This is a genomic window from Runella zeae DSM 19591 (assembly GCF_000423565.1).
Taxonomy (GTDB): Bacteria; Bacteroidota; Bacteroidia; order Cytophagales; family Spirosomataceae; genus Runella; species Runella zeae.
Window position 1 is genome coordinate 461,372 of the sequence record NZ_KE384036.1, and the last position, 57,671, is coordinate 519,042.

At 42.1% G+C, this 57,671-nt stretch carries 51 protein-coding genes and 2 tRNA genes (2 of these 53 running past the window's edge); 30 read left to right on the forward strand and 23 right to left on the reverse strand.

Annotated elements, in window-relative coordinates; all coding sequences use genetic code 11:
• On the reverse strand, nucleotides 1-1,176 hold the 5' portion of the coding sequence (locus G563_RS0120475) for a GDSL-type esterase/lipase family protein (RefSeq protein ID WP_229598541.1). Its footprint begins 66 nt before the window's first position; only the first 1,176 of its 1,242 coding nucleotides appear in the window; its start codon is at nucleotides 1,174-1,176; its stop codon lies beyond the left edge, outside the window.
• 313 nt (nucleotides 1,177-1,489) lie between these two features.
• Between G563_RS0120475 and G563_RS0120485 the strand changes: the two genes are divergently transcribed.
• From G563_RS0120485 to G563_RS0120500, 4 genes are all read left to right on the forward strand, one after another.
• Nucleotides 1,490-4,984 carry a DUF4175 family protein gene (locus tag G563_RS0120485; RefSeq protein ID WP_028666952.1) on the forward strand — a complete coding sequence of 1,165 codons (3,495 nt, stop codon included), beginning with the start codon at nucleotides 1,490-1,492 and terminating at the stop codon, nucleotides 4,982-4,984.
• Between the two features lie 132 nt (nucleotides 4,985-5,116).
• Nucleotides 5,117-6,283 carry a class I SAM-dependent methyltransferase gene (locus G563_RS0120490; protein WP_028666953.1) on the forward strand — a complete coding sequence of 389 codons (1,167 nt, stop codon included), beginning with the start codon at nucleotides 5,117-5,119 and terminating at the stop codon, nucleotides 6,281-6,283.
• 62 nt (nucleotides 6,284-6,345) lie between these two features.
• On the forward strand, nucleotides 6,346-6,876 hold the full coding sequence (locus G563_RS0120495) for an acyl-CoA thioesterase (RefSeq protein WP_037327597.1): 531 nt from the start codon (nucleotides 6,346-6,348) through the stop codon (nucleotides 6,874-6,876).
• 61 nt (nucleotides 6,877-6,937) lie between these two features.
• Nucleotides 6,938-7,792 (forward strand): hypothetical protein, encoded by an 855-nt coding sequence (locus G563_RS0120500; RefSeq protein ID WP_028666955.1) that lies wholly within the window; start codon nucleotides 6,938-6,940, stop codon nucleotides 7,790-7,792.
• Nucleotides 7,793-7,818: 26 nt separating this feature from the next.
• On the opposite strand, the gene G563_RS35425 is transcribed toward G563_RS0120500, so the two are convergent.
• Entirely contained in the window at nucleotides 7,819-8,076 is a 258-nt protein-coding gene (locus tag G563_RS35425) for a hypothetical protein (RefSeq protein WP_037327600.1), read from the reverse strand.
• A 147-nt stretch (nucleotides 8,077-8,223) separates the two neighbouring features.
• Between G563_RS35425 and G563_RS0120515 the strand changes: the two genes are divergently transcribed.
• The 4 genes from G563_RS0120515 (at nucleotide 8,224) to G563_RS0120535 (ending at nucleotide 12,791) form a co-directional block, all read left to right on the forward strand.
• Nucleotides 8,224-9,033, forward strand: coding sequence for a glycogen/starch synthase (locus G563_RS0120515; protein ID WP_028666956.1), 810 nt, complete (start codon nucleotides 8,224-8,226; stop codon nucleotides 9,031-9,033).
• On the forward strand, nucleotides 9,017-10,354 hold the full coding sequence (locus tag G563_RS0120520; protein WP_028666957.1) for a DUF4270 family protein: 1,338 nt from the start codon (nucleotides 9,017-9,019) through the stop codon (nucleotides 10,352-10,354). The genes G563_RS0120515 and G563_RS0120520 overlap by 17 nt, the downstream gene beginning before the upstream one ends.
• A 301-nt stretch (nucleotides 10,355-10,655) precedes the next feature.
• A complete protein-coding gene (gene glmS / locus G563_RS0120530) occupies nucleotides 10,656-12,494 on the forward strand; it encodes a glutamine--fructose-6-phosphate transaminase (isomerizing) (RefSeq protein ID WP_028666958.1) in 1,839 nt (612 codons plus the stop codon).
• Between the two features lie 57 nt (nucleotides 12,495-12,551).
• Nucleotides 12,552-12,791 carry a 4a-hydroxytetrahydrobiopterin dehydratase gene (locus G563_RS0120535; RefSeq protein ID WP_028666959.1) on the forward strand — a complete coding sequence of 80 codons (240 nt, stop codon included), beginning with the start codon at nucleotides 12,552-12,554 and terminating at the stop codon, nucleotides 12,789-12,791.
• Between the two features lie 127 nt (nucleotides 12,792-12,918).
• Here the strand turns inward: G563_RS0120535 and atpH are convergent, their stop codons facing one another.
• The 6 genes from atpH to G563_RS0120565 form a co-directional block, all read right to left on the reverse strand.
• A complete protein-coding gene (atpH, locus tag G563_RS0120540; RefSeq protein WP_028666960.1) occupies nucleotides 12,919-13,455 on the reverse strand; it encodes an ATP synthase F1 subunit delta in 537 nt (178 codons plus the stop codon).
• A gap of 62 nt (nucleotides 13,456-13,517) precedes the next feature.
• On the reverse strand, nucleotides 13,518-14,012 hold the full coding sequence (gene atpF / locus G563_RS0120545) for a F0F1 ATP synthase subunit B (RefSeq protein ID WP_028666961.1): 495 nt from the start codon (nucleotides 14,010-14,012) through the stop codon (nucleotides 13,518-13,520).
• A 127-nt stretch (nucleotides 14,013-14,139) separates the two neighbouring features.
• A complete protein-coding gene (atpE, locus tag G563_RS0120550) occupies nucleotides 14,140-14,403 on the reverse strand; it encodes an ATP synthase F0 subunit C (protein WP_028666962.1) in 264 nt (87 codons plus the stop codon).
• Between the two features lie 56 nt (nucleotides 14,404-14,459).
• Nucleotides 14,460-15,557, reverse strand: a complete 1,098-nt coding sequence (atpB, locus tag G563_RS0120555; protein WP_028666963.1) for a F0F1 ATP synthase subunit A — start codon at nucleotides 15,555-15,557, stop codon at nucleotides 14,460-14,462.
• Nucleotides 15,558-15,592: 35 nt separating this feature from the next.
• Nucleotides 15,593-15,961, reverse strand: coding sequence for a hypothetical protein (locus G563_RS0120560; RefSeq protein WP_028666964.1), 369 nt, complete (start codon nucleotides 15,959-15,961; stop codon nucleotides 15,593-15,595).
• A 133-nt stretch (nucleotides 15,962-16,094) separates the two neighbouring features.
• Nucleotides 16,095-16,325: an AtpZ/AtpI family protein gene (locus G563_RS0120565; RefSeq protein ID WP_051211099.1), complete on the reverse strand. Its 231-nt coding sequence runs from the start codon at nucleotides 16,323-16,325 to the stop codon at nucleotides 16,095-16,097.
• 129 nt (nucleotides 16,326-16,454) lie between these two features.
• Here G563_RS0120565 and G563_RS35430 point away from each other — a divergent pair, with 129 nt between their 5' ends.
• The 5 genes from G563_RS35430 to G563_RS0120590 all read left to right on the forward strand — a co-directional run bounded on the left by G563_RS35430 (nucleotide 16,455) and on the right by G563_RS0120590 (nucleotide 20,187).
• A complete protein-coding gene (locus tag G563_RS35430) occupies nucleotides 16,455-17,438 on the forward strand; it encodes a glycosyltransferase (protein ID WP_169579795.1) in 984 nt (327 codons plus the stop codon).
• Between the two features lie 33 nt (nucleotides 17,439-17,471).
• A complete protein-coding gene (locus tag G563_RS0120575; RefSeq protein ID WP_028666966.1) occupies nucleotides 17,472-18,299 on the forward strand; it encodes a TatD family hydrolase in 828 nt (275 codons plus the stop codon).
• A 269-nt stretch (nucleotides 18,300-18,568) separates the two neighbouring features.
• Nucleotides 18,569-19,636 carry an asparaginase gene (locus G563_RS0120580; RefSeq protein WP_028666967.1) on the forward strand — a complete coding sequence of 356 codons (1,068 nt, stop codon included), beginning with the start codon at nucleotides 18,569-18,571 and terminating at the stop codon, nucleotides 19,634-19,636.
• A 102-nt stretch (nucleotides 19,637-19,738) separates the two neighbouring features.
• A tRNA-Ser gene (locus G563_RS0120585) sits at nucleotides 19,739-19,825 on the forward strand.
• A gap of 161 nt (nucleotides 19,826-19,986) precedes the next feature.
• Nucleotides 19,987-20,187 (forward strand): hypothetical protein, encoded by a 201-nt coding sequence (locus tag G563_RS0120590; RefSeq protein WP_028666968.1) that lies wholly within the window; start codon nucleotides 19,987-19,989, stop codon nucleotides 20,185-20,187.
• Between the two features lie 78 nt (nucleotides 20,188-20,265).
• Here G563_RS0120590 and G563_RS35435 read toward each other — a convergent pair whose 3' ends face one another.
• From G563_RS35435 to G563_RS0120605, 3 genes are all read right to left on the reverse strand, one after another.
• Complete coding sequence (locus tag G563_RS35435; RefSeq protein WP_037327606.1) at nucleotides 20,266-21,621, reverse strand: vanadium-dependent haloperoxidase; 1,356 nt, start codon at nucleotides 21,619-21,621, stop codon at nucleotides 20,266-20,268.
• 13 nt (nucleotides 21,622-21,634) lie between these two features.
• Nucleotides 21,635-22,522 carry a hypothetical protein gene (locus tag G563_RS0120600; RefSeq protein ID WP_028666969.1) on the reverse strand — a complete coding sequence of 296 codons (888 nt, stop codon included), beginning with the start codon at nucleotides 22,520-22,522 and terminating at the stop codon, nucleotides 21,635-21,637.
• Nucleotides 22,523-22,768: 246 nt separating this feature from the next.
• Nucleotides 22,769-23,335: a hypothetical protein gene (locus G563_RS0120605; RefSeq protein ID WP_028666970.1), complete on the reverse strand. Its 567-nt coding sequence runs from the start codon at nucleotides 23,333-23,335 to the stop codon at nucleotides 22,769-22,771.
• Nucleotides 23,336-23,551: 216 nt separating this feature from the next.
• Between G563_RS0120605 and G563_RS35440 the strand changes: the two genes are divergently transcribed.
• The gene (locus G563_RS35440; RefSeq protein ID WP_037327609.1) at nucleotides 23,552-24,760 is read left to right on the forward strand and encodes a voltage-gated chloride channel family protein; all 1,209 of its coding nucleotides are present in this window, start codon (nucleotides 23,552-23,554) and stop codon (nucleotides 24,758-24,760) included.
• Between the two features lie 53 nt (nucleotides 24,761-24,813).
• Here G563_RS35440 and G563_RS0120615 read toward each other — a convergent pair whose 3' ends face one another.
• The 4 genes from G563_RS0120615 to G563_RS35445 all read right to left on the reverse strand — a co-directional run bounded on the left by G563_RS0120615 (nucleotide 24,814) and on the right by G563_RS35445 (nucleotide 29,977).
• A complete protein-coding gene (locus G563_RS0120615; RefSeq protein WP_037327613.1) occupies nucleotides 24,814-25,677 on the reverse strand; it encodes a DUF4249 family protein in 864 nt (287 codons plus the stop codon).
• Nucleotides 25,678-25,707: 30 nt separating this feature from the next.
• On the reverse strand, nucleotides 25,708-28,470 hold the full coding sequence (locus G563_RS0120620) for a carboxypeptidase-like regulatory domain-containing protein (protein WP_028666972.1): 2,763 nt from the start codon (nucleotides 28,468-28,470) through the stop codon (nucleotides 25,708-25,710).
• Nucleotides 28,471-28,694: 224 nt separating this feature from the next.
• Nucleotides 28,695-29,177 carry a hypothetical protein gene (locus tag G563_RS0120625; RefSeq protein ID WP_157585507.1) on the reverse strand — a complete coding sequence of 161 codons (483 nt, stop codon included), beginning with the start codon at nucleotides 29,175-29,177 and terminating at the stop codon, nucleotides 28,695-28,697.
• A 176-nt stretch (nucleotides 29,178-29,353) separates the two neighbouring features.
• On the reverse strand, nucleotides 29,354-29,977 hold the full coding sequence (locus G563_RS35445) for a PepSY-like domain-containing protein (RefSeq protein ID WP_051211102.1): 624 nt from the start codon (nucleotides 29,975-29,977) through the stop codon (nucleotides 29,354-29,356).
• Between the two features lie 215 nt (nucleotides 29,978-30,192).
• On the opposite strand from G563_RS35445, the gene G563_RS0120635 reads away from it, so the two are divergent.
• From G563_RS0120635 to G563_RS0120645, 3 genes are all read left to right on the forward strand, one after another.
• Nucleotides 30,193-30,789, forward strand: coding sequence for an RNA polymerase sigma factor (locus tag G563_RS0120635; protein ID WP_028666974.1), 597 nt, complete (start codon nucleotides 30,193-30,195; stop codon nucleotides 30,787-30,789).
• Between the two features lie 82 nt (nucleotides 30,790-30,871).
• Nucleotides 30,872-32,404, forward strand: coding sequence for a hypothetical protein (locus G563_RS0120640; protein WP_157585509.1), 1,533 nt, complete (start codon nucleotides 30,872-30,874; stop codon nucleotides 32,402-32,404).
• Between the two features lie 96 nt (nucleotides 32,405-32,500).
• Nucleotides 32,501-33,289 carry a Rossmann-like and DUF2520 domain-containing protein gene (locus G563_RS0120645; protein ID WP_028666976.1) on the forward strand — a complete coding sequence of 263 codons (789 nt, stop codon included), beginning with the start codon at nucleotides 32,501-32,503 and terminating at the stop codon, nucleotides 33,287-33,289.
• 3 nt (nucleotides 33,290-33,292) lie between these two features.
• Here the strand turns inward: G563_RS0120645 and G563_RS0120650 are convergent, their stop codons facing one another.
• Entirely contained in the window at nucleotides 33,293-33,817 is a 525-nt protein-coding gene (locus tag G563_RS0120650) for a CvpA family protein (RefSeq protein ID WP_028666977.1), read from the reverse strand.
• A 72-nt stretch (nucleotides 33,818-33,889) separates the two neighbouring features.
• Nucleotides 33,890-34,339, reverse strand: a complete 450-nt coding sequence (locus G563_RS0120655) for a GatB/YqeY domain-containing protein (RefSeq protein WP_028666978.1) — start codon at nucleotides 34,337-34,339, stop codon at nucleotides 33,890-33,892.
• A 211-nt stretch (nucleotides 34,340-34,550) separates the two neighbouring features.
• Between G563_RS0120655 and G563_RS0120660 the strand changes: the two genes are divergently transcribed.
• From G563_RS0120660 to G563_RS0120670, 3 genes are all read left to right on the forward strand, one after another.
• Nucleotides 34,551-34,624: transfer RNA gene (locus G563_RS0120660), tRNA-His, on the forward strand.
• Between the two features lie 146 nt (nucleotides 34,625-34,770).
• The gene (locus G563_RS0120665; RefSeq protein WP_211235297.1) at nucleotides 34,771-35,463 is read left to right on the forward strand and encodes a carotenoid biosynthesis protein; all 693 of its coding nucleotides are present in this window, start codon (nucleotides 34,771-34,773) and stop codon (nucleotides 35,461-35,463) included.
• A gap of 410 nt (nucleotides 35,464-35,873) precedes the next feature.
• Nucleotides 35,874-36,749, forward strand: a complete 876-nt coding sequence (locus G563_RS0120670; protein WP_028666980.1) for a MerR family transcriptional regulator — start codon at nucleotides 35,874-35,876, stop codon at nucleotides 36,747-36,749.
• Nucleotides 36,750-36,842: 93 nt separating this feature from the next.
• On the opposite strand, the gene rfaD is transcribed toward G563_RS0120670, so the two are convergent.
• On the reverse strand, nucleotides 36,843-37,808 hold the full coding sequence (gene rfaD, locus G563_RS0120675) for an ADP-glyceromanno-heptose 6-epimerase (protein WP_028666981.1): 966 nt from the start codon (nucleotides 37,806-37,808) through the stop codon (nucleotides 36,843-36,845).
• Nucleotides 37,809-38,094: 286 nt separating this feature from the next.
• Here rfaD and G563_RS0120680 point away from each other — a divergent pair, with 286 nt between their 5' ends.
• From G563_RS0120680 to ctlX, 8 genes are all read left to right on the forward strand, one after another.
• Nucleotides 38,095-38,514, forward strand: coding sequence for a 6-pyruvoyl trahydropterin synthase family protein (locus G563_RS0120680; protein ID WP_028666982.1), 420 nt, complete (start codon nucleotides 38,095-38,097; stop codon nucleotides 38,512-38,514).
• Nucleotides 38,504-40,225 (forward strand): hypothetical protein, encoded by a 1,722-nt coding sequence (locus G563_RS0120685; protein ID WP_028666983.1) that lies wholly within the window; start codon nucleotides 38,504-38,506, stop codon nucleotides 40,223-40,225. Before G563_RS0120680 ends, G563_RS0120685 begins: the two co-directional genes overlap by 11 nt.
• 3 nt (nucleotides 40,226-40,228) lie before the next feature.
• Nucleotides 40,229-41,347: a lipid-A-disaccharide synthase gene (lpxB, locus tag G563_RS0120690; protein ID WP_028666984.1), complete on the forward strand. Its 1,119-nt coding sequence runs from the start codon at nucleotides 40,229-40,231 to the stop codon at nucleotides 41,345-41,347.
• Between the two features lie 95 nt (nucleotides 41,348-41,442).
• A complete protein-coding gene (gene bshA / locus G563_RS0120695; RefSeq protein ID WP_028666985.1) occupies nucleotides 41,443-42,603 on the forward strand; it encodes an N-acetyl-alpha-D-glucosaminyl L-malate synthase BshA in 1,161 nt (386 codons plus the stop codon).
• Between the two features lie 144 nt (nucleotides 42,604-42,747).
• The gene (locus G563_RS0120700; protein WP_028666986.1) at nucleotides 42,748-43,506 is read left to right on the forward strand and encodes a 5'-nucleotidase C-terminal domain-containing protein; all 759 of its coding nucleotides are present in this window, start codon (nucleotides 42,748-42,750) and stop codon (nucleotides 43,504-43,506) included.
• 22 nt (nucleotides 43,507-43,528) lie between these two features.
• The gene (locus tag G563_RS0120705; RefSeq protein WP_028666987.1) at nucleotides 43,529-44,449 is read left to right on the forward strand and encodes a bifunctional metallophosphatase/5'-nucleotidase; all 921 of its coding nucleotides are present in this window, start codon (nucleotides 43,529-43,531) and stop codon (nucleotides 44,447-44,449) included.
• A 202-nt stretch (nucleotides 44,450-44,651) separates the two neighbouring features.
• The gene (locus G563_RS0120710) at nucleotides 44,652-46,097 is read left to right on the forward strand and encodes an arginine deiminase family protein (RefSeq protein ID WP_028666988.1); all 1,446 of its coding nucleotides are present in this window, start codon (nucleotides 44,652-44,654) and stop codon (nucleotides 46,095-46,097) included.
• Nucleotides 46,098-46,312: 215 nt separating this feature from the next.
• Nucleotides 46,313-47,254 carry a citrulline utilization hydrolase CtlX gene (gene ctlX / locus G563_RS0120715; protein ID WP_084650929.1) on the forward strand — a complete coding sequence of 314 codons (942 nt, stop codon included), beginning with the start codon at nucleotides 46,313-46,315 and terminating at the stop codon, nucleotides 47,252-47,254.
• Between the two features lie 55 nt (nucleotides 47,255-47,309).
• Here ctlX and G563_RS0120720 read toward each other — a convergent pair whose 3' ends face one another.
• Complete coding sequence (locus G563_RS0120720) at nucleotides 47,310-48,977, reverse strand: D-alanine--D-alanine ligase family protein (RefSeq protein WP_028666990.1); 1,668 nt, start codon at nucleotides 48,975-48,977, stop codon at nucleotides 47,310-47,312.
• 99 nt (nucleotides 48,978-49,076) lie between these two features.
• Nucleotides 49,077-49,697, reverse strand: a complete 621-nt coding sequence (locus G563_RS0120725) for a DUF4230 domain-containing protein (RefSeq protein ID WP_028666991.1) — start codon at nucleotides 49,695-49,697, stop codon at nucleotides 49,077-49,079.
• A 218-nt stretch (nucleotides 49,698-49,915) separates the two neighbouring features.
• Here G563_RS0120725 and pyrG point away from each other — a divergent pair, with 218 nt between their 5' ends.
• Nucleotides 49,916-51,601: a CTP synthase gene (gene pyrG / locus G563_RS0120730; RefSeq protein WP_028666992.1), complete on the forward strand. Its 1,686-nt coding sequence runs from the start codon at nucleotides 49,916-49,918 to the stop codon at nucleotides 51,599-51,601.
• Nucleotides 51,602-51,775: 174 nt separating this feature from the next.
• A complete protein-coding gene (locus tag G563_RS0120735; protein ID WP_028666993.1) occupies nucleotides 51,776-52,765 on the forward strand; it encodes a ScyD/ScyE family protein in 990 nt (329 codons plus the stop codon).
• A gap of 179 nt (nucleotides 52,766-52,944) precedes the next feature.
• Here the strand turns inward: G563_RS0120735 and G563_RS0120745 are convergent, their stop codons facing one another.
• The 3 genes in view from G563_RS0120745 to G563_RS0120755 are tightly spaced (at most 55 nt apart) and all read right to left on the reverse strand, a layout consistent with a single transcriptional unit that may run on beyond the window.
• Nucleotides 52,945-54,237, reverse strand: coding sequence for a TolC family protein (locus tag G563_RS0120745; protein ID WP_028666994.1), 1,293 nt, complete (start codon nucleotides 54,235-54,237; stop codon nucleotides 52,945-52,947).
• 55 nt (nucleotides 54,238-54,292) lie between these two features.
• Entirely contained in the window at nucleotides 54,293-57,394 is a 3,102-nt protein-coding gene (locus G563_RS0120750; protein ID WP_028666995.1) for an efflux RND transporter permease subunit, read from the reverse strand.
• A protein-coding gene (locus tag G563_RS0120755) for an efflux RND transporter periplasmic adaptor subunit (RefSeq protein ID WP_229598542.1) crosses the window boundary here: on the reverse strand, nucleotides 57,391-57,671 show its 3' end. The gene runs 733 nt beyond the window's last position; the window shows 281 of its 1,014 coding nt (coding positions 734-1,014); the start codon falls outside the window, past its right edge; it ends in the stop codon at nucleotides 57,391-57,393. Before G563_RS0120755 ends, G563_RS0120750 begins: the two co-directional genes overlap by 4 nt.

The window sequence follows — 57,671 nt, forward strand, 5'->3', positions numbered from 1 at the left end:
TATCCATCTGATAATGTGGCTTAAATCTTCCAATCCTTGCACATGACGGCCTTGTTCGTATTTTCTAAATCCAATGATATAAGTACGATTCAAAGGGCGATATTGTTGGAAAAATAAACCGTTTTTTTGGACAATCAACTCTCGCAATTTCTGGGCTTGTTCTAGCGAAGGTGTATGCTTAATTACTATCCCCTTCTCCCATTCCTTGGCTGAGGCAGCCATCACCTGCACACTATCAATAGTCAACGCATAAATACCTTTTTTTAAACCAGTTATTTTTACGGTCAATGCTTTATCGTCTTTCTGAAAAGCAGGAAGAGGCAAAGGCAAAATAGGTTCTGCGACCCCAAAACTCAGGCTACCTTGTTTGGCATCCCAACTGCCTTTTTGCACAGGTACCTTAGTTTCAACTCCATTTTTAGTCAAATTGATTTCTAGCAAATGAGAACGTTCTGCATATCCAAGTCCTTTTTCGAGAGCTACCGCCAAATGATAATATCCTAGCTCGTTGAGATGCACGTTGTTGTCGGAAATGCGTTCTTTTTTACTGATTTCTTGAAGAGGTTTGAATACATCCACGTACTTAGCGTTGCGCTTGGCAGCAGTAGTAGCGATTGTAGAAGCATATAGTTCAAGATTCGTATTGCGTTGAGCTAGTTTTTCGGGAGAAGGCGCCCCAAACTGCGGAATTGGCGACAACAAAACTGCCTTAGCTCCCAATTCTTGGATTTTGTCTAACAATTTGTTTAAACCTTCCGTAAATCGTGGCAATCCAGCCTCCCCTTCTTGCGATTCAATCCCACCATAAGCCACTATCACTACAGTAGGGTTGGCCTTGGTGAGTTGTTCCATCAACAATTCATAGGGAGTGGGCGGATTGGTATAATAGCTGCGCGCATCCCCCCACACAGTATCGCCAATCCAACCGATATTTCGGAAAGTAATGTTTTTGGCAGGCCACCTGCTTGTAAGCGCGAATTCTAGATACCCAAAAGGCAAATCATTCTCAAAAAGTGAGTTTCCCACAAAAACCACTCGGTCGCCTTCCTGAAGCTCTAGTAGTTCAGTGGCACGATTTTGGGAAAATAATGAGACAGAGAAAAGGAGAAATAAGAGGCATGCAAAAGCAGCAAAAACTTTGTCGGTGCTTAAGGAGTTTTGTTTTGAAGTTATCACAATCTAATAATTATCAAAAATTTAAGAGATTAACAAATAAGCCGTTTGTAATACTTTCATGAAAAGACAACATACCATGAATTCTCACCATTTTCCTAAAGTATTGAGGTTGTTATCCCAACGATAGCATGATGCTAAAACAATCTTCTTTATTTCATGTTTTTTTACCAACTACGAAGTTTATCCCTCAATTTGCGTTATTATCAGAATCTTTTGGAGAGTTGCCTACTTTTTGCATCATTTTTGCGTTAACTTTATACGTAACTTTGGAAAAAGTGGGATTCCAATCTAACACCAGCCAAAACATTACTATATGAGAACCCAAACCCTTTCCGTACTGCTGGAGCGCATTGGTGAGTACAAACGGAAGTTTTATCTAAATCAACTCGTCAAAGGTGTCATTTTTGCCGTAGCTTTTGTGCTATCGGCTTATCTATTTGTCAATACACTAGAGTACTTTGGACGCTTTAGTTCTACGGTACGAGCCACGTTATTTTTCGGTTTTTTAGGCATTTTAGGTTATGCCGTTGTTCGGTGGGTAGTGATTCCCTTGATACATTTGTACGGATTACGCAAATCCATCACTGATGAAGAAGCAGCCACTCAGATTGGCAGTTTTTTTCCAGAGGTAGGTGATAAACTTATCAATACCCTTCAACTACGAAATTTATCGGGCACACAAACAGATCTCATTGAGGCCAGCATTCAGCAAAAATCAAGCCAATTGATGATTGTGCGGTTTTCGGATGCCATCAAAATCGACCAAAATCGCCGCTATCTCAAATACGCCGCTTATCCCTTAGCGGCGATTGCAATGGTGCTCTTGATCAATCCTCGCTTTTTTGCAAGCAGCTCAGACCGTATTATTCATTTTGAAAAAGAATATACCGATGCGCCATTTACATTCAAACTCGAAAATCCTAACCTGAAAGCCTTTCGCAATGAAGACTTCAAACTGGAGCTGTCGCTAGCAGGTGGAGCGCTTCCAGAAGCGGTGTATGTGGTGCACAACAAAGCCAAATTTAAACTCGACCCCGAAAGCGCCGATTCTTATTCGTATACATTCAAAAATGTTCAGCGCCCTATTGAGTTTTATTTTGAAGCTGCTGGCTATAAATCAAGCACGTACACACTTACTTTGGCCGAACGCCCCAGTCTCTTGTCTTTTGATGTAACCCTACGCTACCCAGCCTATTTGGGAAAACCTGCCGAACAGCTGAGTAATGTAGGAAATTTGACCGTACCCGAAGGGACTGTTATTAGTTGGGATTTTAATACCAATGCCACCAAAGAAATGGCACTCCTATTTGAAGGCGACAAAAATCTATATCCTGCCGAAAGTAAGCTTACAGGAGGTTATGAATTCCAAAAAAGTGCCAGACGCTCAGGAAACTACGAGATAAAACTCAAAAACGAAGAATCAGGAAATCGCGAAAAAATCAGCTATTTCCTCAATGTCATCAATGACAAATATCCAACCCTTACCCTCGAAAACTACCAAGACACCACCTTGTACAATTATTTTGTGTTAGGCGGAAATATTGCTGACGATTACGGCTTTTCAAATTTACGGGTGTTTTATAACCTCCGCCGAAAAGGAGATAAAACCGACGAGAAAAAAGTCGTTTATAAGGGCTTTGGTATTCCCTTCAACAAATCCACAACCAATCAGACTTTTTACTTCCAATGGTACGTGGATAGCCTTCGTCTTACTCCCGGCGACCGCATCGAATACTATGTACAAGTATGGGACAACGACGGCATCAATGGACCAAAATCAGCCAAATCACGCATGATAGATTTTGCGGTGCCGTCTAAAGAAGAAGTAAGGGCCGAAGCCGAAAAGTCTGCGGAGAAAACGGCATCTCAAATCAATAAAACCCTCCAAAAAGCCAAAACTTTGCAGAAAGAATTGGAAAAACTAGACCAACGTCTCAAAACCGACCGCGATTTAGATTTCCAAGACAAAAAACAAATAGAGGATTTGCTTAAAAAGCGGGATGAGCTCATGAACGACATGAAGAGTATGCAAGAGCAAGCTCAATCGGCCCAAGAAAAACAAGACCGTTTTGCGGAGCAAAGCCCCGAAATGAAACAAAAAATGGAGCAATTGCAGAAATTGATGAAGGAGTTGCTCGACCCCGAAACTCAAAAGCTATATGAGCAACTCGAAAAACTCCTCCAACAGCAACAGCAGGATGAGAAAATACAGGAGTTGATGAACAAACTCAAAAACAAAGAATTCAATGCCCAAAAAGAAATCGAAAAGGCATTGGAGATGTTTAAGCAACTTCAGCTTCAACAAAAAGCCGAGCAAATTCAGAAGGATTTGAAAGAAATGGCTGATAAAGAAGAAAAACTCGCCGAAAAAACCGAACAACTCGCCAAAGAGCAAGAAAAGGAACAGAAAGGTAAAGATTCTGAAAATAAAGACCAGAAAAACAACCAAGATAAAAAAGGCAAAGAGCAAGACAACAAAGACCAAAAAGACGGTAAAGACCAAGACAAAAAAGACCAAAAAGGAAACGAACAGCAAGACAAAAACGCTCAGCAAGAAGAACTCAAGAAAGAGCAAGAAGAGCTAAACAAAGAGTTTGAAGAAACAAAAAAAGACATTGAAGAACTCGAAAAACTCAATGAGCAGCTGGACAATAAGCAGGAAATGGACACCGGCAAAGAGCAACAGCAGGAGGTGGACAAGCAGCAAGAAAATAGCTCAAAACAACTAGAACAAAAGCAAAACAAAAACGCATCTCAATCGCAGAAAAAAGCAGCAAAGTCGATGCGCCAAATGGCTCAGCAAATGCAAGAGTCGATGGAAAGTGCCGAAATGGAAGAAATGAGCGAAAACATGGACGACCTGCGCGATATCCTCGAAAACCTGATTCATTTGTCGTTTGACCAAGAGCGCGTGATGAAGGACTTTAGAGGAGTTAATCTACAAGACCCGCGCTTTGTCAAACTTGCCCAAGAACAGCTCAAACTGCAAGATGATGCCAAGGTGATTGAAGATAGTCTGTATGCACTAGCGAAGCGTGTGATGCAAATTCAAACGTTTGTAACGAGAGAATTGAACGACATGAAGTTTCACATGAATGAAAGCACGCGCTATATCCGCGAGCGCCGCCTCAACATGGCCACTAGCAAACAGCAATTTGCGATGACTTCTATCAACAACCTATCGCTCATGCTAAGTCAAACCTTGGAACAAATGCAAGCTGCTATGATGGCAATGAGTAGCCCTGGACAAGGCAAGAAAAAGGGCGGTAAAAAGCAAGGTCAGAGTTTAGGAGAATTGCAGCAACAACTCAATAAACGTATCAACGAAATCCAGAAAGGACAGGGCCAAAAAGGAGGTATGGGTGGCCGACAAATGTCGGAACAACTTGCCCAAATGGCCGCTGAACAAGCCCGAATCAGACAGATGCTCAAAGAACTGATGGACTCTCAAAAAGGCACTGAAGGTGGCAAAAAAGTAGGCAATGAGGTCAAAGATTTGATAGAGAAAATGGACGAAACCGAAACCGATTTGGTCAACAAGCGCGTAGATCCCAATCTTCTCAAACGTCAACAAGACATCATCACGCGTTTGTTGGAATCCGAAAAAGCGTTGCGACAACAAGAAGAAGATACCCAACGCAAAGCCGAAACCGCCAAACCTCAACCACGCACACCACCTGCCGCTTTTGAGCAGTATGTCAAAGACAAGCAGCGACAAACGGAATTGTTGCGTACAGTTCCGCCTAGTTTTGCACCTTTTTATAAGCGCGAAGCGGACAGCTATTTCAAAAAATCAAGCGAAAAATAACCACTCAAGTTTTCTCAATCAGGTAGCCGACGAACCGTCAGCTACCTGATTTTGTTTTGGTACAATTAACAATCACCAAGTTCAAATACAAACCAATCACCCTGCTTTTGTTAGGCAGGATATAGAGACACAATGTTTTCAAAAGAAGAAATTGATTTTATACAACAGCACCTTCATACGGAGACCAGCCCACTCTTTCTAAAACACGGGAAAGACAAAGAAACCCTAATCAAACAGATTGAAGCCCGCCAAAAATCACGCACCAAATTGCCTGAATGGTATGCCAATCCTGACGTGATATTTCCTCCTGCGCTATCAGTTGAGCAAAGTTCTTCTGAGACTACCGCCCGCTACAAAGCATCTCTTATCTCAGACGGCACCCTCATCGACGCAACCGGTGGTATGGGGATTGATAGTTATTTTTTCAGTAAACAATGTGAAGCTGTCATTTATATTGAACAAAACGAAACTTTGGTAGCGCGTGCTCTCCATAATTTTGCCGTTTTGAAAGCCACAAATATTCGCTGCGTACATCAAAATTCTATTGATTTTTTGGAGAAATTTCCTCAAGAAGTAGACTGCATTTACCTCGACCCAGCGCGCCGTAGTGCCGACCAAAAGCGCGTCGTGAGCCTCCCCGATTGCGAACCCGACGTTACCAAGCATTTAGCATTGTTGTTAAAGAAAGCTCGACATATATTGCTCAAGGCATCGCCGCTACTTGATCTTAAGCAGACCATCCAGACGCTGCCTTTTATTCACACAGTACACGTAGTAGCCGTTGATAATGAGTGCAAAGAACTACTGTTTGAGATAAGCGATTGTGTTGTGTCACCAAACATAATTGTAAAAACTATCAATCTCAAATCAGATAACACCCATCAGTATTTTGAGTTTGATTGGGCACAGGAAGCCCACACTCCAGTATCATTGAGTCCTCCCCTTCGCTATATTTATGAACCCAACGCCGCCATTTTAAAAAGCGGTGCTTTTAAATCAATCGCTCATTCGCTCAATATTTCCAAAATCGCGCCTCATAGCCATATATACACTTCGCCAGAATTGGTTCTTGATTTTCCGGGACGTAGCTTTGCGCTTGAAACCATCTTAAAAGCTGATTTAAAGACACTTAGAGAACACTTACCTGATCTCAAAGCAAATCTTACCGTACGGAATTTTCCAGCTACTACCGACGAACTTCGCAAAAAACTAAAGTTAAAAGACGGGGGTGATGTATATTTGCTGGCCACAACCCTTCTCAACGGAGACAAAAGGCTTTTGAAATGCCGTAAAGTTTGAGAAGAGCCATGCTTTAGTTTGGTGCATGGCTTTTTATTCATCACAATTAATCCAAATCGATTATGTTTTTTGAACGTATTCCCGACAAAGAATATCCTAAAGAGCCTGAATCACGTGTCATTATCCGATTTCAGGACTGTGACCCACTTCAGCACCTCAACAACGCCAAATACTTTGATTATTATTTCAACGCCCGCGAAGATCAAGTAGCCAAATTGTACGAGTTTAATTTTGGAAGACTTTTCAGAGAGCTCGGTCAAAGCTGGGTCGTGTATCAGCATCAAATCGCCTACGTAAGGCCAGCGATGGTAAGCGAATGGGTCAGGATTACTTCACGTCTTATTTTTTTTAATGAAGATACCATCGTCACCGAATATTTCATGACCGATGATAGCCGAACTCAGTTGAAAAATGTGCTGTGGGTTACTTCCAAATACATCGATGTTCGCTCAGGGCAACGCGTAGTACACCCTCCTACGGTGATGGATTATTTGGCCGCCACTTGTTTATCTGACGTAGATTTTCATCACTGGAATTTCAATGAGCGTATCCGCGAAATCAAGCGAAGTCTTACTAGCCATAAAACTGAATAAGTTTATAATTTCCTATGGTTAGTGTATCATTAAGCAATATTTTGGTTCTCAACTCCTTCCCATGAAGTGGTTAAAAGATTTTTTCTTCATAATTGAATATTACCTTATCCGCATTCACTGGCTAAGCTTAGATGTAGTAGCTGGTGCCATGCTGACCCACGTAGTAGCCTCTCGCCTACCCGATGGTCAGGGAGAGGTCTCTTGGGCTTCCACGGTATTGGTAGGCATCAGTGTGTTTTTTATTTATGTAGCAGATCGTTTGATTGACAATCACAAAGGCACTACTCCTACCACAGCTCGGCACAAATTTCACGCCCAACACGAAGCCATCCTACTCAAAGTAATGATGGGACTAGGCGTGGTAGGATTGATTTGTTTGTTCTGGCTTCCTTTCAAAGTCATCATGCTTGGAATCGGCTTGATAGTAGTAGTAAGCGTTTATCTAAAAGTAATTCAGAAAATCTCTCCTACCGATACTTTTCAGTTGTTTAAAGAGCCGATGGTTGCTATAATATACACCATTGGAGTTTGGGGGTCGGCGATTTTGGGCCAAGAACACACCTCTTGGGAAGAGACTTCATTTATGGTTTTACTGGGGATTATAGCTTTCCAAAACCTACTTTTATTTTCATGGTTTGAGTCTTTTGACTTAGAGGAAGGCTATTCTTTGGCTATTGCATGGGGCACAGATACAGTGAGTCAAATCATCAACATCCTGACTATCTTAGTAGTAATTGGAGCTTTAGTAATCTTATTTCTAACCACTCACCGTTATAGTATCAGGACCTCGGTAGCAGTCATTTCGATGAGTCTCAGTTTGTACTTTTTAAAGAAACATCATTCTCAATTTTTAGGTCATGAGCGTTACCGTTGGGCAGGAGATGGCATCTTTTTTTATATGCTTTGGCTTCTTTAAAATTACTACAAAATTGACCTCTTCTGCTATTTTTGTTTCTTTTTTATCGAAGGTTTTATGGTTGTTTTAGGTTTGCTTTCTTTTTTTTCTGGCACATATTTAGAAAGCACGGGTTCGGCATTTCGCCGTTTACGAAGTAGCAGAAAGCCCAATAAACACGATAAACAAAACATCAGCAACCAATAACTCTCTTGAAACGATACACGTCGAAACTCCATGACCCAAAGGATAAAGAAGCCCAACGACGCCCAACCTGCCATACTTTCAACAATAGGAGTTTTCATATATTTGGTATGATTAAGGTATCAAAGGTACAAGGTTTATTAAATAAGAAATAATTCTCAAGCAATATGATTGAATATCGCCAAAAATTTGTATAATTTTGCAAAATTTTTCTTCAAAACCAATCCTATCAAGCTTCACCAAAGCCTATGAGTAAACTACGGATTTTGTATGTAGCCAGCGAGATAAATCCCTTTCTCCAAATCACAGAGGTAGCCGACTACGTAAGAAAACTTCCCCAAGCTATGCAAGAGCGGGGCATGGAAATCAGAATATTAGTACCTCGTTTTGGACTCATCAATGAGCGCAAAAATCGCCTCCACGAGGTTGTTCGTCTATCGGGCATTAATATTTCGGTCGGTGACGATGAAAAACCTCTGGTAATCAAGGTAGCTTCTATCCCAAGCGCCAAATTGCAAGTTTATTTTATTGACAACGAAGACTATTTTCATCGCAAGTCCGTTTTCTTAGATAAGGACAATAACTTTTTTGATGATAACGACGAACGCGCTATCTTTTTTTGCAAAGGTGTGCTCGAAACTGTCAAAAAATTAGGATGGGCTCCCGACATTGTACATTGTAATGATTGGATGACCGCCCTCATTCCTCTTTATTTGAAAACCACTTACAAAAATGATCCTATGTTTAAGGATACAAAGTGTGTTTTTACTGTCTATAACAACGCCTTCAACTTTAAGTTTGAAGAAGGGATTATGGACAAAGCCAAAGCCATGGACGTTAGTGATGAAGCTTTAGCTCATCTACGCTCGGCTGATTTTGAAGGATTTATCAAAATTGGTTGTGCCTACGCCGACGCCGTTGTAAAAGCTGATGATGATTTTAGTGAAAGTTTAAACAAAATTTTTGATGAATTGCCCGAACGCAAGTTGGAACTGGTCGAAGAAGACGCAAATTTTACAGAAGCTTATTACAACTTATACAATGAACTGGCAGGCTAAAGCTGCCCTCTTTCTGGTCACTGTTTTCACCATTTCTTTGACCGCCTGCGAAGCTCCTAAGGAAATCGGGCTTCCGCCCGAGGTAATTGCAGAAGTGCAATTTACGGATACGCTTACGGTCAAAACAAGCACTGTTTTGCTTGATTCGGTTCGTACCAATAGCGCAACGCAGTTGTTGTTGGGGAGTTATCGGGATCCTATCTTTGGCCGCGTCACAGCTCAGCCCTATTTCGAGCTCGGAAATAGAATTGATTTCAATGCCGATGGTAGTACGACGACGTATGTGTACGATTCGCTTACTTTAGATTTGGCCTACTTTTATTACTACGGTGATACTTTACAGCCATTTCAGATGAATCTTCACCGCCTTACCGATACGCTGATTACAGGCAAAACCTACTATAACAATAGTACCATGCCTTATGAAGCGACTCCTATTGCTACGCTAACCATAGACCCTAAGCCCGCCACTAATAATACTTTCAAATTTAAGTTACCTGATGCTTTGGGGAAACAGATTTTTGATTTAAGTGGCAAACCCGACGCAAGCTCGGCTTCTAAGTTTGTTCAAACTTTTAAAGGCTTTACGCTCGTTCCTTCCAACAATAGTAGCATGGTTATGGGCTTGCCATCATCTTCTGGTATTTCACTCAACTTGTATGTGCATATCACTGGAGATACGGTAGGTAAAGTACAAGCTATTCCACTCCTAAAAAGATTCAACCATGTACAGGCCAATCGCCAAGGAACGGAATTAGCAAAACTACAGCCTCTCAAACCTCTGAGTGCTGCCGAAACGGGAGGACTCAATTACGTACAAGATGCGTTGGGAATTGTGACGAAGGTAGAGTTTCCGTACTTGCCAAAATTATTTGCTGACGGGCGAGTAGCTATCAATAGGGCGGAGCTCAACATCGTACCTGAGCAGCCTCAAGGTAGGTTTTTCTTACCTACAGGTCTTACTATGGCCGAAACAGACCAAACAAATCGTTTACTACGGTCGGTAGGTGGCACAGAGCTACTGCTGCCTGTTGATGGAAGTACATTCCAATCTTATATTCTCCCTCAAGTATCTGTTTACAATGATAAGTTCCGAAATTATAATTTCGTTTTGACTACTTACTTGCAAGCGGTATCGATTGGATTTAAGAAAAGTACGGGACTTTTGTTGATGCCAGTTAGCTCTACCTCTTCTTTGGTATCCCTATCTCAGCCACTCTCAATTTATTATCCTTATCTCAACAATCGACTGGAGAGATTAACAATTAATCCCACTCGTGAAAACGTAAAACTTTATATATTTTATACCACTACTAAATAAGTATAATTTTCGTTTTTCAAATAAATAAAAAGCTCGTAAGGGATTCCTTACGAGCTTTTTATTTTTGTAATATTTCTGTATTTTTCGAAAAATAAAGGATTAATCGTTGTACAAAACCAAGTTTTTAAAAAAGTTTAATCTCCCCAAAGTGTTGATAATATTTTTTAAAAAATAGGTTTCTGTTTCAGAAAGCATTTAATAATAGACCCGATTATTCTACTAATTCTAAATAATAAAAAGGCTTTTCAAAAAATTACCCTATTTTTTTTCAACTATTTGACTCACCTTAAAATCTAAGAAAATGTGCGGAATTGTGGCATACGTAGGGCATCAAGAGGCGTGTCCAATCATCCTTAAAGGACTCAAAAGACTCGAATATCGCGGATATGATAGCGCCGGTATCGCATTGCTCAATCATGGCGACCTTTGTATCTATAAGAAAAAAGGAAAAGTAAAGGCACTTGAAGCTGAGCTTATCAGCAAAGACCTAACCGCAACTGTGGGTATGGGGCATACTCGCTGGGCTACCCACGGTGAGCCAAACGATGTCAATGCTCACCCCCATTATTCATTTCACAAAAAACTCGCCATCATTCACAACGGAATCATTGAGAATTATGCGGCACTCAAACAAAATCTCCTTAGAAAAGGCCACTACTTCAGCTCAGAAACTGACTCTGAGGTGTTGGTTCATTTCATTGAAGATATTCAGCAGGAGACCCAGTGTAGCCTCGAAGAAGCCGTACGATTGGCATTGCAAGAAATCGTGGGAGCGTACGCTATCGTAGTGATGTCAGAAGATGCTCCTACTCAGCTTATCGCTGCCCGTAAAAGTAGCCCTTTGGTGATTGGCGTAGGCGAGGGCGAGTTTTTTTGTGCCTCCGACGCTTCTCCTATCATCGAATATACCAAAGATGTTATTTATTTGGACGACAATCAGATTGCCCTCATCAGAAACGGAGAATTGAAGGTAGTAAATCTTGACAATGAGAGACAAGTACCTTATATCCAAAAATTAGAACTCGAACTTGAAGCTATCGAAAAGGGAGGGTATGAGCACTTTATGCTCAAAGAGATTTTTGAACAACCCCGTTCGATAGCCGATAGCATGAGAGGGCGACTCCACAGCGACGAAGGGCTTTTGCAGTTAGGAGGTTTACAGGGGTATATGGATAAGCTCGCCCAAGCCAAACGGATTGTAATCGTAGGCTGTGGGACTTCTTGGCATGCAGGACTTGTGGCTGAATATATTTTTGAAGAATTGGCGCGTATCCCTGTCGAGGTCGAATACGCTTCTGAGTTTCGATATAGAAATCCAATTATCCACTCAGATGACTTCGTAGTGGCTATTTCTCAATCAGGGGAGACGGCTGATACCTTGGCAGCAATTCAGCTCGCTAAAAGCAAAGGAGCTACTATTTTTGGGGTATGCAATGTAGTAGGGTCTTCCATTGCGCGAGAAACACACGCAGGGGCCTACACCCATGCGGGTCCCGAAATCGGTGTAGCAAGTACCAAGGCTTTTACCGCCCAAGTAACAGTTCTTACTTTGATGGCTATTGCAGTAGCTCATAGACGAGGAAGTATTTCTGATGAGCTTTATAGAGAGCTTCTGGTAGCGTTAGAAAGCATCCCAAGCAAAGTACAACAAGTACTGAAAGCTGCTGATAAGGTCAAGGAAATCGCGTACATCTTTACTTATGCGCGCAATTTTATTTATCTAGGTAGAGGGCTTAATTTTCCAGTGGCGTTGGAAGGAGCTCTCAAACTCAAAGAAATTTCGTACATCCACGCCGAGGGCTATCCTGCCGCCGAAATGAAACACGGCCCTATTGCCCTAATTGATGAAGACATGCCCGTGGTTTTTATCGCAACCAAAGACAGTTCTTATGAAAAAATCGTATCTAATATCCAAGAAGTAAAAGCGCGTAAAGGTCGGGTAATAGCCATTGTTACGGAAGGCGACACCTTGATTCCAAGCATGGTAGATTTTGTAATAGAAATCCCTCAAACCCACGAAATCTTAATGCCTTTACTGTCGTCGATACCGCTCCAATTATTATCATACTATATAGCTGTCATGCGAAGACGCAATGTAGACCAACCCCGTAATCTCGCAAAATCTGTAACGGTAGAATAAAATCATAGGCGCTATTTCGGAGGATTGTTCGTTATTAACAAAAAAACAAAATTATTTATGTGGATAGAGCAAAACAATAAACTCGTTAGAGAATATGAGTTTGAGGACTTCAAAGAGGCCTTTGTTTTTATGACAAAAGTGGCCGAAATCGCCGAGCAGATGAATCATCATCCGTGGTGGTCAAATGTATACAACAAAGTCACTTTTGAGCTTTCGACCCACGATGCGGGCAATACCGTCACCGAAAAAGATGAAGCATTGGCCGACGCCATCGAAGCAATCTACGATGAAATGTGAGGGGTGTATTGTAAAAGACCTGCTAAGTTTCAAAAACTTAGCAGGTCTTTGCTTTAGCTTAAAAATAAAAAGCCCTCACCGCAAAGCAGTGAGGGCTTCTGTCACTCTTAAGCAGATAAAAAATATCTTAGTTGAGCAACTGCAATTTCAAATCGTTTAGGCGTTTGCGAATCGAAACATCTACTTGGCGATCTCCTACTCGCAACACATATCCACCGATGAGTTTATCATCTACTTTTTCTTCCAATTCCACCGTCTTACCAGTAGCTTCTTCCACAATCGTCGTAAACTGCTTGCGCAGTTCGGGCGTTAATGGTGTAGACGAAGTGATAAAAGCTTTAACAATACCTTTTTGGATATCATACAACTTTACAAACTCCTCGGCAATGCTATACATGATAGCTTCGCGATTTTTCTTAGTAATGATTGAAAAAATGGTGTAAGACACCGGACTTACTTTTGACTTAAAAACGCCTTCCAGAATAGCCAATTTTTTATCATGGCGTACTACAGGGCTTTTAAGAGCAAGCATCAATCCACGGTTTTGTTCAGATACTTGCTTAAACAAAAGCATATCTTGGTACACAGTATCCACTACATTTTGTTCTAGCGCCAAATCAATGAGGGATTTGGCATATCTTATAGCTACGGTCGATTCTGACATTTGTTTAAAGTGTAAAGTTTAGAGAGAAAAACGTAAAGCAACTCAACGTCTTACAAGCTTTCTTAATTGAGTCTTGCTTCTTGAGCCAAATCTGCCACCAATTTCTCTTGGGTACTTTTGTCACTCAACTCTCTACGTAGTACTTTTTCTGCGATATCAAGCGAAACCGTAACGATTTCTTTTTTGATCTGGGCTAATAGAGCAGCACGCTCATTGTCGATTGCTTCGCGAGCATCTTCGATAATACGTTTTCCTTCAACAGTAGCTTTTTCTTTCGATTCAGCAATGATACGATCAGCTGCTTCTTTGGCGGATTTTAGAATGCTATCACGCTCAGCACGTGCTTCTGCCAACAATTTTTCGTTATCAGACTGCAACTTAGCCATGTCAGCGCGGGTTTTTTCGGCCAAATCCAAAGCACTCTGAATCTGATGTTCACGCTCTTTCAAGCCATTCATGATAGGTTTCCAAGCAGCAACGCGTAGAATAACCACCAAGATGACAAATACCACCAACATCCAAAAAAGCAAGCCGATTGCGGGGGTCAATAATTCCATTTTAATACAATTTACAGATGATTAAAAGTATAAATTTTATGATTCCTGTTGTTAAAAACTATATAACTTAAAAGGTGGGTTTCGTACTGACGCCTAATGCGAGCAGTACGAAACGCCATTGTTGCGATTAGAGCTTGAAAGAAATCAACAAGCAAATAACGGCAGCAAAAAGAGCAACGGCCTCGATCAAAGCCGCGATAATCAACATCGCAGTTTGGATACGACCAGCAGCTTCTGGCTGACGAGCAATACCTTCCATAGCACTACCACCGATACGGCCGATACCTAATCCTGCACCGATAGCAGCTAAACCTGCACCTAGTGCGGCACCGAATACTGCAAGACCTGCACCGCTTTCAGCAGCTGCTTGAAGTAAGATTTGAAGCAACATGATTGTAAAAAATTATATAGTGAAACAAAAGAATTCAGAAAAACTAAATAAAATGACTAGTGACCGTGATCAGCTTCGTGGTGCTCTTCAATGGCACTTCCGATATACATCGACGACAACAGCGTAAAGATAAAAGCCTGCAAAAAGGCAACCAACAACTCAATGAGGTTCATAAATAAAGTAAAAATCAACACCAATGGGCTAATAGACCAGCCAGTACCACCTCCACCTAGGTTTTTTGCGATAAAAATCAACCCTAACAAACTCAAAATAATGATGTGACCTGCGGTAATGTTAGCAAAAAGACGAACCATCAATGAGAAAGGCTTCATGAATACCCCCACAATCTCAACTGGTACCATGACAGGCAACAAAGCCAAAGGTACACCCGTAGGTTTGACAAGGTGGGCAAAATAATGTTTGTTGGCGTTGAAATGTACAATCAAGAAAGTAATCACCGCCAATACCAAAGTCACGGCAATATTACCAGTCAAGTTGGCACCTCCTGGAAGAAGTCCAAGTAGGTTGTTTATCCAAACAAAGAAAAATAAAGTCAACAAATAAGGAAGGTACTTTTCGTATTTAGGACCAATGGCAGGTTTCACAACGTCGTCGCGAATCATCAATATGACTGGCTCTAAAAACGACTGAATTCCTGAAGGCGCTTTGCCTTTGTTTTTATTATATCCTTTGGCTACAGCCGTAAAAATAAGGAACAAGAGAACAGCACTTAACAAAAGTGAGGCGACGTTTTTTGTAATAGAAAAATCCAAAACATGCGCTTCTTTATCTGCCTTACCGTCAACCCCTAAACGATACACATGCTCATGCTCCAATACATAGCCTAATTCTTTGTTTGGATAGATGTGCTTTTCGTGATCTTCGTGGGTAGCATCAGGGGAATGGTAGAACTTACTAGAAGAAAAAACCTTCAATCCATTGTCATAAATAATCACTGGTAAAGGGATAGCAAGACCATGTGCAAACTCCCACTCGTGAGCATCTGAGATGTGGTGCATAATCATCTCACCGATGTTAAATTTTTCTTCTTTGTGCTCATGATTATGAGCAGGTTCTTCGGCGTATGCGAAGGAAAAAGCAGACAATAAAGCGAGGGCTGCCGCAGCAAATTTATGACGTAATTGACGTAACATGTTGACCATTAACAAATAACGACTGACAAACATTATTATTCTTCTAAATCGCGGCGCAAGTTACGATACAATCCGTATATTTCAAAACAAGTATAAAATAAATAAAATGCAAAAAAGGTAAGAACGAAGCCATTGGGGTCTTCCACTTTCAAATATAAAAATACTCCAACGAAGATTAAACACATCACAAAACGGGCAGTAAGCGAGGAAAGGTAAAATTGAACGAATTTTTTACGATTTTCTCGAAATCCAAACTCCATTAGGCGGTGTTGAAGCAAAGCCAGCGCTAAAAAAAAAGCCAAAATAGACCACTTTTTAGGGTGAATATATTGGCCCAGAGAAATGTAATCGGCTGTAAAAAGTACAATTCCTAAAAAAATGGTAAAAACAATCGAACGAAGCATTTTATATCGGTTAAGTTCAAATATACAAGACAACATAATCTAAACTCCTCTGTAGGCCTTTTTTGAAAAGACTTTAACAAGTCGGGTATTTCACAGATTTATGTCAAGTATCGACAATCTAAGTCTTGAGTCTTTAATGTTTTACTTGCTGAATGAAATTATACAAAGCTGCGCCAATCGACACCAAAGAAAGTGTAAGTGTCCATCCCGGGATTTTATTGCCTTGCCATTCATCAAGTTTATACCCTGCATACGTCCCTAGCCCTATCGTCCCCAGCATCTGTATACCCATACCAGAGTATTTGGCGTAGCTTTTGGTACGCTTATTGGCATCTTGCATTTTTTTCTCAAATTGATTATTCATTGCAATAAACTGTTGTTTCCATAACGTCTGAATTAGCCGTTAAACACCACAAATATACATTTACGTTCAGATTATTTTTATTTTCTAACAAATGACTGACACCTCTTAACTTTGCAAAAAAAGTTTCGTGTGAAAAAAGTATCTATTCTCATTGCTGCCCGCAACGAATCTGCCAATATCCTAGCCTGTCTGACTTCGGTAGCCGCGTTGAGTTATCCCATATCCCACTTGCAAGTACTGGTCGGAGATGATGCCTCTGATGACAATACCGCTACTTTGATTAAGGATTTTATCAAAGATAAACCTCAATTTGAGTTGATTTCTATCGTCTCTACCCTCCCTCAACTGAAAGGCAAAACCAATGTGTTGGCCCAACTTGCTCACCATGCTACGGGCGATTACCTTTTCTTTACGGATGCCGATATAGAAGTACCTGTCGGATGGATTGAAAATATGTTGGTGCATTTTGAGCCAAATGTAGGGGTGGTTACAGGTATTACTACCATGATAAAAGGAGGGATATTTGGGCTAATGCAGGGGCTTGAATGGCTTTACTATCTATCGATGATACGCCTTTTCGCCCTTTTTGGCATTCCTATGACGGCTATGGGCAACAATATGGCCGTCAGTCGTGAAGCTTATGAGGCCGTTGGAAAATATGAGGGAATTGCTTTTTCTATTACGGAAGATTACGCCCTTTTCCATGCTATTTTGACAAAAGGTTTTCATTTTGTGCAACTATTCGATGCGCGTGTGCTTACTATTTCTCGTCCGATTGCTACTTTCAGCCAATTGTTGAGTCAGCGCAAAAGATGGATGTTTGGGGCAATGTCTTTGCCGTGGCAACAGCGTTTAGGGGTTTATCTCAATGCTTCTCTATTGCCTTTCTTGATTATAATGGGATTTTGCTTTCCAAAAACCATCCTCCTTTTGGCTTTCCTCCATTATCTTTTGGTGGTGGCCTGGATGGTCGGCATTATCAATTGGCTGCAACTTCCCGCGCTTATGATAGGTGTTCCTATTTTCTGGTTTTACCACATTTTTATGAATTTTGTAATGTTTATCAATTTTTACACGCGTCAATCCACCGTTTGGAAGGGCCGCGAGTACTAGAAAAATTATTTACTTCCCATGCTGAAATTAAACATGATTGAAACCCACGCCCATATTTATGACGATGCTTTTGATGAAGACCGTACCCAAATGCTCGAAAGGGCTTTTGAATCAGGAATAACACAGATATGGATGCCCAACTGTGACCACACTACTATCGACGGAATGCTGGCACTTGCAACCCAATACCCTAATGTCTGCCGGCCTATGATGGGGCTTCATCCTACTTATGTTAAGGCTGATTTTGAGCAAGAATTGTACATTGTTGAAAATTGGCTTGATAAAATGACTATTTCAACAAACAACCCCACTTCGATAGATGCTAGCTTGACGGACGGGTCGTCCGTTCCACAGTTTGTGGCGATAGGTGAAATAGGAATGGATTTGTACTGGGATAAAACTTTTGTAGAGCAGCAAAAAGAAGCATTTCTGATCCAATGCGATTTAGCACTCAAGCATCATCTCTGGATTGACATTCATTGCCGTAATGCCTTCTGGGAAGTTGTAGAACTTATTGAAAAAGTAGGAGATACCCGACTGACAGGCATTTTTCATTGTTTTACAGGTACGCTCGAAGAAGCCCAAAAAGCGATTGACCTTGGTTTTAAATTGGGGATTGGCGGAGTAGCTACCTTTAAAAACGGGGGTCTCGACAAAGTGTTGCCCTATATTGATATGAAACACATCGTTTTGGAAACAGATAGTCCCTACTTAGCACCTGTACCTTACCGAGGCAAGCGCAATGAGGTAGCCTATGTACCGCTCATAGCTCAACGCGTGGCCGACCTGATGCAAGTATCGGTGGAGATGGTGGCTTCCCAAACGACGGCCAACGCTCTTTCTCTTCTTCCTTCTATGTAGCAGATTCACTAAAACTTAAAAGAGTATCTCATCAACACCTTTCCGATAACTACCTAATACCTTCGTAGTCTCTAAATGGGCTTTGGGCAATTATCAAAATAGGCAGCGAAGAAATTCGCAACGGTACTCTCATTCAATAATTTTCGCGATGTGTTCTATCCGCTCGATGTATTTTTCAGATACGAAACATCGAGCGGTTTTGGGAGAAAAAAGTGTTGGTTTGGGAGCTTTCATCTAATTTTGCAGCGTCACAAAAAACTTCATCAACTTTGCCAGCTTACAAAACAGTCAAAATCAACCCCGCCTTACCCAATCGCCCCCGTGCTTCGGTATTGGTCATTTATACAGGCGGCACTCTCGGAATGGTGTTTGAGAAAGGAAATCTTGTGCCTTTTGATTTTGAACAAATCCTCGACAAACTACCCGAAATCAAACGCCTGGACTTCGAAATCACCTTTACGAGTTTGGAAGAAATCATGGATTCTTCCAACATGCGCCCCGAAGTATGGGCCGAAATCGCCAACTTAATTCAGCGCAATTACGCCTTTTATGACAGTTTTGTAATACTGCACGGTACCGATACGATGGCTTACACGGCCTCGGCATTGAGTTTTATGCTCCAAAATCTCCACAAGCCCGTGATTTTGACGGGTGCGCAGCTGCCTATTGGGGTAGCTCGTACGGATGCCCGCGAAAACATCATCACCGCTTTGGAGATAGCCGCTGCCCAAACCGACGGTCAACCACTCGTGCCAGAAGTGTGTATTTACTTTCAAAACTATCTGTTGCGCGGTAACCGCGCCAAAAAGAAGGAAAGCTCACAGTTCAACGCTTTTCGTTCCGAAAACTACCCTGCATTGGCCGAAGTGGGGGTCACTATCGAGTACAACCGTCCTTATATTGCTTCTTACCGTACCGACGCACCTTTTGGGGTACAAGCCCAACTTGATGCCAACGTAGCGATTTTGAAGCTTTTCCCGGGAATGACTCAAAACGTAGTACGCTCAGTCCTCAGTATCTCAGGTCTTCGCGGTGTAGTACTCGAAACTTTTGGAGCGGGCAATGCCCCTACCCTACCGTGGTTCTTACACGAACTCAAAGAAGCCACCGAACGCGGTATAATAATACTAAACGTATCTCAATGCGACGGTGGCAGAGTAATGCAAGGGCGCTATCAAACCAGTAGTTGGTTTGATAAAATAGGCGTAGTAAGCGGCGGCGACATCACAACCGAAGCTGCCATTACAAAAATGATGTGGATACTGGGTCAAGAAACCGACCACAACCTGATACGCCAACGCCTCAGCCAACCTCTTGCAGGCGAAATGAGCCTATAATAGGCAACATAGCGGAGATTTTTGATAGGGATTATTAGAAAATGTGTTTCTATTTTCTATTTTTGCAACCTCAAAAATAAGGTCAAACAAAGACCACCAAACAGAGGGGTGTCCGAGTGGTTGAAGGAGCACGCCTGGAAAGTGTGTATACGGGCAACCGTATCGAGAGTTCGAATCTCTTCCCCTCTGCTGAAAGATGTTATTAATGAGGCAAATGCGTATTCTAACGCGCTGGTTTTCTGCTGATTAGGGTCTCATCCCCAAGCTCCTGCACTACAGTTAAGTTTACGGTTACGGCAAAATCTGACGGTTACGTCACTTTTTGCCGTAACTGGAAGAGAGCGACGGGTTTGGCGGCGCAGTACTGGCAGCGTACGGAGGCGATGAAAGCCACGGCTTTTTATCTAAAGATGGATTTGATGCTCAACGAAAGCGACTTGGCGCAGCTTGATTTTGGGATCAAGTACCACCTCAACGGCCTGGATTATCTCATTGCCTCCCTCACGGCCGAACTCCCCATCAGCCTGTTGACCCACACTCTTTTCCCATGAGCAAGACCATTACAGTCCAGCTCACGGGAAAAGAATTGGAATATCAGTAAAAGCTTAATCGTAAATTTAACCCAAAGCTTACTTGACCCACTTTAGGTTATTTACTTTGCGGCCCACATTATACCCCATTCGGAGGCCTTCATCGCAATCCATGCGATAGTGAACCCCCAGCAAGATGCGTGAAATAGCATTTTCTTGGGCCATCTCATAAAAATTATTAAACGAGCGAGGTTTGCCATTAAACTCCAATCGAAACTCGTGGCACTTGTCTGTCATTGCATAGTCGTATCCATAAATACTTGATAATACCTCCGCGGCCGCTGCACCAAAAGTAGAATGTCCAGAAGGATAGGCTGGAAAAGGAGGAGTGACACTCTTTACTTTTTGAACGGTATTATCAAGCAAAGTTTTCCATTTTCCGTTGATAGCCCTATTGATAAATGACACAGGGCGCTCTACGTTGTAGAGATACTTAGAGTTCCAACAGGCCACGGCTCCATCGCTGAGTGCAATAGATAGCTTGGCGTAGGTATATACTGCCTTTTCTAGTCCTGCTTTTTCTAAAACAATCACTTGATTGGCTATTGCTAACCAACGAGCCGCTGGCTCGAAGGTTTGTCCGAAAATATCATCACTCCAAAACTCCCCAATCCATCTATTTTCATAATTATCTGGAATAGAGCAAACTTCTAATGCCTGTGCAAAAAACTGAGAGGTCACAACCGAACTATAATCCAGAGGAGGCCGGGCTATTTTATCATCAGGGCCGATGACAAACGTCCGAGTACGTCCCCAATAAGGCAACAACGCTTTGGTAAAATCGGGCGTAGTAGGTTGCCATTTTCCCGGACCAGTCGGGGGAGCGTAAGAAGACGGATGGGCATTGAGATAGGCTTCATGTCCATTGGTGTCCGTTTTTGAATAATTAAATACCGCTTCAGCCACTTGTTTGCCGTATTGTTGCGAACGTTCAAAAGTACTTGCTTCTACTTGGCTTTTTAGTCCTTGCGCGTTTTTTGAGCCTAATTCATCAATTTTATTTTTATGAACATCCGGTAGATGAGGAAAAAAACTTTTCATCATTGTCCAATAAGCCGAATTAAGCACCGTGGGCCAATGATAGGTCTGGCTCGCTTCTGGTTTAGGGATGGTAAGTCCAGCAAAATTGCCAGCAATGGATTGATAACTATCCATCCCCGGAACGATAGCTTCGTAGCCTGCAAGTGAAATATAGGCAAGCGCTCTTGCTGCCACGGGTGGTCGATACCCTGGGGCATATTGATCTAAATCCAAAAAAAGTACTCCCCATTTTAGTACAATGTCGGCATCGTATTCATTTAATTTTTTTTGAGGCGTGACATCTTGATTCCGATTACAGGCTGCCACTGTGAAGAGGAGTAGTATAATTAACAGTCGATTTATAAACAATTTCATGATGGTAATTTTTTTAATGTTGAAATGGATATGCTCTATCAGCATACACTCCTGAGGAATGAGAGGACGTTTGCCCTTTTTGATAATAGGGAGAACGATAGTATTGGAGCAGTATAATTGGAATGATATAATCCCCCATCCGTTCGATGGTTTCAAAGATGTCCATAGGTACTCCTGCCACTGGAAACAATAGCTCAGATGTCAATTTGTAAACGCCTACAAAAGGTAATATCCATGACAAGCGGGGTTTTAGGCAAGCCACAAGCCCCAAAGCAATTTCAAATAGCCCAAAATATTGAAGACCATACACTTCTGTAATGCCCAAGATACTTAAATTGCGAGCTACAACTTGATGTTTCATAAACACACACAGACCCCCATGCCCTACTAAGAGACTCAAAAGGCTCAAGCGCATGAGGCATTCAAGGAAGTAGCCTTGGGAAAATGTCAAATCAGAAAGTGGTTTGAGCTTAGTAAACCATTGCCGATAATGAAAAGTAGCCGGAATTCCATAAAGCCCAAGAAAAAGCAACGGAACACCAAAATTGCCCGCCCGCTCAAAAAATTCTGACATTCCCATGCCAGCAGAAGGTCTGAGAGCCGCTGTAAATAAGGTCCAAAAAGAAGCCCATAACAGTAAGACACGAGTAGGATATACAAAAGCTATAATCCCTACCATAATATCCATAATGCCCACCAAGGGCATCAAAGCAAAAGCCGTGGAGGAGTCAATAAAAAAAACTTCAAAGAAAGGAATCCATCCTTTTTTTGTTACAAGTCCCCAAAATCCATGCCCAACAAAACAGCCCAACAAACTAAATCTGAGCCAGAAAAAAAGTCTTTCTTCATAAGATGTATCTGATGAAAAAGGATTTATAAACAAAGATGTATGTTTAGTCATCTTCCTGAAAATTTTGTAATAAGTCAGTAAATACGCGTTTATTCTCAAGGGTAATAGCGTTAAATCAAACCCCTAACGCTCATACGTAATGGATGGCTACGCCCAAGCGTAAGCCACATGCCCAGCACCGAATTTGAACGAAATAGACAGTTATCTCTTCTGAATCAATCAGAATAGGTAATTCTGTTTAGTTCAAAACGTAACAAATCCTGACTTGCAAAAACTACATTTTGCAGAATCAGGAAATCAAAAGAGAATATTGTACCCTTGCTCAGGAGGAGGTGTAAGAAGACAACAAAATGACGTAAGAAGGCTTTGATTCGGTCTCTCATATATCAGTGAATAGGAATCTACCTCTATGAGAGAAGGAGAAGTAAGTATAAAAGAAGGCGTAAAAAGATATATTTTGGTCAATTCATAAAGCAATTTGAGGGCTCTATTCAGAGGACTCTGCGATGACTGAGAAGTTAAATCCATTAGTTCTTGGACTCTCTCAGAAAGCTCTACAAAACGTTCGTGAGCATCACGATTCGTTTTAAGTGTAATATACAACGTATCATTTTCATGACGTTGCCCCATGATATTGTAGAAATTTTCTCCTTCTCTAATCAGCCCCTCTTCTCCTTCATCATTTTCCCAAACGGTATTATATGGAAGAGCCGGAATCGGCACTTTAAAGGTTTTCCATTGGTCGTTTTGAGTGATAGGAGAAGCATTTCGGAATTCTTCTTCAAAAAACAAAAGCGCTACCGTCAGCCCAAACATATTGTAGAGCAGTAACAATAAAAGACCGATAGCGATAACTTTTTTCAAATAGTACCCACAGAAAGAGTTGTAAAACACTAAACACAAACTTCATGCCATATGAAATAGAACACCCTTTTGAAAGAAAAATAACCTTAGAAAAGTACAACAGAGTAGTCATCGTCACTTTATTACTTCATTGCATTTTCTCAAATAGGATAAAAGCTTCACGCGTCCTCCTCATTTTTTTGTAGTTTTCGGCCTTCAACCAGTCTTTTTTAAGGCATGTCTTTCAAATCTACGCTTGTTTTTGTTGTTAAGTGGCTTTTTATATCCTTACCGATTGGGGTTTTGGTAGGCTCTGCTTCGGCCTTTTTTTTGGTTTCACTCAATTGGGTCACCGATTGGCGCGAAGCACATGTGTGGATTATTGGACTACTGCCCGTAGGGGGTTTTATGGTAGGAGCAGCCTACCACTATTGGGGAAAAGAGGTCGTTAAGGGAAACAATCAACTCATCGAAGAATTTCATTCTCCCCAAGAAATCATTCCTTTCAAAATGGCCACTTTGGTGCTTTTTGGGACTTTGGTGACTCATTTTTTTGGCGGCTCGGCGGGGCGTGAAGGTACAGCTGTACAAATGGGCGGGGCTATTGCCGACCAATTTACAAAGTGGCTGAAGCTCTCTGATACCGACCGAAAAATCATTTTAGTCATGGGAATTAGTGCGGGTTTTGCCTCGGTATTTGGTACTCCTTTGGCGGGTACAGTCTTTGCATTAGAAGTGCTCATAGTGGGCAAGATGCGCTACGAAGCACTCCTACCAAGTCTTTTTGTAGCCCTCATCGCTGATTATACCTGCCATGCTTGGGAAGTAGCTCATACCCATTATCGCATTCCGTTTAGCCCACATCTCACGGCTCAAAACCTAGGTTGGAGTATTTTGGCAGGTATATGTTTTGGATTAGCCGCCCTTGCTTTCTCCAAAGTTGTTCATTTTTGGGGTGACTTTTTCAAAGCCAAAATTTCTTATCCTCCTCTTCGGCCTGTCGTAGGGGGTGCGATTATTGCTGTGGTGGTTTGGCTTTTAGGAACTACCAAATACATTGGGTTGGGCGTTCCCACCATTGTAGCATCTTTCCAAGACACCTTACCTCCTTACGATTTTTTACTCAAATTGCTCCTGACGACATTCACGCTTGGAGCGGGATTTAAAGGAGGTGAAGTCACGCCGCTGTTCTTTATTGGAGCTACCCTAGGCAATGCCCTTGCGCTTTTCATCCCACTTCCTCTTCCGCTACTGGCTGGTATGGGTTTTGTTGGGATTTTTGCGGGAGCAACCAATACCCCACTTGCCTGCATCCTCATGGGGGTTGAACTTTTTGGGTCAGACTCCACCCCTTATATTGCACTCGCCTGTATAGTGAGCTATCTTTTTTCGGGACAGTCGGGCATCTATACTTCTCAACGGAAAGAATCTAATAAGTACTTTTAAGTGCTGCTTGAGGCTGTACGCAATATGCATATTGCGTACAGCATAAAATATTTTCAATAACGATACACATTCACAATAAGCGTATCGGCATTGACTCCCGTAAAAATCCCCAGTCCGTTGGTAATAGAGGTAGGAGGAGTGCTAATGTTTTGAGTCGTCGTACCTGTTGAACGATACAAAGCCGCATAATCTGGATTGAGACGATAAAGGATCGCATAATGTTTCCCAAAATACTGAAATGTTTGGGGCATGATGTTGGTCACGGTCGCAGTAGTGGGCTCATTGTTGATACGGCGATTAAAGGGCGGTAAAGGAGTATCGGTATCCGTAGGCAAAATCACAATCGGTTCGGGGTCTTCTTCGGTATTGATAAGTGCTACAAAATGATATTCTCCGTTTGGGTTATCCCAACTTGCCTCAATTGGCGTGCGGTCTTCCTGAAAACCACCCGGCCCGCCAAAGCCACCTGTACCACTACTCAAATCGATTTTGGAGCGATATACAATGTTTTTGCTGATTTTGAAACCCGTAGGACGGGTTGGGATAACCGTCGTTGCCGAAATCGGCAGCCCATTGTAAGTAAAGTCAAGGGTATAAGTCAAGCCAAATTTAACAATGTCGGTAGCTTTGGATTCATATATCCCCTCACCTACCGAACTGAGTGTAAAAATACTACCGTCACTGACTTTTATCTGGATTTGTTGGCCATCAATTGGGCGCGCTACCGAGTCGGCACTATCTGCCCCAGTATAGCCAATCACCGTCGTTAGTTTCAAGCTTACGGGATGTCCTGGGGCTAAAAACGCCTCAATCACAGGCTTTTCGTTGGCATCAATTACGCTATGGGTCTCGGTACAACTGACCAACAAAACTGCCATTAACCAAAAAGAAACAATAGATTTTATATATTTTTTCATGATTTTGAATCTAAATAAAATGAGTCGATTTTAGTGTAGTTTCCAGCTGATAGTTACGTTTGGCGTAAATCCTAAGTAGTTGACATTTGTGGTTTGTAGTACACTTTCGTCTCCTTCTGTAATGATTTCAAAGCGCTTGTACCACACATTTTTACGATTGTACACATTGAAAAAAGAAAGCCCAATGCTACCCCAACGGGCATTGTAAGTAGCCGACACATCCAAACGATGATAAGGCGAAAAACGAGTGGCGTTTTTGTCGGAAGGCATCGTAAAATTGCGCACCGAGCCGTCGAGCAGTTTGATTTGATAAGCCCCTGCAATAGAAGTATAAGGCCGCCCAGTTGAGAAAATCTGGGTAAGCGCAAAATCAATGTTTTTCCAGCGATAGGCTCCGATAAACTTAAACTGATGCCTGACGTCTTGGTCGGCGTGGTAAGGGCGATCCGAAAAAGCCGACACCTCCCTTACCGCTTCGGCCAAGGTATATCCTATCCATCCATTGAAATCCCCAAACTTACGTTGCAACAGCACATCTACTCCGCGCACTACTTCATCACCATTAAAAAATGTTTCCTGCACACTGAGTCCCTGTCTGATTTGGGGTACAAAACGTAGGGTGTATTCCGTAATACCGACATTGTTTTTCTGATAAAACTCTACATCCACTAAATATTCTTTAAACTCATAACTTCCGCCCAAAATCAAGTGGTCAGATTTTGTGACGGGCAGCGACTCGCCATTGGCTAGCAACCAATAGCTCCTATTGCCTTGTGTAAGGTCTTCGCGGTTGATTTGTTTGGCAAATTGATAATATCGCCCGATTGCTGCTTTGAATTTTATTTTATCCGACCACGCATATGTAGCACTCAGACGAGGCTCAAAATAGAGTTTATTGGTCACATCAAAATGGTTGAGCCTTACGCCTGGTTTGATCATGAGTCGTGTCTGCAACAACCTGATTTGGTCTTGCACATACACAGACGTAATCACTCCCCTATCGTTTTTACTGAGTACATCCACGGTATCGTTTTGGGTATATTTATAAACAATCGTATTGGCCGTGGAGTGAATCCCAAACTGGAGTTGATTGTGAGGCGTAAGTTTGTATTCAAAGTCTATTTTGGCCGTAAAGTCCTTTAAATCATTGGATTCCACCTGACCAATGTTAACATTGCGAGTAGTAGCTACGGTGCTATCAGTGGCCGGAATAGTATTGACTACGGTGCGGCTATTGTCGCGATTGCTATAAAAATTGGAATAACTGATAAGCATATTGCTGTATAGCTTGTCGTTCCAACGGCGCGACCATTTAAAGCTACTTCCGAGATTTCCCCAAGCCGACACATCAGTAGAAGAAGTAGAAGCCCCAAACAAAGCCTGTCGTCCAAAACTAAAATTGGAAGCAGAGGAGTTATCCATTTTGTCGGTTCCGTTATAAAGGCTCCACGTAAAAATATCCTTCTTGGAAAGATTCCAAGTCAGTTTGGCATTCAAATCATAAAAGTAGGATTGGGCTGTTTGGTTTTGGGTAGCCATATTTCCAAAACGCCCTCCCCCGGGTCTTCCCCCAAAACCACCCGCTCCCGGCTGCGACACATTGGTCTGACGTTCGGTAGTAAACGTGCTAAATATTTTTTCGTACAATGCCCCTTTGTACGAACGTCGCCCCGCCACAAGAAGCGTCATTTTCTTGCTAAGAGGAGTTTCGATGTAGCCATTCATACTGAGCAAGCTCAAGTCAGCCCCGGCATTGAATTGATTTTTGTTGCCTTCTTTGCCCGTAATCTCAGCTACTGCCGAAATACGCCCCCCAAACTTCGCATCAAAGCCGCCTTTGTACAGCTGAATATCTTTGAGGGCATTGTAATTGAATGCCGAAAAGAAGCCAAACAAGTGATCGACGTGATATACCGTAAAGCCATCATAAAGCACCAAAGTTTGGTCGGGTGTTCCACCCCTTACATAAAGCCCCGAAGATGACTCATTGGAAGCACTCACACCAGGCATCAACTGAAACGCCCTAAAAGGATCTCGCTCCCCAATATTGGGTAATTTGGCCAAGTTTTTGGGAGTCATTTTGATCATGCCCACAATCTCGTTGGCCTTAAGTACTTCAGTTTTTTCGCCCAAAACCATCACTTCTTCGAGTACTTGCTCGCCAGGCTCAATTTCAATCACAAAGTTTTCGAGGGGCGTTTTGGGAGAAAGATGCACTTTGGCATTTTTGTAACCTACATAGCTTACCAAAATCGTCACCGTATCAGAAGGTACTTTGAGTAAAGTAAAATACCCATCGACATTGGTCTGAACCCCGATTTTGCTCCCCAATACTGCCACCGTAGCAAAAGGCATATTTTCGGAAGTTTTGCGCTCTACCACTCTTCCCATCAGCGTAAAATCGGTACGGGTAGGTTCTCCTCGGTAGCGCGTATCAAAGTCGCGCCTAGCCGTTTTCAGGATTTCGGTGGCGGTTTTTGGTACAATCTGAATCACATTGGTTTCATCAATGTAAAACGTCAAATCTTTGGTTTCTTTCAAAGCGCCTTTGATACCATCCAGGAGTTTGGTATTGTCAAACCAGTAAGAAACTTTGTATTTTTTCAGCAATTCGGCATCATACCCAATCTTAAATTTATATTTCTTTTGTAAGTCGGCGATGATTTCACTGAGTGGTTTGTTGTTATAAAATTCGTCTTTAATGATAAGTTCAGCCGCCGACTCAGAAGGGTTTTGTGCATAAGATACCGTCAGCCCAAGCACGCACAAAATGAGCAATAGTTGTTTTTGCATAACAAGTATAGGTGTTTCAATAGTGAATTATTTTTTAACATTTGATATAGATTCAGACATGAATAGCTTCCACAGATAATGTCTGTAGAAGCTATTAGGAGACGCATTAGTGGGTTTCATAGAGAGCCGGTGATTTTCTTTCGTACCTCTCCATACGTTTGTTGTTTTGAGAATGTGGCACTAGTAATCTAAGTGTAGATAATTACCCAAAATGTGCCTATCATTTAATTATTTTTTGTCGCTTCGATTTTGATATTCACTTCGGCTACATTGCCTGCTTCATCCGTATCCTCAAAAGATTCTTCAAAAGTGAGGGTTTTTGAATTGATTTCGCCTAAACGAACTCCTTCATTCAACATCTCAAAACTTCCGCTACTGAGGGTTTTGAGTTCTACATTGTCGTAAGTGATATTATCTGGCTGCATCACACCCAAGCTATCTCTTTGCGAAATATTGAGGATAAGTGTGAGCACATTCGATGATTTTTTTGTGAGATCAAAAGAAATCACAAGGTTGTCTTTGATTAAAGAATTAGTAAGATCAAGTGTCTGCCCCACTCCACTTATCGACTGAGTATAAGTGGTCCCGCTATAAGTACCAATGACTTGGTCGGCAGGCTCAGGTTCTACTTCACTTTTCGAACAGCTAGCAACGCACACAGCTATCGCTAGCATACTGATAGACAGCAGCTTTTGTAAGGATTTCATAAAAATGAGTTTTGTTTAGTGGATAATAGTCTGATAAAACCAGCAGGTAGAGTATTTTACTAAAAAAGTAGTGGATGTTGGCTTTTTAAGTCATTAACTTTAACAAATATACGTGTGGTAAAAAAGGGAGTATTTTGACCTCGCAGAAGGCTTCTTCAAAATACTCCCTCGCTTTTTTATCTACCTCCTTTACGTTTGCCTTTAGGGCCTTCTGGATGAGTAGGAGCAGCTTTTTCTTCTACAAAAGCGCCCTTAGCATCAAATTGAAGCACTTTGACAGTATCTGTATTTTTGATAGCTACAAAATACACTCCCTCTGTATTGGTACCTGCATTTTTGATTTCATAACCCGCATATTTCTCAGCAATGTAAGTTGTGATAGCCGCAGGCAGTGCTGATACTTCTACTTTGGTTAGCTTAGCTCCCCTTTTGTATTTTTCTAACGCTTTATTGAAAGTACCATCGGCATTGAAGAGCAACCCTTGGTGGGTTCCGTCAGCCAATTTTAGCCCTACTACGATTTGTCCTGCTGAATCTTTGCCTGCAAATTGGATTTCGGCACCGGCATAGTTGCTTGAGATGTAAGAGGTGATAGCAGCGGGCAAGTCAGCTGCGGCAACTTCAGTAAGCTTACCTTTGCATTTTTGTTTAGTTACGGTGTCGGAAGTAGCGGCAGCACGAGCAGCCGACAGCTGAAGCGACTCGGTCAAATCGTCTTCTACCGCACTTACTTCATCACGGTTACAACTTGCCAAAAAAAGGCCCACAAGAGCAAAAACGAAAAACAACGATTTTTTCATGGTTGTGTTTTTTAAATTTTGGTTTGAACAAAAAATTGATTGATTTCAGAGAGCATTACGCGGCCTTTTTGAAGAGCGTGGCATTAAAATATTTTATTTTTTTTAACATAAATATTTCTAAATTACTGCAACGCTAGTCCAAAATACAGCGTACATGCGGGTAATAGTAATGATGTTTCGTGTAGCTAAAACCACCTCTAAACCGCTCTACGACTTTGTTTTTTAGAAAGAAAACTAACTTTACGGAAGACGACCTCGAAGAAGTCATTCGGGCCTGCCTCAACAACGACGGGCGAGCGCAGCGTATACTTTTTCAGCAGTTTTTTGGGTATGCGAAAGGAATTAGTCTGAGATACTCTTCGTCGATGGAAGAAGCGGAAGAAATCTTAAATGAAAGTTTCTTAAAAGTATTTCAGCACCTCGACCGCTACGATATTACTCAGCCTTTCAAAGCCTGGCTTCGCACCATTGTAGTCAATACCGCTATTAGTTATTACCGCAAAAACCAGAAGTTTCATGGGGAGATTGGCCTCGACAATATTCAGGAGCCTTCTTTTGACGAATCGGTCATTGACCAAATATCCGCAGAAGAGATTTTGTCACTTGTGCAACAGTTGAAGCCCATTTATCGTACTGTCTTTACGATGCATGTGGTCGATGGATATCAGCTACGCGAAATTGCCGATACCCTCAATTTTAATGAAGCCACCGTACGTTCGCACTTTGCTAGAGCCCGCACTAGGCTTCAAGAACTCATCAAGCAGTCTTATCCTTTTTTTTCGGCAGGGGAAGCTGATAGAAAATTCAAATAGTATCCACACATTCTGTAAAGAGTAGGTTGATTTCAACCTTGTTAACGATAAAAATCAGTGCACATGCACTCAAAAAATAAAAATGAAACCCGATAAATTTGACGAAGCTATACGCCAGAAGTTGGAAGGGATTCAGCCTAGTTTTCAGGACGAAGATTGGGCGAAATTTAAGGCGTACCAAACCATCCAAGCTCCCCCATCGTTTATCCACCGATTTGGGCGGTCGATGCTCTACACTGCCGCCAGTGTAGCGGCGGCTGTAATGGTATTTGCGAATGTATATCAATACCGACAAAATCAAAAACTTGATAAACAAGTAGGGCAACTCAAACAACAACTCTCCCAAAAAGAGCAAGAGCCCCTGCGTACTACTACCCGAGTCGATACGGTTTATATCACCAAATACATCCCTATTCAATCTTCTTTTTCTCAACCTAAAGCCTATGACCCATCTGTACCTTCTCTTTATCAAGGCACTCCTTCAACCAACGGCCTACACCCTCGTAATGAGGCTCGTATTGCCGAAAGTTTTAAGAATATTGGAAAAATAGTACAAAAAAGCCCTGAAGAGCTAATAAATGAAACCGAAAATGAGGATGTATTGCCAAAAGAAAATGCTGATTTGAATCAAGGCAAAGGCAGCACTGCTTCTTTTCCTCGAAAAAACAATAGCCTTTCGCCCAATACAACTATAGAAAGCTCGACAACCAATAAAAGTAAAATACAGCGAAAGGAAAGTTTGGCGGCAAACACATCGAATCCCGAAAATGGCATTGCCTCCCAAGTTTCTCCAGTCGAAGGTATTACTACTAACGAAACCTCTACCAGCTCAAACAAACTTGCTATCGAGCTTTTAGAGTCGATTGATGACACCCAAGAATTGAGTGGCCTGGCTCCTGCCGAAATAAAAGTAAAAAGATATGCTTATGCTACATTACAAAGCAAATCTTCTACTGCCAACACCTCAACTACTACTTCTCCGCCCCCTTCTATCTCTTTGCGGGATGTGCGGTTGAGATTAGGTGGCGGCCTGAGTATTGGTGATAAATATACCGGCTACGGTTTTAGCTCTAGCCTTCTTTTGGGTAAATATTGGAGTCTCAACGCGGGCATCCAATGGGCTCAAATCAAAGGACCTCAATATTTTACAGATGATATTTTCAAAGACAAAACAGGAAGACCTTTTCAGACTTGGCATAAGTCTCCAGGCATAAAACCTCCTTTGATGCAACCCAAAGTATTTGATATTAAAACGGAAGTCAATCTAGTACGGCTTCCTATTAGCTTGACTTACCGGTGGCCTATCAAAGACGACTTTGCGCTGTTGTTTTCGGGCGGGACTCACCTCAACTTAAATGCCAAGCAGTGTTATGAGTTTTATTATAAAGACCGCGACGAGCAATACAAAGAAGAAAAAGGAAGTTTTGCGATTCAGCCGGCCCTATCAAATGATGTGATTTTATCGGCAGGAATCGAAAAGCAATGGCGCAAACTCGTATTCCAAGTAGAAGCTTACACAGCCCCTTATTTACAGAAACCCCAATACCTCACCGACAATCGTAATATGGGAGTTCGCCTGAAAGTATTATATCAATTTGGTAAGAAGCCTATTTAAAATTCTTTCCATTCCGACCTAACCAATAACCCGCCGTGCTTACAAGCCGACGGGTTATTTTTTTATCTTTGGCAGTCATCATTGATTTTTTTTGTTATGCGTATTTCATTTGTAGGGGCTGGCAATGTAGCTTGGCATATGGCACAAGCACTCGAACACGCCGGCCATCATATTGTGGAAGTGTATAGTCGCGATTCACGCAATGCTCGGCGTCTGGTCAATAAACTCTATGATACCAACATCGCTCCTGATTTGGATTTTGCCGAAAGTACCGCCGAACTCCTTATTTTGGCCGTAGCCGATGATGCCCTGCCAGAAGTAATATCGCGACTTTTACTGCCCGAAAACTGCATCGTGGTACACACTTCGGGTACGCAATCGCTCGACGACCTCAAGCACCTAATTCATATCTATAGCGATGTCCCGGCACAAGTAGGGGTGTTTTATCCTCTCCAAACTTTTAGTAGAGAGGTAGCCATCAACATGAACCAAGTACCAATGTGCGTAGAGGCCGTAGAACCCAAAACCGAACAAATCCTCATCCAACTTGCCCAAGATATAAGTAGTATTGTGTATTTAGTGAGTTCCGAAGAAAGGCGAATTTTGCACGTAGCCGCTGTTTTTGCTTGTAATTTTACCAATCATTTGCTTGGTATTTCTAAGAAAATACTCGACGCCGAGCACCTCGAATTTGAACTACTCAAACCCCTCATTCGCGAAACCATCCGCAAAGCACTAGAAGCCCCCGACCCTTCGGTAGTACAGACAGGCCCTGCCCGAAGAGGCGACGAAAACACCATTGAAAGGCATTTGGATTTTCTGGAAAAATATCCAGCTTGGCAAGGTCTGTATGAAATCCTCACCGAGAGTATCAGACGGAGATAAAAATCAATCTCCCCTGCCCCATTCTCTAATAAGATTTCCACCTATCGGAATCCAGTCCGAAATCACGCTGATGATTTGAGGGGCAATAGGGACGGTATATTCGTACAAAAAACTTTCTAGGCGGTATTTGGGAGGAATCTGAATACCAACAGTACTTAAGAGCCAAAAGAATACGCTAATCCCAAATACCCACGTAAAAATCCCAACGGCAGCCCCCGCCAAATTATCAAGTGTTCCTAACAACGTATACCGTAACATCCTACGCATAGAATAGCCAATACGGTTTACCATGAAAACAGTAGGAAAGAAAATAACTGAAAACCCTACAAAAGGCAAAAAACGTCGGGTAAGTTCGGCAGTAAGATAAGGGGCAAGCAAGTCGGTTCCGAAGCGTAAAAACTTAAAGCCTACAATCATCGCTATCACAAAAGCAGCGACTCCTACTATTTCGATCAGTAGTCCTTTACGGTAGCCATTGAAAGCCCCCCAAGCCATTGGAATCAAAATCAATAAGTCTAATGTATTCATGTGCTGTTAGGTAAGATAGGGCAAAGAAGAGGATATGAATTGTTAAGATTCAATCCTAACAATTCATATTTCTTAGACTAAGAGGCTTTTAACCAAAGTCTGTACCAGCTTGCCATCGGCTTGTCCGGCCAGTTCTTTCATAGCTACTCCCATCACTTTTCCCATATCCGAAGGAGCTTTAGCACCTACTTTTGATATGATTTCTTGTAGTTTAGCCTTTACCTCCTCTTCGGTAAGCTGCTGAGGTAGATATTTTTCGATAACCGCGATTTCGGCCAATTCTTTTTCTAACAAATCGGGACGGTTTTGCTGCTCATAAATTGATGCCGAATCACGACGCTGCTTAGCGGCCTTGGTCAATAGCTTCAATTCATCATCAGCACTAAGAGTAGCATTGGCCCCTTCTTTGGTTTCTTCCAACAAAATCAAAGACTTGATCGCACGCAATGCCCGCAAGGTATCCTGATTTTTTTCGCGCATAGCTTGCTTAATATCATCATCGATTCTTTGTTTGAGCGACATATCGGTAAATTTTTAAAGTGGTTAAATAAAAAATGAGTTTTGCAGGGAAGAACGCTATTTTTTTAAGTGACTGATAATTTGAACTTTACTTCAAAGCCTGCCGCTCCCCCTCTACAAGCATGATAATTTTTGTGGTGCAAATCTACAAAAAAACGCTTGTATGCTTGGAAAAATTGAAATCAGTTCATTATCTTTGCATTCCCAAAACACGGAGGTTGTAGCTCAGTCGGTTAGAGCGTCGGATTGTGGTTCCGAAGGCCGTGGGTTCGAACCCCATCATCCTCCCTCTCATAAAGAGTCTAAAATTAAAATAAAGTCTGCGTTTTATTCGCCAATATTTTTCCCTTTTATTCTCTTTCATTTAAAATCCCAACGGTATTCGTTGGGATTTTTTGTTTGACACAAAAAGTAACTCATCATTCAAACTTTTCGTGGTTTACTTAGTTGAAGCTATTATGTATTCATTCCCCAACCCCATCCGTTTATCTAGTTCAGCCGAACGTATTATTTTTGTGATTTTGCCACTCATGCACATTGCAGGCGTCGTAGGACTTCAGCTGCCAGTATCTCAATCGCTCTTCAAAACTTTGGTACCTTTTCACCTTCTGAGTTGCGTTGGATTGCTATTTCTTTTTCAAGAAGAGTGGAACACGTCTACCATTATCTTATGGCTTACGTCATATTTGGTAGGCTTTTTTATCGAAGCACTTGGCGTGCATACGGGGCTCATTTTTGGGGCCTATCACTATGGCGAAACCTTAGGGTGGAAAATTATTGACATCCCCGTATTGATAGGAGCCAATTGGCTCATACTTGTTTTCTCTACTGGCGTGGTGATTCAGCACTTACATCCCAACAAATGGCTCAAAGCCGCCGTAGGTGCCGCTCTCATAGTTTTCATTGATGTGTTGATTGAACCTGTGGCCATAAAACTCGACTTTTGGGTTTGGGAAGAACCCACAGTACCTTTACAAAACTACATCGCTTGGTATATTATATCATTTGGATTGTTATGCTTATTTTATAGTCTTTCTTTTCCAAAAAAAAATCGTATTGCAGGCCTACTCCTTATCTGCCAGGCATTATTCTTTGCAGTTCACAATTTTATCTATCAGCTACTATAGATAATCGCAAAGTGGCACACCAAGCTATAAAGGGCTATTTATCAACAACATAGACAAAAACACTATTAAATCATAGGGTTTGTAAAGTAGTGAAGAATAAATTTTTAAAACATTTTCATAAACGTCTTGTTCTCTATATATGGAGACCAATGATAAATGAGAGATTGTTTGTAGACACCCTTCAAAGTATGTCTAATAACTACTAAAATATATTTTAACCTATCTTTCACCAAAGCACTTTGTTTAACATACCCAATAAAAGGTTAAACATTTTCATTTCAATTGTAATTATTAAGTTTAATATTTATTACATTTGAAAGATATATCAAATCCAAAGAGTACTTAACAACTTATACTTTGAATCTTTTGGTCGAATTTAGGAAAGTGTAATCAGGAAAATATGTAATGAGATGAGCAGCTATTCTATCCGAGATTTAGAGCAATTATCTGGTATTAAGGCCCATACTATCCGAATTTGGGAGCAACGCTACAATATCATTCAACCCAAAAGGACGGATACTAACATCCGAACTTACGACGATCAAGACTTAAAATTGATCCTTAATATTTCTCTTCTTAAAGACAACGGCTACAAAATATCAGAAATATCAAAATTGTCTTTAGAAGAGATAAGCAATGAAGTATTGGTAATTTCTGACCAAAAACTTAGCTATCCTGACCAAATTCATGCCCTCACGATTTCGATGATTGATTTGGATGAGGAGCGCTTCGAAAAAATCATTAGTACCAATTTTTTGCGTTTTGGGTTTGAAAATACGATGACAAACATCATCTATCCTTTTTTGAGTCGTATTGGCACCCTCTGGATGACAGGCTCTATCGGCCCTGCTCAGGAGCATTTTATGACCAACCTGATTCGCCAAAAAATCATCGTAGCCATCGACAGCCAAGTCATCAAATATCGCCCCGATTCCAAAAAGTTCATGTTGTTTTTGCCCGAAGGAGAGCTACACGAAATCGGGCTGTTGTTTGCGAGCTACATCATTCGCTCCCACAACCACCGCGTAGTTTATCTAGGCCAAACCTTGCCTTTTACGGAGCTTATGTTTGCTTACGATGTCCATAAACCTGATTTTATATTTTCGACTATCACTTCCGTCCCCTCCAACGACGAAGTTCAGCCCTATGTAGATCGACTTTGTAAGCAATTTCCCGATTCTAAAATTTTATTGACTGGCTATCAGGTTATTGGTCAAGACATTCAACTCGAACCCAATGCTACTATCATCAACAAAACCAGTGATTTAGTGGAGCTTTTGGCATAAGTTCTTTTATAAAAAAAATCCTTTTCAAATTTGAAACCTTCGACGGGTCGCTCAAACTTGAAAAGGATTTTTTATTTTTATCCCAAAAATATCTCAGTAATAACGCTCGCCTTCGAGGTAGTTTTGTACATAATCAGTAATACCCTCTTCCAAAGTATGGAATGGCTTGGTATATCCAATTGAACGGAGCTTGTTCATGTTGGCTTGGGTAAAGTACTGGTATTTATCGCGGATATCGGCAGGCGTATCTACAAAATTAATAGCAGGCTCCACACCCATTGCGTGGAAAGTATTGGTGGCCAAATCCACAAAAGTACGGGCTTTACCACTTCCAAGGTTATAAATACCTGAATTGCGACGGTGATGCATCAAAAATGAACACACCTCCACTACGTCTTTGACATAGACAAAATCCCGCATTTGCTCACCGTCTTTAAAATCAGGATGGTGAGAGCGAAACAATCTCATTTGGTTGGTCTTTTTGATTTGGTGATAAGCATGAAAAATCACCGATGCCATACGGCCTTTGTGGTATTCGTTGGGGCCATATACATTAAAAAACTTGAGCCCCGCCCAGAAGAAAGGTTTTTTGTCTTGTTGCAAGGCCCAAATATCAAAGTCGTTTTTGGACTCTCCGTAAGGATTCAAAGGCTTCAATTGCGGAATCAACGACTCATTGTCGTCATAGCCCAGCTCTCCTAAACCATAGGTAGCCGCCGAAGAAGCATAAACAAGGGGTATCTGATAATCGATACATTTTTGCCAGATTTGTTGAGAATAACGTACGTTTAATTCATCAAAAATCGTGTGGTCAAATTCCGTAGTATCCGTACGGGCACCAATATGGAAGATAAACTCTACTTCGTAGTAGTTTTGGGCGAGCCATTCAAAAAACTCGCTTCTTTCAACGCGCTCCTGAATTTTTTTTCCTTCTAAATTGTGAGCTTTTTCAATTTTTGAAAAATCATCAACTGCAATGATAAAATTGAAGTTTTCCTCGTTTAGCTTGCTGATAAGGCAGCTTCCTATAAAGCCTGCGGCCCCCGTTACAATGATCATATAAATAGTGTATGATAGGCGTTCAAATAGTGGGTTTTCAACTGGTTGGTCAGGTAAAAATACTCAAAAAAAGATTTACAAAGGTAGGTAATTAAATATATACAAAACCATATAAAATTTTGAGAAAAAATTTAATTTTTCAAAGAAAAGACACCTTCGATGAAAGTGTTTTTTTACTACCATTTTTGGTCGTAATTTTGCAAAAAATTTAAGCGCCTATCTCGTAAAACAAGTAATAACAATACTGGATTGGGCCATAGGTGGACTATTGATAGAGGAATAAAAAATGATTTACGTAACTAGAAAAGAACATTTTAACGCGGCTCACCGTGTATATAACCCCCAGTGGTCGGATGAAAAAAACCTTGAGGTATTTGGGATTTGTGCCAATCCCAACTATCATGGGCATAATTTTGAACTATTGGTAACGGTCAAAGGCCCCATCGACCCCGACACGGGCTTTGTGATAGATATGAAGAAATTAGGTAATTTGATGAAAAGCGCGGTGATTGACAAAGTAGATCACCGCAATCTAAACCTTGATGTGGATTTTATGCAAGGCGTGATTCCTAGTTGTGAAAACTTTGTAATTGAAATTTGGAAAATTCTGGCAAAAGGCCTTGCCGAAACCGCCCCTCATGCCAAGCTTCACTATCTAAAACTCATCGAAACCCCCAAGAATTACGTCGAATATTATGGGGAATAGCACCAAATCTCTCATTTGGGGAAGTATTATCGTCGGTATTGTCGTTGGTTATCTTTTTTATATTGATGCCTCTGCTGTCAATATCCCCATTTCGGACGACTATGACTTGGTAAGGGTCAAATATCGCCTGATGACAGGCAACTATTCGTGGTGGGAAACCATACAGATTTTGCTCGAACCCGAAAACGACCACCGCATTTTATTGCCTAGGTCGGTAGCGCTGCTCGACTATGCTTTAGAAGGCTTTATCAACTACCGCAGCCTGATTTGGTTTGTGAATGCAAGCCTGTTAGGAATTTTAGTGTTTTGGTTTTTAAGTTTTCGGCGCAATCATCTCAGCAAATGGGCGATTTTGCCGGTATTACTTTGGTATTGTACTCCCTTTGTTTTTGATGTTACGATGTGGGGCATCAATGGCATGCAACACACCACGCTCAATCTGCTCGTATTCGCATCTTTATATTTATTGGTATATTATCCTAGTACAATAGGTACTGCCATCGCTATTTTATTGGCGTTTGCAGCTACTTTCACCAATGGCAATGGCTTTTTAATTTTTCCAGCTGGGCTTGTGATTTTACTCTTGTCCCAAAACTGGAAAAAAAGCATCGTTTGGGGAAGTGGCATGGTGCTATCTTTATTGGCCTATTTTCTCAATTATAGTTTCGGCCAAGCCACGCAAGTCAAGGTATCGGGTGATTTCTTCCAAAACCTCCTTCTTAGTTTTGGAGCCCTTGTGGGAGGCTGGGCGGCCGCATTCCGAGGCCAAAATCCTTCATGGCTTTTGGTAAGTTCGTTTATCATAGGCATCATCACTTTGATAGGGCTTTTGACTTGGTTTTTAAAGCGTACTCTACTCGCACCTCTCAAACCTACCTCTTCTAAACCTTATTTCTGGATAGGTGTCTTCCTTTTCAGCGTCATGACCATCGGCATCATTGCTATTTCACGAGGAGGACGAGACGTCTATTCGGTTTTTACAAGTCGCTACAGTTTGTATCCTCTTCATATTCTGACCATTGCGTATGGAGCTTTGTTGCTAACTAGACCTATCCCTAATAAATGGCTCATCAGTATTGCATCTGGCCTTGGGGTTTTGTTTATGATAGGAAGCTACTATCAATACCAAGTCGACGTAGAAACGCGCCGTAGAAGTCTGGTAGCAGACCATTATAATTGGCGACATCATCGCAAGTTGCTTACCCATTTTAGGAGCGAACTAGCCGACTTTTACACCCAACCTGCTTACGATAAAGGGCTATATCGCTTCAACAATTCGCCCTTGGCTACGGCCGAAGCGGCCCTAGATGCCCCCGCAGATACTACTAAACTAGCCCCTTTACAATTAACACTCAGTACTCACTCAAAGCCGATTGATTATTTTGGCCATCCTCAAACGGTCGCTCAGTTTACGTTAGAAAATGAAAGTATTCCCCAACCTAATACGGGTAAAGGAGCATTTATTGTACTAAAATCTTCCAACAATACCACCTATGTGTTGCCGGCGATTCCTCAATCGGGTGGCCGAAAACTATTTGTAAGGCAAGGGAAAATATATAAATCGGGTTTTAAATCTACCTTTTATAACGAAAACTTTGTACCGGCAGATTATCGTATTGGCATTTTATCGGCGTCACCTCAAGGTTTTGATTTAAAGTTTTCTAACCAAATCATTCGCATTGATTCTCTTCATGCTAAACTGATTGATTGAGCTATGAAATACTACATCATTGCGGGCGAACGCTCAGGAGATTTGCACGGTAGCAACCTTATCAAGGCTATCAAACGCCACGACCAAAACGCTCAAATCAGAGCTTGGGGAGGCGATATGATGCAAGAGGCAGGGGCTCAGCTCGTGACTCATTATTCCGAAATGGCTTTTATGGGCTTTTGGGAAGTGGCCAAAAACCTTCGTACCATTTCAGGGTTCCTTAAAAAATGTAAAGCAGATATCCTGACTTATCAGCCCGATGTAGTCATTTTGATTGATTATGCTGGTTTCAATATGCGTATTGCTCAGTTTGCTAAAGAAAATAGCATTCGTACTTTTTATTATATCTCTCCCAAAGTCTGGGCTTGGAATCAGAAACGTGCGCTGAAACTCAAACAATATGTCGATAGACTTTTTGTGATTTTTCCTTTTGAAAAAGATTTTTTTAGAAAATTTGACTACGAAACCGATTATGTAGGCAATCCTCTCTTCGACGCCATTGCCGATTTCAGCCCCAATCCCCGATTTTTGAGCGACCACACTCTCTCTGTCACTCGCCCCATCGTGGCGCTATTGCCCGGAAGTCGCCGGCAAGAAGTAGAGCAAATGCTCCAAATCATGACTTCTACTAAGCCACATTTTCCTGATTATCAATACGTCATAGCAGGAGTGAGCAATTTACCCTCGGAACTTTATAAGCCCTTTCTCAAAAATGATGTACACTTAGTGACCGATGCCGCTTACGACTTATTATCGGTGGCTCAGGGGGCGCTTGTGACTTCGGGAACAGCTACGCTCGAAACGGCTCTTTTGGGAGTTCCTCAGGTGGTATGCTACAAAACCGCCGCCCTAAGCTACCATATCGCCAAGCGATTAATCCGAGTACCCTATATATCTTTAGTAAATTTAATTGCCCAAAAGGAAGTAGTAAAAGAACTCATTCAATCGGATTTGAATACCGAAAGATTGACAGAGGAGCTTCGCGCTGTTTTACCTAATGGACTCAAAAACAAAGAAATACAGAAAGATTATCAAAATATCAAAACGATTTTAGGAGAACAAGGTGCTTCCGAACGAGCTGGAAAATTGATGGTAGATGACTTATTAGCACACAAGAAATAATCGGGCTTCACAAAATCTTTACACACCCTACGGAGAAAAAGTAGGATTTTTTTTGTTGTAGCTATAAATCTATTCATCTAACTTTTTGTGTGCGAATGAAAATCGGAATTGTATGCTATCCTACATTTGGCGGAAGCGGCGTAGTAGCCACCGAATTGGGCAAGGCACTTGCGGCAGTAGGCCACCAAGTACACTTCATCACTTACTCCCAACCCACTCGACTAGATTATTTTAGCGAGAATATTTTTTATCACGAGGTTCATATTCCCAATTACCCCCTTTTTCAGTACGCACCCTACGAATCGGCGCTTTCGAGTACCATGGTCAACGTAGTGAATGATGAAAAGCTCGACCTCTTGCACGTACACTATGCCATTCCGCACGCTTCATCGGCTTACTTGGCCAAACAAATCTTGCGTTCGCAAGGCATTCATATTCCAGTGATTACGACCTTACATGGTACCGATATTACGCTTGTAGGTCGCGATGCTGCTTTTGGACCCGTGATTGCTTTTAGCATCAATGAGTCGGATGGAGTCACCGCCGTGTCGGATTTCTTGAAAAATGCCACCAACGAGTCATTTCCTATCACGAGAGAAATCGAAGTTATTCCGAATTTCATTGATTTGAATCGGTTCAAAAAACAAAAGAAAGACCACTTTAAATTGGCGATTTGTCCCAACAACGAAAAGCTTTTGGTACACACTTCCAATTTTAGAAAAGTCAAACGCATCGAAGATATCGTGATGATGTTTGACCAACTACGCCACATTGTTCCCTCTAAGCTTCTCTTGGTAGGAGACGGCCCTGAGCGCAGCCGCATTGAGTATATGTGTAGAGAACTAAAACTCATGCACGACGTGCGCTTTTTGGGAAATTTGGATGCTATCGAAGAGGTATTATCGGTGGCAGATTTGTTTGTGATGCCTTCCGAAACCGAAAGCTTCGGTTTGGCTGCTTTGGAAGCAATGGCCTGCGAAGTACCGCTTATTACTTCCAATGCCGGCGGACTACCCGAACTCAACGTGCAAGGAGTGACAGGCTTCATGAGCAATGTAGGCGACATCAATGATATGGTCAAAAATGCTGCTTATATTTTGCAAGAAGAAAATCTTCCACGATTCAAAGAAAATGCGTTGGCTCGCGCCCAAGAATTTGACCTTGCCAATATTTTACCAAAATATGAAGCTTACTATGAGCGTATTTTGGCTGAAAACCGCGCTTCTTTAGAAAAAGAGTTAAAAGAAGTAAGTTGACTTTAAAGTCAGTAGCCTAATTTTACAACAGCGAAAGGAGGTTTTTCCCAAAAAGCTTAGGTACCTCCTTAGTAAGTTTTATATTCGCTAAATTTCTCGCTGATTTTTAGAATAGTTGTCTTACCTTAAATCCTCTCATCAACAATGAAAAACAGTGCTTTAGCACTAGCGGTAATAGCAGTAGCGTTTACGTCTTGTACACGCTATTTTGTAGGAAAACCTGTCCAACTTACCCCTATCGCCATCAGTGATACTATCTCCGCGCCCACAAGCCCCCTTTCAGAGAAAGTGTCCTCTTATCTAAGGCCTTTTCATGATAGCCTAGATGCCCGCATGAATACCGTATTGGTCAAATCTCCTCGCCGATTGAGCAAGGGGCTTCCCGAATCCGAATTGGGCAATCTGATGGCAGACATCCTCCGCGAAATGGGACAAGAAAAATATGGCAAAGCCGTCGATGTAGCTATCACCAATTCAGGAGGCATTCGTACCGATTTTCCGGCTGGGAATGTCACTTTGGGCAATGTATATGAAGTAATGCCTTTTGACAATGAACTCGTCGCTATCACGGTATCGGGCGAAGTTATGCAAAAAGTGATTGAATATGTAGCCCAACGCAAAGAACCTCAATCTGGGCTTAAACTCTTGGTTGATAAAGCTACCAACAAACCTCTTGAAGTACTCATTGGCGGAAAGCCTCTTGATTTACAAGGCACTTATACCATCGTCACGAGCGATTATATGGCACTAAGCAGCGACATGGCTTCTGTGGTCAAAACCAATAAAGGATTCGTAGTTTTGAATTATCTCATGCGTGATGCAATCGCAGATTATCTGAGACGTAAAGGCCAACAAAACCAAGAGCTTAATCCCCAAAAAGACGGTCGTACTGTAGTGCGTTAGACTTCATCAAACATTCAATCAAATGGAAAGAAGATTATTCCTCAAAAATATACTTTCGGCAAGTGGAGTAGTAGCGCTGGGTCAATGGCCCTTTGAAACTTGGGCCGAAACCGCCGCCTCCAACGTCAAAATCACCATTTTACATACCAACGACCAACATAGCCGCCTAGAACCTTTCCCTAAAACCGACCGCCTCGCAGGCCGTGGCGGAGTAGTGAATCGGGCTCGATTGCTGAGCAAAATCCGTTCGGAAGAAGCCAATGTACTTCTTTTTGATGCGGGGGATATTTTTCAAGGTACGCCTTACTTCAATTTCTACAAAGGTCGCCCCGAAATCGAATTGATGAGCCAAATGGGCTACGATGCCGTGACGATGGGCAACCACGATTTTGACGGAGGGCTCGATTTGTATGTCAAACAAATCAAAGAATATGCTACGTTTCCTGTTTTGGTGGCCAACTACGATTTTAGCGGCACAGCGATGCAAGGACTCGCAAAGCCTTATAAAATCTTTACGGTAAAAGGGGTGAAAATTGGGGTGTTTGGACTAGGTATCAACCCCGATGGACTTATTCCTGAAAAACTCTTTGGAGGTACCAAATACCTGGACCCTATCAAAACGGCCAACGAAACGGCGGCATTTCTAAAAAATGACAAGAAATGCAGTTTGGTGGTGTGTCTTTCGCATTTAGGGTACAAAATGAGCGGTGGCGAAGTCTCCGACTTAGTAATGGCTCCCCAAACCAAAAATATTGACTTGATTATCGGCGGGCATACGCATACTTTCTTGAACGAGCCTACCTCCCTCACCAACCTCGCTGGAAAACCTATATTGGTCAATCAAGCTGGCTGGGGTGGGGCAAGTTTGGGGCGTCTAGATTTTACTTTCGACCGTGTTTCAAAGCAAGTATTTTATAGCAGTCAAGCGATTAGTGTGCAGTAAACCTAAAAGTCAAAACACTTACTCATTATCTCTTTAATGAGATGTATTTGTTTTTTATTGATTATTATAAGACATTTTGACTTAATATGAGTTTGAATTAAGTCAAAATTTTATTTTGCAAAAAACAAGTTTTAATTCTTATCCTCACTATCCAAAGGGGGCGTCGGAAATAGAGCAAAAACTAAACCTTCTTTACTTTTTTATGGATTCCAATCATCAGCTAAACGTTGCGTCGGAAGTGGGTACTTTGCGTCGGCTTCTCATTCATAGCCCAGACCGCGGTCTCGGCAAGGTAGTACCTTCAAAAGCCCAAGATTGGCTTTTTGAAGATATTGTACATCTTGATACCATGCGGCGTGAAGAGTATGATTACTACGTAAAAATTTTACTCTATTTTCTTGACCCTGAAAAGATTAAAGGAAAAATCAAAGAAATAGATGCCGATGCTTCGCGGTCTTTTTTTATTCCTGACAACCCCGCTTATTTCAATTCCGACAAAGTGATTGATATTCAAAAATTGTTGGCCGAAATTCTGGAAGATGACACAGTTCGCACCAAACTTATCGCCTCCATTTGCGCCGTTGAGCGATGTTCTTTTCGGATTCAACAAAAATTAAAAGAATATTCGACAGTGGAATTGGCCAAAATTCTCATCTCCGGCTCTCTTCCCGACAAGTCGATGATTTTTGCCCCTCTCCCCAATTTTATTTTCACGCGCGACATCGGCATTGTCATCAACAACTATATTTTGCTCAACAAGCCTGCCAAAACGGCCCGTACCCGCGAATCTCTCCTAACACAGTATATTTTCTTTTATCATCCCCAATTCGAAACTTATCGCGACCATATCATCGAAATCCCTGATAATGAGCATCATTTTCTATTGACCGACGACGAGCTCAAAAGCGACTATCACCGCTCCACGCTCGAAGGTGGAGATGTGATGATGGTAGCACCGCGACATTTGCTGATTGGATGTAGTGAGCGTACTACTATTTACGCGGCTCAACAAGTGATGAAAGTGCTGTTTGAAAAAAACGTAATAGATACCATTACGGTTGTAAAAATCCCCAAAAAACGGGATTATATGCATATCGACACGGTATTTACCCAAGTAAAACGCAACGTATGGGTGCTGCTCGGGTCGATAGCCCGCCAAGGCGATGAAGCCAAGCAAAAGGATGTATTGCACTTTTTTGCCCCCAAAGAAAACCCCGACCGACTCCAAATCATGCAGTTTAATAAAGGTTGGGAAAACAAACCTACTGAGATTGAAAACCTAGAGGATTTGTTAGCAGATATTAGCAAAAACGACCTAGGTTGCAAAGACCCCGTGAAGTTTATCTATTCGGGCAACAATGAATTTCCTTTTGGTGCCCGCGAACAGTGGACAGACTCTTGCAACTTATTGGCTCTCAAAGACGGGGTGGTGATTGGCTACGACCGCAACGACAAAACCCTCGAAGCTTTTAGGGCGGCGGGCTTCCGCACCGTACGCGCCAAGGATTTATTGGAAGAGTTTGAGGCTGGCGTTTCATCGCCCGATACCCTCTCCGATACGTTCATCATGCTTCCGTCGGCAGAGCTTTCGCGGGCGCGTGGCGGCTCTCATTGCATGAGTTTGCCCATTTTAAGAGATGGATTTTAGGGCTAAATTGGTTTTTATTGATTAACTTTAGGATGAAAATAAGTATTTTTAGTACAATGATTTTGATACCCTGTTAATTAAATAATTAGAAAAGGCTGTAAGTAGTGGATAATTAGAGAATTTTTAAATTATCTCCTTTTCAAATTCTCAAACAACGTATTTAAGCACCATTGTACAAAGTATTAATTCCCTAAAAATCAGAAAAGTAAGATATGATGTCCTACAAAATGCAACCCCAAGCCACATCACACATCTTGATGATTCGACCCGTGAGGTTTGGATTTAATGAAGAAACGGCCCCAAGCAACGCCTTTCAGAATGCAATATTAGCCGCCCAAACCAAAGATGTAACCCAAGCAAAGGCACTAGAAGAATTTGAAGTCATGACCTCTCAGCTAACTGCTGCCGGCATAGACCTTCTGGTGTATGATGATACCGCCGAACCTTACACGCCCGATTCGATTTTTCCTAACAATTGGATTTCTTTCCACCAAAGTGGCAAGGTAGTATTGTATCCTATGCAAGCTCCCAATCGCCGTTTAGAACGCCGCTTGGATATTGTTGAAGACCTCAAAAATCGCTTTCATGTAGAAGAAATCATTGACCTGACGTATTTTGAAAACGAAGGTAAATACCTCGAAGGAACGGGAAGTATGGTATTTGACCGTCGTTATAAAATCGCCTTTGCGTGCTTATCGCCCCGTACTCATTCTGAAGTTTTGGATGCTTTTGCCGACGCTACCGGTTATAAAATTGTAAAATTCAATGCCAGCGACGCCAACGGTCAAGCAGTATATCATACCAACGTAGTGATGTGTATCGGAGATGCGTTTGCGGTAGTGTGCTTGCAGGCTATCGCCAACCCTGACGAACGATTGCTTGTACGCGAAGAACTCGAAAAAACGGGTAAGCAAATCATCGAGATTACCCTTGAGCAAATGAATAGCTTTGCTGGTAATATGCTTCTAGTCTATAACAAACGAGGTGAAAAACTGCTAGTGATGTCAACTCAGGCGTTTGAATCACTGACGCCTAAGCAACGCGACGAAATTGATGACTATGCTGTACTGCTCCACGCCGACTTGTCGGTCATCGAAGCCAACGGCGGCGGCTCGGCTCGATGCATGATGGCCGAAGTACATTTGCCCGAAAAATAATAGATTTTTGGGGTGCTGTGCGTAAATCACGTTTTACCCACAGCACCTTCCTATTTTATCCTACAAAACGACGCGTAATATTTTTTGCCTTCTCACGCGTTTCGATAATCAAAGGATGCACAGGCTTATCTACGCCTTCCAACACATCTTCTATCGTATCCTTAAACAACAAGCCAATCGGAAGTTCATAGGTAGTTCCGTGGGATGTCTTGAGTACGGCGACGGGTTTTACGACTCCAGTAGCCGACAAGCGGCTGTAAGCTCTACGGGCTTCCATGTAAGCCTCTTGGGTAGCTTCAAACTCCACTGCTTGGGTAGAAATAGTAGCTACTTGCTGCGCAATTTTATCATCAAGTCCTTTTAAAAGTTGACGTAGATGTACGGTATCTTTTCCGGTACGAATTCGCTCGCGCAACGACTGCCGAATCAGATAAGTAATAGCATGAGTGACATCAAGGCCAATCTCAGCCATCTGCTTAAAAATCAACGAAGTAGGCGACATACCCGGCAGCGTGTTAGGATCATGTAGCAATACTCTTCCATCAGGGGTCAGGAAACCATCAATGCGCGCTACGGCATTCATTCCCAATTTTTCAAATACCAGAGCGATATTATATTGAATTTTTTGGTTGTTTTCGAGCGTGGTTGCCACCGGAATAAGCTTCCGAGTTACGTTGAGTTTGTATTTTGTTTTGAAATCAAAAGTCTGACTTTCGTCCATTTTGGCGATTTCGGTAGGAGGCAAAGCAATGACTGTTCCGTCATCATCTTGCACCACCCCGCACGAAAACTCCTGCCCTACCATAAACTCTTCCAGAAGTACTTGATCTTCGGCATTGACGCTCAACAACGAAACACTGCCAGATACAGTCTCTAGTTTCTCCAACAAATCGACGGGATGATAAATGATTTCGCCTGTTTCTTGAATCACTACCGGAAATCCGATGCTTTCATCGAGATTGGCAATACGCTGCACAAAAGCGTGTTTTTCGGTATTACTCCAGCTTTTCCAATCGTCAGCCGAAACTTTCAACACAAAAAAGCACTGATTCATGGCTTTGGTGAAAGCTCCTAAATCATCTTCTTTCACAATCGATACCCCAATAGAAGAGCCTTGATGAGGTGCTTTGACCACGATAGGCAGACCGAGATACGCTTTGGCCTCTTCAAAAATGGCTTGTTCATCCCCTCCACTCCATTTTTCCCACCGTACTACTTGCATTTTTTTCTGCTGTCCATTGGCGCGCGCAATCTGCTCGTTTTGCAAAATTTTATCAATACTCACCGCCGAGCCCAATAGCCCCGGTCCCATATAAGGGATTTTGTGCCATTCGAGTAATCCCTGAATCGCTCCATCTTCGCAATCAGGCCCGTGCAAAATAATAAAAGCAAAGTCGAAGTATTTTTTGAAATCTTGGGGTTGGATGGGCGTTCCGATACCATGCATCAATGCCTCCAACTCCTGAGGGGCAAGCTGCTGCTGTAGCGACTCAATGTACACCTCAAATCCGTCTTCTTTGAAGGCTTCTCCGGGATAAAAAGCCCTAATACTAGCGTGATAAAGCTTCGTCTCGTCGGTAAGAATAAAATTTCCGAGGCTGTCAACAAACACCAATACGGGTTGGAAGAGATGTTTGTCCATATTTTCGAAGGCAGTTTTTCCGCCTGCGTAAGAAATTTCGCGTTCACGCGAAGGGCCACCAAAAAAGATTCCGATACGCACAGTTGTTAATGAATAATAAAGGTGAATAATAGGTTGGAAATGGGCGTTTCCGCTTTCAGATGCGAATATACGCAATGAGGGGATTTTTATTCTTGGATTTTATCTTGGTGCCGGAATCGTCCCTTTCATGCGATACCTAAGCACTACCTTTTTACCGGATATTTTTTCCAACACAGGCTTCAAAATCTGATTAGCATTTTTTTTGGTTTGCTCCAAAATCCCCATTTCAAGCGCCGAATTTTGAATTTGTTTTTCGGCTTGGCGATACGCCGCCTCCACGAGTTTGGCTTGCTCCGTAAAAGCGTATTCGGTATTATAAACCTTTGATTTTGAGTGATCTATTTTATAACTACAAAGCTCAGGTTCGGGAAGATGCACCACTACAGTGTCGGCTTCTGCACTGACATCTGAAGTGGTAATTTTGGTTAAATCTATACAACCAATCGCCTCCCCTTGTACAATCAACACTGCCTTAGGATTAGGAAACCACTGCACAATCTGCTCATGCTCGACAATATCTTTAAAATTATAACGAACAAGCTCAAGTTTTCCTAAAGCTTGCACTTCCTCCAGCACCATGGCATGGGTGGTTTGTGTATCTTGTGTTTCGCCTAATGAAAACCATTTACCCGTTTTTAAGCTCTCCCAAACACTAATAACCCCGAAAATTAGAATTACGAAAATACCCAAACGAAATAGCAAACGAAGCCCAGTGGTCATAATATTGAAAATTTGAAAAGTAAAATTACAAAAGTTGGGGATATACCTATCCGAATCCTGTTTTTAGAAATATATTAAAGAATTTTATTAACTTTATTATCTCTGTTTATCAGCGACTTACCTACCTCTTTCAAAATCATCTGCAAATCTTATAGCAACACAGACCGAATTTTCTGTACCTTTGTATCCCGTAATCAGTCAAAAAAAATCCATTCGTCATGGCTGCTAACGGGCAAAAGACCGCAAAATATATCTTTGTTACAGGCGGTGTAACATCTTCTTTGGGTAAGGGGATTATAGCCTCTTCACTTGCAAAACTCCTTCAATCACGGGGATTGTCGGTCACTATTCAAAAATTCGATCCGTATATCAACGTCGATCCAGGAACACTCAATCCTTACGAACACGGTGAGTGCTATGTTACCGACGACGGAGCCGAAACAGATCTAGATTTGGGTCACTATGAGCGCTTTCTCAATGAGCGTACCTCACAAGCAAACAATGTCACTACGGGGCGCATCTACTATGATGTAATCATGCGTGAGCGTCGAGGCGACTTCTTAGGAAAAACCGTACAGGTAGTTCCGCACATCACCGACGAAATCAAAAAAAGAATGCGTCTGCTAGGTGAATCGGGCGAATACGACGTAGTCATTACCGAAATCGGAGGCTGCGTGGGCGATATCGAATCACTTCCCTTTTTGGAAGCAGTACGTCAGCTAAAGTTTGAATTAGGCGAAAACGATGCCTTGGTGATTCACCTGACTCTTATTCCGTACCTTAGTTCGGCGGGTGAGCTCAAGACCAAACCTACCCAACACTCCGTCAGGATGTTACAAGAATCGGGGATTCAGCCCGACATTTTGGTATGTCGCACCGAGCATCCACTTCCGCAAGATATGCGCAAAAAAATCGCGCTTTTCTGCAATGTACAAGCCGCTTCCGTCATTGAAGCCTTGGATGCTTCTACGATTTATGATGTGCCTTTGTTGATGAAAAAAGAGCGTCTCGACCAACGCGTTTTGTACATGCTCGACATATACGACGACAAAGACGTGGACTTAGAGGCATGGCAAGAGTTTGTGTATCGTCTCAAAAACCCAAAAAACAAAATTCGGATTGGGCTAGTCGGTAAGTACGTAGAGCTACATGATGCTTACAAATCCATCACTGAGTCATTTATTCATGCGGGTGCAGTCAACGAATGCAAAGTTGAAATCGAATGGATTCATTCAGAGCACCTTACTCCCGAAAATGCTGCCGAAAAAATGGCGGCTTTGGATGGTGTATTGGTAGCTCCGGGATTTGGTGAGCGAGGCATCGAAGGTAAAATAGCGGCAGTTCAGTATGTACGGGAAAACAATATTCCATTTTTTGGCATATGCTTAGGAATGCAAATGGCCGTGATTGAATATGCCCGTAATGTACTCAAATGGTCTGATGCCCACTCTACAGAGATGGACAGCGATACTTCTCACGCCGTGATTAGTATGATGGAAGATCAAAAAAATATTACCAACAAAGGAGGTACGATGCGCTTAGGGGCGTATGCTTGTAAACTTCAGCCCAACACCTTGGCCCATAAAATCTATGGTAAAACCAATATCAGTGAGCGTCATCGTCACCGCTATGAGTTCAACAACGAATTCCGTCAGGCGTTTGAAAAAGGTGGGATGGTACTATCAGGTATCAACCCCGAAAATGATTTGGTAGAAGTGATAGAGCTACCCAAACATCCTTACTTCATCGGAGTACAATACCACCCCGAGTTGAAAAGTACCGTGATGGCTCCTCACCCCTTGTTTGTGCACTTCGTAAAAGCGGCTTTGGCCAATGCCCACCAAAAAAAAGAGGTAGCACAACTCCTCGCCGCCGAAGAAAATGAATTGGTGTCGGAACAATAAGTAAGAAGCGTTGGTTTACCACACCAAAGCGTAATATTTCGCTCCCTCAAGTTCATTGAAATATTGACAAAACCCTCATTGGTTAGTTGTTAGTCTCCCATTAGAAATTGGAAACTAACAGCTAACGAACTGCTCGCCCATTCTTTACAATTTTAATACAAATCAAATCACGTTATGAAAAAACAAGTTTCATTATTATCTGCACTAAGTTTTTGTTTATTGTTAGGCTGGATTGTCGCATGTAGTGAAAAAGAGGAACCAACTCCCGAGCCTACTCAGCTTACCGCTACCGATTTTGTAACACAACTACGCGCTCCTATCGGTTTTAGTTTGGATGACAAAGGGCAGCTTTGGGTCACCGAAGCCGGAACGGGTAAAAACGACGCCAGTATTGTGTTAATTACCCCTCAAGGTACCAAAACTACGGTAGCTACGGGCTTTCCTTCCGTCATTTCCAACGGGTCTATCGAAGGGATGAGTCATCCTTTGTACAAAGATGGCAAGCTGTATGTACTTCATGGTATAAGTGGGACACTCTATACCCTTGAGGTTGCGTCTTTCAAATCTGGTGATGCGGCACAAAGTTTGGCCTCTATCAAAAAAGAAGACGTAGGTACTTACATTCGCAGCCTAAACCTTACTACTCCCGTCAATTCCAATGTATTTGACTTGACGTTTGGGCCTGATGGCAACTTGTATATCGCTGACGCGGGGGCAAATGCCATTTTTAAACGCGACAAAACGACGGGTGCGTTGAGCCTTTTTGCTAAACTACCCGATGCCGCTACAAAAGTAGAAGCTGTTCCGACCAGCATTACTTACGACGGTACCAAGTTTTTGGTAACTACGCTTAGTGGATTTCCGTTTACGGCAGGTAATGCTAAAATTTACCAAGTCACAACCGACGGCGCCGTAAGTGAATACAAAACCAATTTTACGATGCTTTCGCACCTCACTCTATCCAAAAACAACAAACCCATTGCTATTCAATTAGCCGAATTTGGGCCTACTGGATTTGTGCCATCAACGGGCAAAGTGATAGATGAAACGGGCAAGGTGTTGATATCCAACATCATGATGCCTACGGATATTGAACGTAGCGCCAACCGCGAATTCTACATTCTTAGCTATGCTTTGGGTACTATCCAAAAATTAAGCTATTAGAACAAAAGCTATTTTCTACGATTTCCAAAGCCTTTAAAATCAAAAAAGGCTTTGGAAAGTTTTTCAGATGAGCAGAGGGTTTTGTCAAAAAATATTTTTCCTTTTCCACCAAAAAAAAGACTCGCCCGAAGGCAAGTCTTCATTAGGAAAATATAGGCTAAGGGTGGAAAAGTACTTTCTTACTTCAAATCATTGGCCAATCTTAATAGCTCTATTTCGGCTGCTTTGGCTGCAAAGCTCAGATTAATTAGGCTATATCCTGCATTTTCAAAACTTTCTTGGGCTTGCCGTACCTCCAAAATCGTGGCTTGACGCAATTGATAGCGCTGCAACATTACATCAAGCAACTGCTTGGCCAAGGCTACATTCTTCTTTTGTTCTTCCATTTGCTGAAGGTTAATACTATAAGCTTGATAAGTTCTTACGACTGTATTGTTCAGATTTCGCTTTATTATATCTTTCTGTAAACCAGCATTTTTGGTATTGACTTCGGCGGCGTATTGTTGGCGCTTAAAAATTGTACCGTTATAAATAGGCACCGCCAACGAAATTCCCACAAAAGGCCCACTATTTTGATTAAGTAATAGCTGCCCTGCGGTCTGTTGGTTGCGGTTGTAGTTATATCCTAAGTTGGCACGAATCGTCGGATAGCGCAGTGCGGCTGTTTCTTTTACAAGCTGCTGGGCGATTTTGATTTGATAATCCGCTGCCATAAGCTCCGCATTTCGATTTACATTTTTCAGAATATCATCAAGTGCAATGTCTTTGTCTACCAAAATAGTGTCTCTAATCGTCAGCGAAGTATCGGCTGAGAGATTGAGCAGCAATAGTAAATCTGTCTTGGCCTGAGCAATGATCAGTTCTTGCGATGTGCGATTTTGTAGCAATGTATTCAAGTCAATCTGCGATTGGTACAAGTCGGCGTTATTGGCCATGCCCACGCTTTGCTGCGCCTTCACAATTTCAAGTCGTTTTTGCGCTACATCAATCGATTGGTCGAGCGTTTTTACATAAATCTGCTGACGGATAATGTCATAATAACCCGTCATCACGCTCGCAATGGTATTCTGAACTTGGGCGTTAAGAAACTGTTGGCTTTGCTGTTCGAGCTGCTCTAGGCGGTTTTTAGTGGCTTTTACTCTTTTACCATTATACAATAAAATACTTCCTGTCACATTGGAGCCCAATTGATTTGCCGATGCTCCATCCCGCTTGATTACCACCCCCGTATTCAGTTTCTGGTTTACGTTGGTATTTTGTTGGTTATCGTTGAGGGTAGCAGTTACAACAGGCAATCCTCCTGCTACTCCGATATGATTATTGTTTTTGGCGACATCTACATTGTTTTTTAGTACTTCAATTTCGAGACTATTCTTCAGGGCGATATTGATAGCATCTGAGAGAGAAAGCGTCTGAGAATATAAGACTTTACAAATGAGAAAAGAAAAAAGTGTTAAAGTGTATTTCTTCATTTTGAAGATATTTTTTACAGAAAATTTCATTAAGTAAACAGGCCTCTATCAATTATCAATGTACTTCTGCTACTTCTGGCTCGTCTACTTTTTCTTCCTGAATCTTTTTATGCTCGCCAGATACAAACGTATAAACCGCTGGTATCACAAACAATGTGAGAATAAGTGAAAACAAAATACCACAAACTACCACAATTCCCAAAGGAACACGGCTCGTACTAGCCGCTCCCAAACTCAACGCAATCGGCAACGCCCCCAACGACGTAGCTAAGCTAGTCATCAGGATAGGACGCAAACGTTGCGTAGCAGCATCTATAACAGCATCTAGTTTTCGTAAACCTTCTTCGCGGCGGATATTGGCAAATTCTACAATCAAGATACCGTTTTTGGTCACTAACCCAATCAACATAATCATTCCAATCTGCGAAAAGATATTGAGTGTTTGGCCAAATACCCACAAGCTCAACAAAGCTCCCGCCAATGCCAAAGGCACCGTAATCATGATTGTGAAAGGGTCGATAAAGCTCTCAAACTGAGCTGCTAACACCAAATAAATAAGTACCAATGCCAAAGCAAAGGCAAAGAGGATGTTGGACGAGCTTTCGGAATAATCGCGCGAAGGCCCCGAAAGTGCCGTTTGATAGCTTTCATCAAGCAACTTGGCAGAGATTTTTTCCATAGCCGCTATTCCATCTCCAATCGTATATCCCTCCGACAATGAAGCCGAAATAGTAGCGGCTTTGTAGCGATTGTAGTGATACAAAGTAGAAGGACTCGTGCTTTCTTCTAGTTTGATAACCGACATCAACGAGATATTTTCGCCCCTTGAATTTCGTACATATAGCTTCTCAATGTCTTCAGGTTTGTTGCGGTCGTTGCGTTCTACCTGCGCAATCACCTGATATTGAAATCCGTTTTGAATATAATACGCCAATCGCCCCCCACTAAAAGCTGCCTGTATCGTGGCTATTACGTCTTGCGTACTTAAGCCTAAGTCTCTGATTTTCATCCTATCGACCGTAAGCTGAAGTTCGGGGCGGTTAAATTTGAGGTTGACATCCACGTTGGCAAAGGTTTTGTCGTCGCGGGCTTCATCCAAAAACTTAGGAATGATATTCCGTAATTTATCCAAATCTTGGTTTTGAATAATAAACTGAATCGGCAATCCTCCACGTGAGCCTTGCCCTACGGCAATCGTTTGCTCTTCTACCGCAAAAATCCGCGCTTGATTAAATCGGGCAAGTTTACGTTGCAAGCTATTGACAATCTCCGTTTGGGAGCGGGTACGTTCGGTAGGTGGCACCAAAGCCATCCGTGGCGATGCGGAGTTGGTACCTCCTCTACCACCACCACCACCAGGCGTACGCACAAACACAAAGTCTCTTTCCGGGATAGAGTCATACAAGAAAGTGCCCAATTCGTCGGCCATTTGCTCCATAGCACTATAGCTTGTTCCTTCCGGGGCAGTCATATTGAATCGAATACTACTACGGTCTTCCAAGGGTGCTAGTTCGCTTTTGAGCGTTCCCATACAAAACCAAATGATACCACCACAAGCAAGTACAATCACCCACGCCATCCACCTTATTTTCATAAAGCCTTGCAAAAGAGAACGGTAGCCATTTTCCATTCCTTGAAAGAAAGGTTCTGTTTTGCGATAAAACCAACCATGTCCGGCATTTTTACGGCTCAAATAAACATTTAGTACTGGCGTAATGGTCAGTGAAACAAAAGCTGACACCAAGACTGCTGCCGCTAGTGAAACCCCAAACTCGCGGAATAAACTTCCGACAAAGCCTTCTAAGAAAATCACCGGTAAAAACACCACCGCAAGCGTAATAGAAGTGGATATAACCGCAAAAAAGATTTCTTTACTTCCCTCAATGGCAGCTTTACGTATAGGAAGTCCTTGTTCGAGTTTTTTGAAGATATTTTCGGTCACCACAATCCCGTCATCTACCACCAACCCCGTCGCCAATACAATCGCTAACATGGTGAGGATATTGACCGAAAAGCCGGCCAAATACATAATAAAGAAGGTGGCAATCAGCGAAATAGGAATATCGATAAGCGGACGAATCGCAATGAGCCAATCACGGAAGAAAAGGAAAATCACCACTACCACCAAAATAAAAGAGATAATCAAAGTCTCTTCCACTTCGGCCAATGAAGCCCGAATATTTTTGGTGTTGTCGAGGGTGACCCGAATCTGAATATCACTTTTATTGCTTTTTTCAATTTGCTCAATACGCTTATAAATTTCGTCGGCAATCTTGATATTGTTGGCACCGGGCTGCGGAATAATCGCCAATCCTACCGCATGTAATCCATTAAATTTCCAACTTTGCTCTAAGTCCTCTGGCCCTAATTCTACTTTGGCCACGTCTTTGAGGCGCACAATTCCCAGGCTATCTTCTCTGATGATCAAATCACGAAATTGATCTTCGGTCGTAAGACGCCCTAATACTCTGATAGTAAGGTCGGTGTTGTTACCATAGATTTTTCCGGGTGGCAACTCCACATTTTCGCTGTTGAGTGAGTTTCTAATATCCGAGAAAGCCACCCCGTACGCATTCATTTTATCGGGATTGAGCCATACCCTCATGGCATAGCGCTTTTGACCAAAAATATTAATAGAACTTACCTCATCCACCGTTTGGAGCTGCTGCTGAAGTACGTTTTCGGCATAATCACTCAATTCAAGCAAACTTTTGGTATTACTTTGAATCGCCATCAACATAATAAAATCACTGTTGGCATCTGCCTTCGACACTACCGGCGGGGCGTTGATGTCCTGGGGCAAATTTCGCGAAGCTTGGCTTACTTTATCGCGTACGTCACTAGCAGCCGCTTCCAAGTCAACGCCAAGGTTGAATTCGACGCTGATTTGGCTACTTCCCAAAGAACTAGAAGAAGTAATGGTCCGAATACCCGGAATCCCGTTGATTTGTTTTTCGAGTGGCTCCGTGATTTGACTTTCGATAATATCGGCGTTGGCACCGGTATAAGACGTACTGACCGAGATCATCGGGGGGTCAATTGCGGGATAATCCCTCACCGCCAAAAAAGAAAGTCCAACTGCGCCAAAAATAATGATGACTAAGTTGAGAACTGTGGCCAACACAGGCCGTTTTATTGATAGCTCGGAGATATTCATATGTTTACTACTTTTCTTACTTTAACCGCTTTATCAGGTTTTGCAAACAATACTCCTGTTACCACAATCGAATCGCCGGGGGTGATACCTTTGGTGATTTCGATGTTGTTGTCGTTGCGTAATCCCGTTTGTACGTTCACAAAAGTGGCTTTTCCACCTTTTACCACAATCACTTGGTTGTTTCTATCATCAGGTATGACAGCACCCGTAGGCACCATGATAGCGCTTTTATCGGTGCTACTTCCTACAAAAACCTTTGCAAATGCGCCAGGATTGG

Excerpts from the sequence above, each read along its gene's own strand:
- G563_RS0120485 (WP_028666952.1), top strand. The coding sequence starts at position 1,490 with ATGAGAACCCAAACCCTTTCCGTACTGCTGGAGCGCATTGGTGAGTAC.
- G563_RS0120490 (WP_028666953.1), top strand. The coding sequence starts at position 5,117 with ATGTTTTCAAAAGAAGAAATTGATTTTATACAACAGCACCTTCATACG.
- G563_RS0120495 (WP_037327597.1), top strand. The coding sequence starts at position 6,346 with ATGTTTTTTGAACGTATTCCCGACAAAGAATATCCTAAAGAGCCTGAA.
- G563_RS0120500 (WP_028666955.1), top strand. The coding sequence starts at position 6,938 with ATGAAGTGGTTAAAAGATTTTTTCTTCATAATTGAATATTACCTTATC.
- G563_RS35425 (WP_037327600.1), bottom strand. The coding sequence starts at position 8,076 with ATGAAAACTCCTATTGTTGAAAGTATGGCAGGTTGGGCGTCGTTGGGC.
- G563_RS0120515 (WP_028666956.1), top strand. The coding sequence starts at position 8,224 with ATGAGTAAACTACGGATTTTGTATGTAGCCAGCGAGATAAATCCCTTT.
- G563_RS0120520 (WP_028666957.1), top strand. The coding sequence starts at position 9,017 with ATGAACTGGCAGGCTAAAGCTGCCCTCTTTCTGGTCACTGTTTTCACC.
- glmS (WP_028666958.1), top strand. The coding sequence starts at position 10,656 with ATGTGCGGAATTGTGGCATACGTAGGGCATCAAGAGGCGTGTCCAATC.
- G563_RS0120535 (WP_028666959.1), top strand. The coding sequence starts at position 12,552 with ATGTGGATAGAGCAAAACAATAAACTCGTTAGAGAATATGAGTTTGAG.
- atpH (WP_028666960.1), bottom strand. The coding sequence starts at position 13,455 with ATGTCAGAATCGACCGTAGCTATAAGATATGCCAAATCCCTCATTGAT.
- atpF (WP_028666961.1), bottom strand. The coding sequence starts at position 14,012 with ATGGAATTATTGACCCCCGCAATCGGCTTGCTTTTTTGGATGTTGGTG.
- atpE (WP_028666962.1), bottom strand. The coding sequence starts at position 14,403 with ATGTTGCTTCAAATCTTACTTCAAGCAGCTGCTGAAAGCGGTGCAGGT.
- atpB (WP_028666963.1), bottom strand. The coding sequence starts at position 15,557 with ATGTTACGTCAATTACGTCATAAATTTGCTGCGGCAGCCCTCGCTTTA.
- G563_RS0120560 (WP_028666964.1), bottom strand. The coding sequence starts at position 15,961 with ATGCTTCGTTCGATTGTTTTTACCATTTTTTTAGGAATTGTACTTTTT.
- G563_RS0120565 (WP_051211099.1), bottom strand. The coding sequence starts at position 16,325 with ATGAATAATCAATTTGAGAAAAAAATGCAAGATGCCAATAAGCGTACC.
- G563_RS0120575 (WP_028666966.1), top strand. The coding sequence starts at position 17,472 with ATGATTGAAACCCACGCCCATATTTATGACGATGCTTTTGATGAAGAC.
- G563_RS35435 (WP_037327606.1), bottom strand. The coding sequence starts at position 21,621 with ATGAAATTGTTTATAAATCGACTGTTAATTATACTACTCCTCTTCACA.
- G563_RS0120600 (WP_028666969.1), bottom strand. The coding sequence starts at position 22,522 with ATGACTAAACATACATCTTTGTTTATAAATCCTTTTTCATCAGATACA.
- G563_RS35440 (WP_037327609.1), top strand. The coding sequence starts at position 23,552 with ATGTCTTTCAAATCTACGCTTGTTTTTGTTGTTAAGTGGCTTTTTATA.
- G563_RS0120615 (WP_037327613.1), bottom strand. The coding sequence starts at position 25,677 with ATGAAAAAATATATAAAATCTATTGTTTCTTTTTGGTTAATGGCAGTT.
- G563_RS0120620 (WP_028666972.1), bottom strand. The coding sequence starts at position 28,470 with ATGCAAAAACAACTATTGCTCATTTTGTGCGTGCTTGGGCTGACGGTA.
- G563_RS0120625 (WP_157585507.1), bottom strand. The coding sequence starts at position 29,177 with ATGAAATCCTTACAAAAGCTGCTGTCTATCAGTATGCTAGCGATAGCT.
- G563_RS35445 (WP_051211102.1), bottom strand. The coding sequence starts at position 29,977 with ATGAAAAAATCGTTGTTTTTCGTTTTTGCTCTTGTGGGCCTTTTTTTG.
- G563_RS0120640 (WP_157585509.1), top strand. The coding sequence starts at position 30,872 with ATGAAACCCGATAAATTTGACGAAGCTATACGCCAGAAGTTGGAAGGG.
- G563_RS0120645 (WP_028666976.1), top strand. The coding sequence starts at position 32,501 with ATGCGTATTTCATTTGTAGGGGCTGGCAATGTAGCTTGGCATATGGCA.
- G563_RS0120650 (WP_028666977.1), bottom strand. The coding sequence starts at position 33,817 with ATGAATACATTAGACTTATTGATTTTGATTCCAATGGCTTGGGGGGCT.
- G563_RS0120655 (WP_028666978.1), bottom strand. The coding sequence starts at position 34,339 with ATGTCGCTCAAACAAAGAATCGATGATGATATTAAGCAAGCTATGCGC.
- G563_RS0120670 (WP_028666980.1), top strand. The coding sequence starts at position 35,874 with ATGAGCAGCTATTCTATCCGAGATTTAGAGCAATTATCTGGTATTAAG.
- rfaD (WP_028666981.1), bottom strand. The coding sequence starts at position 37,808 with ATGATCATTGTAACGGGGGCCGCAGGCTTTATAGGAAGCTGCCTTATC.
- G563_RS0120680 (WP_028666982.1), top strand. The coding sequence starts at position 38,095 with ATGATTTACGTAACTAGAAAAGAACATTTTAACGCGGCTCACCGTGTA.
- G563_RS0120685 (WP_028666983.1), top strand. The coding sequence starts at position 38,504 with ATGGGGAATAGCACCAAATCTCTCATTTGGGGAAGTATTATCGTCGGT.
- lpxB (WP_028666984.1), top strand. The coding sequence starts at position 40,229 with ATGAAATACTACATCATTGCGGGCGAACGCTCAGGAGATTTGCACGGT.
- bshA (WP_028666985.1), top strand. The coding sequence starts at position 41,443 with ATGAAAATCGGAATTGTATGCTATCCTACATTTGGCGGAAGCGGCGTA.
- G563_RS0120700 (WP_028666986.1), top strand. The coding sequence starts at position 42,748 with ATGAAAAACAGTGCTTTAGCACTAGCGGTAATAGCAGTAGCGTTTACG.
- G563_RS0120705 (WP_028666987.1), top strand. The coding sequence starts at position 43,529 with ATGGAAAGAAGATTATTCCTCAAAAATATACTTTCGGCAAGTGGAGTA.
- G563_RS0120710 (WP_028666988.1), top strand. The coding sequence starts at position 44,652 with ATGGATTCCAATCATCAGCTAAACGTTGCGTCGGAAGTGGGTACTTTG.
- ctlX (WP_084650929.1), top strand. The coding sequence starts at position 46,313 with ATGTCCTACAAAATGCAACCCCAAGCCACATCACACATCTTGATGATT.
- G563_RS0120725 (WP_028666991.1), bottom strand. The coding sequence starts at position 49,697 with ATGACCACTGGGCTTCGTTTGCTATTTCGTTTGGGTATTTTCGTAATT.
- pyrG (WP_028666992.1), top strand. The coding sequence starts at position 49,916 with ATGGCTGCTAACGGGCAAAAGACCGCAAAATATATCTTTGTTACAGGC.
- G563_RS0120735 (WP_028666993.1), top strand. The coding sequence starts at position 51,776 with ATGAAAAAACAAGTTTCATTATTATCTGCACTAAGTTTTTGTTTATTG.
- G563_RS0120745 (WP_028666994.1), bottom strand. The coding sequence starts at position 54,237 with ATGAAGAAATACACTTTAACACTTTTTTCTTTTCTCATTTGTAAAGTC.
- G563_RS0120750 (WP_028666995.1), bottom strand. The coding sequence starts at position 57,394 with ATGAATATCTCCGAGCTATCAATAAAACGGCCTGTGTTGGCCACAGTT.